General features: G+C 61.9%; 52 protein-coding genes and 1 pseudogene (2 of these 53 only partly in view). 32 read left to right on the plus strand and 21 right to left on the minus strand.

Translation table 11 applies throughout. The features are described 5' to 3' along the window. The 3 genes from B5527_RS18720 to B5527_RS18730 form a co-directional block, all read left to right on the plus strand. Positions 1 to 387 carry the final stretch of a TolC family outer membrane protein gene (locus B5527_RS18720; protein ID WP_079602846.1) on the plus strand. The gene continues 1,020 nt to the left of window position 1, outside the view, so the window shows 387 of its 1,407 coding nt (coding positions 1,021-1,407); the start codon falls outside the window, past its left edge; its stop codon occupies positions 385 to 387. A gap of 415 nt (positions 388 to 802) precedes the next feature. Continuing rightward, complete coding sequence (locus B5527_RS18725) at positions 803 to 1,558, plus strand: PopZ family protein (RefSeq protein WP_079602847.1); 756 nt, start codon at positions 803 to 805, stop codon at positions 1,556 to 1,558. Between the two features lie 143 nt (positions 1,559 to 1,701). After that, positions 1,702 to 4,659 (plus strand): valine--tRNA ligase, encoded by a 2,958-nt coding sequence (locus B5527_RS18730; protein ID WP_079602848.1) that lies wholly within the window; start codon positions 1,702 to 1,704, stop codon positions 4,657 to 4,659. 63 nt (positions 4,660 to 4,722) lie between these two features. On the opposite strand, the gene B5527_RS18735 is transcribed toward B5527_RS18730, so the two are convergent. Further along, positions 4,723 to 5,517, minus strand: coding sequence for a DUF899 domain-containing protein (locus tag B5527_RS18735; RefSeq protein ID WP_079602849.1), 795 nt, complete (start codon positions 5,515 to 5,517; stop codon positions 4,723 to 4,725). Between the two features lie 262 nt (positions 5,518 to 5,779). Here B5527_RS18735 and B5527_RS18740 point away from each other — a divergent pair, with 262 nt between their 5' ends. Further along, a complete protein-coding gene (locus tag B5527_RS18740; protein ID WP_079602850.1) occupies positions 5,780 to 6,625 on the plus strand; it encodes a class I SAM-dependent methyltransferase in 846 nt (281 codons plus the stop codon). Positions 6,626 to 7,603: 978 nt separating this feature from the next. On the opposite strand, the gene B5527_RS18745 is transcribed toward B5527_RS18740, so the two are convergent. Next, entirely contained in the window at positions 7,604 to 8,200 is a 597-nt protein-coding gene (locus B5527_RS18745; RefSeq protein WP_079602851.1) for a DNA-3-methyladenine glycosylase, read from the minus strand. Positions 8,201 to 8,298: 98 nt separating this feature from the next. Between B5527_RS18745 and lipA the strand changes: the two genes are divergently transcribed. Both lipA and B5527_RS18755 read left to right on the plus strand, forming a co-directional pair. Continuing rightward, entirely contained in the window at positions 8,299 to 9,258 is a 960-nt protein-coding gene (gene lipA / locus B5527_RS18750) for a lipoyl synthase (protein WP_079602852.1), read from the plus strand. A 10-nt stretch (positions 9,259 to 9,268) separates the two neighbouring features. Then, on the plus strand, positions 9,269 to 9,748 hold the full coding sequence (locus tag B5527_RS18755; protein WP_079602853.1) for a type II toxin-antitoxin system RatA family toxin: 480 nt from the start codon (positions 9,269 to 9,271) through the stop codon (positions 9,746 to 9,748). 3 nt (positions 9,749 to 9,751) lie between these two features. Here the strand turns inward: B5527_RS18755 and B5527_RS18760 are convergent, their stop codons facing one another. Continuing rightward, a complete protein-coding gene (locus B5527_RS18760) occupies positions 9,752 to 10,354 on the minus strand; it encodes a CinA family protein (RefSeq protein WP_079602854.1) in 603 nt (200 codons plus the stop codon). 1 nt (position 10,355) lies between these two features. Continuing rightward, positions 10,356 to 11,552, minus strand: a complete 1,197-nt coding sequence (locus B5527_RS18765) for a bifunctional 2-C-methyl-D-erythritol 4-phosphate cytidylyltransferase/2-C-methyl-D-erythritol 2,4-cyclodiphosphate synthase (RefSeq protein ID WP_079602855.1) — start codon at positions 11,550 to 11,552, stop codon at positions 10,356 to 10,358. Between the two features lie 285 nt (positions 11,553 to 11,837). On the opposite strand from B5527_RS18765, the gene dusB reads away from it, so the two are divergent. The 7 genes from dusB to hflX all read left to right on the plus strand — a co-directional run bounded on the left by dusB (position 11,838) and on the right by hflX (position 21,214). Further along, the gene (dusB, locus tag B5527_RS18770) at positions 11,838 to 12,839 is read left to right on the plus strand and encodes a tRNA dihydrouridine synthase DusB (RefSeq protein WP_079607370.1); all 1,002 of its coding nucleotides are present in this window, start codon (positions 11,838 to 11,840) and stop codon (positions 12,837 to 12,839) included. After that, on the plus strand, positions 12,836 to 14,011 hold the full coding sequence (locus B5527_RS18775) for a two-component system sensor histidine kinase NtrB (protein ID WP_079602856.1): 1,176 nt from the start codon (positions 12,836 to 12,838) through the stop codon (positions 14,009 to 14,011). Before dusB ends, B5527_RS18775 begins: the two co-directional genes overlap by 4 nt. Positions 14,012 to 14,020: 9 nt before the next feature. After that, positions 14,021 to 15,463: a nitrogen regulation protein NR(I) gene (gene ntrC, locus B5527_RS18780; protein ID WP_079602857.1), complete on the plus strand. Its 1,443-nt coding sequence runs from the start codon at positions 14,021 to 14,023 to the stop codon at positions 15,461 to 15,463. Between the two features lie 140 nt (positions 15,464 to 15,603). Next, positions 15,604 to 17,928: a sensor histidine kinase NtrY-like gene (locus B5527_RS18785; RefSeq protein WP_079602858.1), complete on the plus strand. Its 2,325-nt coding sequence runs from the start codon at positions 15,604 to 15,606 to the stop codon at positions 17,926 to 17,928. A gap of 17 nt (positions 17,929 to 17,945) precedes the next feature. After that, positions 17,946 to 19,316 carry a sigma-54-dependent transcriptional regulator gene (locus B5527_RS18790; protein ID WP_079602859.1) on the plus strand — a complete coding sequence of 457 codons (1,371 nt, stop codon included), beginning with the start codon at positions 17,946 to 17,948 and terminating at the stop codon, positions 19,314 to 19,316. 258 nt (positions 19,317 to 19,574) lie between these two features. Then, positions 19,575 to 19,823: an RNA chaperone Hfq gene (hfq, locus tag B5527_RS18795; protein WP_006020546.1), complete on the plus strand. Its 249-nt coding sequence runs from the start codon at positions 19,575 to 19,577 to the stop codon at positions 19,821 to 19,823. A gap of 11 nt (positions 19,824 to 19,834) precedes the next feature. Continuing rightward, on the plus strand, positions 19,835 to 21,214 hold the full coding sequence (gene hflX, locus B5527_RS18800; RefSeq protein WP_079602860.1) for a GTPase HflX: 1,380 nt from the start codon (positions 19,835 to 19,837) through the stop codon (positions 21,212 to 21,214). Positions 21,215 to 21,329: 115 nt separating this feature from the next. Here hflX and mazG read toward each other — a convergent pair whose 3' ends face one another. Next, a complete protein-coding gene (gene mazG, locus B5527_RS18805; protein ID WP_079602861.1) occupies positions 21,330 to 22,145 on the minus strand; it encodes a nucleoside triphosphate pyrophosphohydrolase in 816 nt (271 codons plus the stop codon). Positions 22,146 to 22,263: 118 nt separating this feature from the next. Here mazG and queC point away from each other — a divergent pair, with 118 nt between their 5' ends. Beyond that, positions 22,264 to 22,974 carry a 7-cyano-7-deazaguanine synthase QueC gene (queC, locus tag B5527_RS18810; protein ID WP_079602862.1) on the plus strand — a complete coding sequence of 237 codons (711 nt, stop codon included), beginning with the start codon at positions 22,264 to 22,266 and terminating at the stop codon, positions 22,972 to 22,974. A 160-nt stretch (positions 22,975 to 23,134) separates the two neighbouring features. On the opposite strand, the gene B5527_RS18815 is transcribed toward queC, so the two are convergent. From B5527_RS18815 to nthA, 3 genes are read right to left on the minus strand one after another with little or no spacing between them, the layout of a single operon-like run. Further along, a complete protein-coding gene (locus B5527_RS18815) occupies positions 23,135 to 23,518 on the minus strand; it encodes a nitrile hydratase accessory protein (RefSeq protein WP_079602863.1) in 384 nt (127 codons plus the stop codon). Then, entirely contained in the window at positions 23,518 to 24,177 is a 660-nt protein-coding gene (gene nthB / locus B5527_RS18820) for a nitrile hydratase subunit beta (RefSeq protein ID WP_079602864.1), read from the minus strand. The genes B5527_RS18815 and nthB overlap by 1 nt, the downstream gene beginning before the upstream one ends. Beyond that, entirely contained in the window at positions 24,177 to 24,809 is a 633-nt protein-coding gene (gene nthA / locus B5527_RS18825; protein WP_154072880.1) for a nitrile hydratase subunit alpha, read from the minus strand. Before nthA ends, nthB begins: the two co-directional genes overlap by 1 nt. 137 nt (positions 24,810 to 24,946) lie before the next feature. On the opposite strand from nthA, the gene B5527_RS18830 reads away from it, so the two are divergent. From B5527_RS18830 to B5527_RS18845, 5 genes are all read left to right on the plus strand, one after another. Further along, entirely contained in the window at positions 24,947 to 25,753 is an 807-nt protein-coding gene (locus B5527_RS18830) for an enoyl-CoA hydratase/isomerase family protein (RefSeq protein WP_079602866.1), read from the plus strand. A gap of 151 nt (positions 25,754 to 25,904) precedes the next feature. Further along, complete coding sequence (locus tag B5527_RS18835; protein WP_172842591.1) at positions 25,905 to 26,909, plus strand: S1/P1 nuclease; 1,005 nt, start codon at positions 25,905 to 25,907, stop codon at positions 26,907 to 26,909. 127 nt (positions 26,910 to 27,036) lie between these two features. Next, positions 27,037 to 27,171 carry a hypothetical protein gene (locus tag B5527_RS47125; protein WP_276329337.1) on the plus strand — a complete coding sequence of 45 codons (135 nt, stop codon included), beginning with the start codon at positions 27,037 to 27,039 and terminating at the stop codon, positions 27,169 to 27,171. After that, entirely contained in the window at positions 27,168 to 28,118 is a 951-nt protein-coding gene (locus B5527_RS18840; protein WP_079602868.1) for a DMT family transporter, read from the plus strand. The genes B5527_RS47125 and B5527_RS18840 overlap by 4 nt, the downstream gene beginning before the upstream one ends. Before the next feature lie 394 nt (positions 28,119 to 28,512). Then, on the plus strand, positions 28,513 to 29,670 hold the full coding sequence (locus B5527_RS18845; RefSeq protein ID WP_079602869.1) for a diphosphate--fructose-6-phosphate 1-phosphotransferase: 1,158 nt from the start codon (positions 28,513 to 28,515) through the stop codon (positions 29,668 to 29,670). 147 nt (positions 29,671 to 29,817) lie between these two features. Here the strand turns inward: B5527_RS18845 and B5527_RS18850 are convergent, their stop codons facing one another. The 6 genes from B5527_RS18850 to B5527_RS47130 all read right to left on the minus strand — a co-directional run bounded on the left by B5527_RS18850 (position 29,818) and on the right by B5527_RS47130 (position 34,349). Further along, positions 29,818 to 30,465 carry an isochorismatase family protein gene (locus B5527_RS18850; RefSeq protein WP_154072357.1) on the minus strand — a complete coding sequence of 216 codons (648 nt, stop codon included), beginning with the start codon at positions 30,463 to 30,465 and terminating at the stop codon, positions 29,818 to 29,820. Next, positions 30,458 to 31,534, minus strand: coding sequence for a 2,5-dihydroxypyridine 5,6-dioxygenase (locus B5527_RS44150; RefSeq protein ID WP_154072358.1), 1,077 nt, complete (start codon positions 31,532 to 31,534; stop codon positions 30,458 to 30,460). Before B5527_RS44150 ends, B5527_RS18850 begins: the two co-directional genes overlap by 8 nt. A gap of 25 nt (positions 31,535 to 31,559) precedes the next feature. After that, positions 31,560 to 32,375 (minus strand): alpha/beta fold hydrolase, encoded by an 816-nt coding sequence (locus B5527_RS18855; protein ID WP_079602870.1) that lies wholly within the window; start codon positions 32,373 to 32,375, stop codon positions 31,560 to 31,562. Between the two features lie 16 nt (positions 32,376 to 32,391). Continuing rightward, entirely contained in the window at positions 32,392 to 33,165 is a 774-nt protein-coding gene (locus tag B5527_RS18860) for a maleate cis-trans isomerase family protein (protein WP_079602871.1), read from the minus strand. Between the two features lie 14 nt (positions 33,166 to 33,179). Beyond that, a complete protein-coding gene (locus B5527_RS18865; RefSeq protein ID WP_079607372.1) occupies positions 33,180 to 34,112 on the minus strand; it encodes an amidohydrolase family protein in 933 nt (310 codons plus the stop codon). 105 nt (positions 34,113 to 34,217) lie between these two features. After that, a complete protein-coding gene (locus tag B5527_RS47130) occupies positions 34,218 to 34,349 on the minus strand; it encodes a hypothetical protein (RefSeq protein WP_276329338.1) in 132 nt (43 codons plus the stop codon). Positions 34,350 to 34,494: 145 nt separating this feature from the next. Between B5527_RS47130 and B5527_RS18870 the strand changes: the two genes are divergently transcribed. From B5527_RS18870 to B5527_RS18910, 9 genes are all read left to right on the plus strand, one after another. Then, on the plus strand, positions 34,495 to 35,055 hold the full coding sequence (locus tag B5527_RS18870) for a MarR family winged helix-turn-helix transcriptional regulator (RefSeq protein ID WP_172842592.1): 561 nt from the start codon (positions 34,495 to 34,497) through the stop codon (positions 35,053 to 35,055). 263 nt (positions 35,056 to 35,318) lie between these two features. Further along, a complete protein-coding gene (locus B5527_RS18875) occupies positions 35,319 to 36,335 on the plus strand; it encodes an ABC transporter substrate-binding protein (RefSeq protein WP_079602872.1) in 1,017 nt (338 codons plus the stop codon). 61 nt (positions 36,336 to 36,396) lie between these two features. Then, positions 36,397 to 37,158, plus strand: coding sequence for an ABC transporter ATP-binding protein (locus B5527_RS18880; RefSeq protein ID WP_154072359.1), 762 nt, complete (start codon positions 36,397 to 36,399; stop codon positions 37,156 to 37,158). A gap of 74 nt (positions 37,159 to 37,232) precedes the next feature. Next, on the plus strand, positions 37,233 to 38,012 hold the full coding sequence (locus B5527_RS18885) for an ABC transporter permease (protein ID WP_079602874.1): 780 nt from the start codon (positions 37,233 to 37,235) through the stop codon (positions 38,010 to 38,012). A 282-nt stretch (positions 38,013 to 38,294) separates the two neighbouring features. Then, positions 38,295 to 41,186 carry an FAD-dependent oxidoreductase gene (locus tag B5527_RS18890; protein WP_079602875.1) on the plus strand — a complete coding sequence of 964 codons (2,892 nt, stop codon included), beginning with the start codon at positions 38,295 to 38,297 and terminating at the stop codon, positions 41,184 to 41,186. A 60-nt stretch (positions 41,187 to 41,246) separates the two neighbouring features. Then, positions 41,247 to 41,780, plus strand: coding sequence for an aromatic-ring-hydroxylating dioxygenase subunit beta (locus B5527_RS18895; protein WP_154072360.1), 534 nt, complete (start codon positions 41,247 to 41,249; stop codon positions 41,778 to 41,780). A gap of 56 nt (positions 41,781 to 41,836) precedes the next feature. Next, on the plus strand, positions 41,837 to 44,206 hold the full coding sequence (locus B5527_RS18900) for a xanthine dehydrogenase family protein molybdopterin-binding subunit (RefSeq protein ID WP_245332646.1): 2,370 nt from the start codon (positions 41,837 to 41,839) through the stop codon (positions 44,204 to 44,206). Then, positions 44,203 to 45,042 (plus strand): FAD binding domain-containing protein, encoded by an 840-nt coding sequence (locus B5527_RS18905; protein WP_079602876.1) that lies wholly within the window; start codon positions 44,203 to 44,205, stop codon positions 45,040 to 45,042. The genes B5527_RS18900 and B5527_RS18905 overlap by 4 nt, the downstream gene beginning before the upstream one ends. 2 nt (positions 45,043 to 45,044) lie before the next feature. Further along, entirely contained in the window at positions 45,045 to 46,157 is a 1,113-nt protein-coding gene (locus B5527_RS18910; protein ID WP_079602877.1) for a xanthine dehydrogenase family Fe-S subunit, read from the plus strand. 114 nt (positions 46,158 to 46,271) lie between these two features. On the opposite strand, the gene B5527_RS18915 is transcribed toward B5527_RS18910, so the two are convergent. After that, complete coding sequence (locus tag B5527_RS18915; RefSeq protein ID WP_154072361.1) at positions 46,272 to 47,714, minus strand: hypothetical protein; 1,443 nt, start codon at positions 47,712 to 47,714, stop codon at positions 46,272 to 46,274. 144 nt (positions 47,715 to 47,858) lie between these two features. Continuing rightward, on the minus strand, positions 47,859 to 49,004 hold the full coding sequence (locus B5527_RS18920; protein ID WP_172842593.1) for an acyltransferase family protein: 1,146 nt from the start codon (positions 49,002 to 49,004) through the stop codon (positions 47,859 to 47,861). A 379-nt stretch (positions 49,005 to 49,383) separates the two neighbouring features. On the opposite strand from B5527_RS18920, the gene B5527_RS18925 reads away from it, so the two are divergent. Continuing rightward, complete coding sequence (locus B5527_RS18925) at positions 49,384 to 49,551, plus strand: hypothetical protein (RefSeq protein ID WP_154072362.1); 168 nt, start codon at positions 49,384 to 49,386, stop codon at positions 49,549 to 49,551. Positions 49,552 to 49,623: 72 nt separating this feature from the next. Here the strand turns inward: B5527_RS18925 and B5527_RS18930 are convergent, their stop codons facing one another. The 3 genes from B5527_RS18930 to B5527_RS18940 all read right to left on the minus strand — a co-directional run bounded on the left by B5527_RS18930 (position 49,624) and on the right by B5527_RS18940 (position 53,606). Further along, the gene (locus B5527_RS18930; RefSeq protein ID WP_079602881.1) at positions 49,624 to 50,907 is read right to left on the minus strand and encodes a cystathionine gamma-synthase family protein; all 1,284 of its coding nucleotides are present in this window, start codon (positions 50,905 to 50,907) and stop codon (positions 49,624 to 49,626) included. A 296-nt stretch (positions 50,908 to 51,203) separates the two neighbouring features. Beyond that, on the minus strand, positions 51,204 to 51,686 hold the full coding sequence (locus B5527_RS18935; RefSeq protein ID WP_245332738.1) for a tyrosine-type recombinase/integrase: 483 nt from the start codon (positions 51,684 to 51,686) through the stop codon (positions 51,204 to 51,206). Positions 51,687 to 52,007: 321 nt separating this feature from the next. Then, positions 52,008 to 53,606, minus strand: a complete 1,599-nt coding sequence (locus tag B5527_RS18940) for an FAD-binding oxidoreductase (protein ID WP_079602882.1) — start codon at positions 53,604 to 53,606, stop codon at positions 52,008 to 52,010. Positions 53,607 to 53,753: 147 nt separating this feature from the next. Between B5527_RS18940 and B5527_RS47135 the strand changes: the two genes are divergently transcribed. The 3 genes and pseudogenes from B5527_RS47135 to B5527_RS18950 all read left to right on the plus strand — a co-directional run bounded on the left by B5527_RS47135 (position 53,754) and on the right by B5527_RS18950 (position 55,126). Then, positions 53,754 to 54,182, plus strand: a complete 429-nt coding sequence (locus B5527_RS47135) for a GNAT family N-acetyltransferase (RefSeq protein ID WP_276329339.1) — start codon at positions 53,754 to 53,756, stop codon at positions 54,180 to 54,182. 63 nt (positions 54,183 to 54,245) lie between these two features. Beyond that, positions 54,246 to 54,566, plus strand: a pseudogene (locus B5527_RS47140) (GNAT family N-acetyltransferase); the annotation flags it as partial. A 221-nt stretch (positions 54,567 to 54,787) separates the two neighbouring features. Beyond that, the gene (locus B5527_RS18950) at positions 54,788 to 55,126 is read left to right on the plus strand and encodes a GcrA family cell cycle regulator (protein ID WP_079602883.1); all 339 of its coding nucleotides are present in this window, start codon (positions 54,788 to 54,790) and stop codon (positions 55,124 to 55,126) included. Positions 55,127 to 55,324: 198 nt separating this feature from the next. On the opposite strand, the gene B5527_RS18955 is transcribed toward B5527_RS18950, so the two are convergent. Both B5527_RS18955 and B5527_RS18960 read right to left on the minus strand, forming a co-directional pair. Continuing rightward, complete coding sequence (locus B5527_RS18955; protein ID WP_245332647.1) at positions 55,325 to 56,146, minus strand: C13 family peptidase; 822 nt, start codon at positions 56,144 to 56,146, stop codon at positions 55,325 to 55,327. 361 nt (positions 56,147 to 56,507) lie between these two features. After that, on the minus strand, positions 56,508 to 57,048 hold the 3' portion of the coding sequence (locus B5527_RS18960) for an HdeD family acid-resistance protein (RefSeq protein ID WP_172842594.1). 14 nt of this gene lie beyond the right edge of the window; 541 of the gene's 555 nt are visible here — the last part of the coding sequence; the start codon falls outside the window, past its right edge — the gene reads right to left on this strand; its stop codon occupies positions 56,508 to 56,510.

Genomic DNA, 57,048 nt, shown 5'->3' on the forward strand with positions numbered 1-57,048 from the left:
CTCAATCTTGAAACGACTCGCGACCAGACCCGCGCCAATCTGGTGACGGCATGGGGCCAGCTGGTGGCGGGCAAGGCGCAGGTCGCCTCCGCGCAATCGCAGGTGACCGCTTCGGAAATTGCGCTCAACGGCGTGCGCGAAGAGGCCAAGGCCGGACAGCGCACCACGCTCGACGTGCTGAACGCCCAGCAGGCGTTGGTCAACGCCCGTGTCGCGCTGGTCACCGCGCAACACGATCGCGTGGTTGCATCATACGCCGTGTTGAATGCGGTCGGACGGCTGTCGCCGGCAGTGCTCAATCTCAACACCACCGTCTATGATCCGAGCGTGCACTACTTCCAGGTGCGCGACAGCTGGTACGGCATTCGTACCCCCGACGGCCGCTGATATCGGCGGTCGTTGCCTGCGTCGGAAGACCGGCAGCGTGCCAAAACGCTCATGCCCTCGGATCAACGCGAAGTCGCGCCTGTCATCAGGCCGCGTTTTGCGCGGACCCTTTGGCACCTTTGCCCGAGGGCTTTGACTGATCAGTCACTAGCGCGTTGCTTGCAATCAATTGTTGCCATGACATACCTTTGTTAGGGGCAGCAGAGCGATTCGCGCCGCATCCGGTAGCGTTGGGCCGCGACGCTTCGATGTCCTGAGCAGGGGCGGGATCCAGCGCGGTGAGTCGAGCGGCGCTTGATCTGGGGACAAGTCAGGGTTGTGCGATGAAAGTCCCGACCTGCACATTCAGAACCGGCCAATCCTGTCCAGCTTGGTGTAAAACGCGGAAGAGGGCGTTGATGATGTGGAGTCGGAGATGACGCAGCCTGCAAAGGTCCAAGAGCCCTCGATGGAGGAGATTCTGGCGTCGATCCGGCGCATCATTGCCGACGACGAAGCAAAGCCGCCGGCCGCCGAGAAGCCTGCGACTCCGTCTCCGCCGGCAGAAGCGAAGCCGGAGAAACCAGCCGCGGCGCCGGCAGCCAAGGCGCCCGTCATGAAAGATATTCCGCCATCAACCATTCCGGCTGCGCAAGCCGCCGCGAAGGTCGTGGCGCCGCCGCCCGTCAAACCCGCGCCCGCCCCGGCACCTGCACCCGCCGCGTCCAACAGCCAGGACGATATTGACGCGATGCTGGCAGGCCTCGATGAAGCGACCTCCGAGGCGGAGATACGGCCGCCCTTGCCCGATGGCGAAGTATTCGAACTCACCGACGAGATGGCGGTGCCGGACCCGCCGAAAGCTGCATTCCACAAGATCGAGCCGGACGACGATCTCGTATTTACCGAAGCTGCCGCAGCCAGAGCGGTGCGTCGGCAGCCTGCGTTCGAACCGCCGCCGTTGGAAAGTCCGGCGCCGCAGCAGATCCTGTCGCGCTCGACCGTGTCCGCTGTCGAATCCGCCTTCAACGCGCTGGCCAATACCGTGCTGAGCAACAACGCGCGGACGCTGGAAGATCTGGTCAAGGAAATGTTGCGCCCGATGCTGAAATCCTGGCTCGACGATAATTTGCCCGGGCTGGTGGAGCGCATCGTCAAGGCGGAAATCGAACGGGTTTCGCGCGGACGCTAATCCGCGGGTCTGCCATCGGCCGGTTGCCGGCCCTGATTAAGCCACCACATCAGGCTTTATCTTGGCGTTCGACGCGCCTGTCGTGTTGACTTGGCGCGCTGCGGCGGCTTTCTAGCGCCTTCCATACCCATGATTGCATTGCCATGATCGAGAAAAACTACCAGCCCGCCGATATCGAAGGCCGCATGTCCCGCATCTGGGAGCAAAGCGGGGCGTTCAAGGCCGGGCGCCCGGAGCGCCGCGACGCGCGGCCGTTCACCATCGTGATTCCGCCGCCCAACGTGACCGGCTCGCTGCACATGGGGCACGCGCTCAACAATACCCTGCAGGACATTCTCTGCCGCTTCGAGCGGATGCGCGGCCGCGACGTGTTGTGGCAGCCGGGCACCGACCACGCGGGTATCGCGACCCAGATGGTGGTCGAGCGGCAATTGATGGAGCGGCAAGAGCCGGGCCGGCGCGAGATGGGTCGCGCCAAATTCCTCGAGCGCGTCTGGCAATGGAAGGCCGAGAGCGGCGGCGTCATCGTCAATCAGCTAAAGCGGCTCGGCGCCTCCTGCGACTGGTCGCGCGAGCGCTTCACCATGGACGAGGGCCTGTCGCGCGCTGTCGTGAAGGTGTTCGTCGAACTGCACCGCGCAGGGTTGATCTACAAGGACAAGCGGCTGGTGAACTGGGATCCGGCGCTGCTGACGGCGGTTTCCGATCTCGAAGTGCAGCAGGTCGAGGTCAAGGGCAGCCTGTGGTATTTGCGCTATCCGCTCGAAGGCAAGACCTTCAATCCGGACGATCCCGCGACCTTCATCGTTGTCGCCACCACGCGGCCCGAGACCATGCTCGGCGATAGCGCGGTCGCGGTGCATCCGGACGACGAGCGCTACGCGCCTCTGGTCGGCACCCACGTGATCCTGCCGCTGGTCGGGCGCAGGATTCCGATTGTCGCCGACGAGTATTCCGATCCGGAAAAAGGCTCGGGCGCGGTGAAGATCACGCCCGCGCATGACTTCAACGACTTCGAGGTCGGCCGGCGGCACAATTTGCCGCAGATCAGCGTGCTCGATCAGGAGGGCAAGCTCGCGCTCGTCGGCAACGAAGACTATCTGCGCGGATTGCCGGAAGGCTCGTTGCAGCTTGCCGAGGAATTGCAGGGCGTCGACCGTTTCGCCGCGCGCAAGCAGATCGTGGCGCGGCTGGAGGATTTCGGTTTCCTGGAGCGGATCGAGCCCAACACGCACATGGTGCCGCATGGCGACCGCTCCGGCGTCGTCATCGAGCCCTATCTGACCGACCAGTGGTACGTCGACGCCAAGACGATGGCGCAGCCGGCGATATCGGCGGTGCGCAGCGGCGCCACAGCGTTCGTGCCGAAGAACTGGGAAAAGACCTACTTCGAGTGGATGGAAAACATCCAGCCCTGGTGCATCTCGCGCCAGCTCTGGTGGGGCCATCAGATTCCGGCGTGGTACGGGCCGGACGGCAAGGTATTCGTCGCGGAGACCGAAGAGGAAGCCGTCGGCAACGCGCTCGGCTATTACGCCGAGCAGGAAGTCATCACGCCGGAGCAGGGGCGGGAGATGGCGCTCGATCCGGCCAAACGCGAAGGCTTCATCACCCGCGATGAAGACGTGCTCGACACCTGGTTCTCTTCGGCGCTGTGGCCGTTCTCGACGCTCGGCTGGCCCGACGACGACACCGACGTGAAGCGCTATTACCCGACCGACGTGCTCGTCACCGGCTTCGACATCATCTTCTTCTGGGTCGCCCGCATGATGATGATGGGCCTGCACTTCATGAAGGATGTTCCGTTCCCTGTCGTCTACATCCACGCGCTGGTTCGCGACGCCAAGGGCGCCAAGATGTCGAAGTCGAAGGGCAACGTCATCGACCCCCTGGGCCTGATCGATGAGTACGGCGCCGACGCGCTCCGCTTCACGCTGGCCGCGATGGCGGCGCAGGGCCGCGACATCAAGCTCGCGCCGCAGCGCGTTGAAGGCTATCGCAATTTCGCGACCAAGCTCTGGAACGCCTGCCGCTTCGCCGAGATGAACGCGTGTATGCTGCCTGCGGACTTCGACCCGACGCAAGCGAAGGAGACGTTGAATCGCTGGATCACGCACGAGACCGCGCGCGCCACGCGCGAGGTGACCGAAGCGATCGAAGCCTATCGCTTCAACGATGCCGCCACCGCGGTCTATCGCTTCGTCTGGAACGTGTATTGCGATTGGTATCTCGAGCTCGCAAAACCGGTGCTGATGGGCGATGAGAGCGCCGCCAAGTCCGAGACTCGCGCCATGGTGGCGTGGGCGCGCGACGAAATCCTCAAACTGCTGCACCCGTTCATGCCCTTCATCACCGAAGAGCTCTGGGCGGTGACGGCTCCGAATTCAGTCGGCGCCCCTTCTTCTCTCAGGGATGGCGGGGAGGGGGGTAAGCCCCAAACTCCGCTCCCCCGCAAGGAGGGAGAGGACCGCACTTTGCTGGCGTTGACGCCGTGGCCACTCAAGGCCGCCGCTCTCACGCCGGAGCAAGTGGCCCTGATGTTGGCGGCGAACCCGAGCGAACCATTGATGCCGGTGCCGCCGGTTCTCGTAGCTTTCGATCCCGCAGACTTCAGCGACCCCGCCGCCGAGGCCGAGATCGGCTGGGTGGTCGATCTCGTCACCGCGATCCGCTCGGTGCGCGCGGAAATGAACATTGCGCCGGCAACGCTGACCCCTTTGGTGATCGCGGGCGCATCCGCCGAAACCAGGCAGCGCGCGCGACGCTGGAACGACGTGGTGAGACGGATGGCCCGGCTCGCCGACATTTCGTTTGCCGATGCTGCGCCGGAAGGCGCAGTGCAGCTATTGGTGCGTGGCGAGGTCGCTGCGTTGCCGCTCAAGGGCGTGATCGATTTTTCGGCGGAGAGAGCGCGGCTCGACAAGGAACTGGCCAAGGCCGAGGCCGACATCAAGCGCGTCGATGCCAAGCTCGGCAACGAGAAATTCATCGCCAACGCGCCGGAAGAAATCGTCGAGGAAGAAAAAGAAAAGCGCGAGGCGGCTGTCGAACGAAAGGCGCGAATTCTCGAGGCGCTCGAGCGGCTCAAGAAGGCGGGGTAGGCATGGTTCCGAAAGTCGGAATCGACCGTCCCCGCCCGTCAGACGCGCCGAAACAGGCCTGCCTCATGGCTTCGTGCTCGCGTGCTGGCTGCGGAGCGTCGCCTCTCCGGCGTCCGACACCTCGACCCATTTCCTGTCGGGGGGTGCGTCTGCGACGTAGCTGTCGTGCCAGTTCCACCACTTGTAGGTTGGGGTCTGAGGATAGCCCTCGGGCGAAGCCTCCCAAACCTCCTGCCGGCCCAGCGGCGTGATGTCGAGGTAGTTCCAGGTGCTCCCCATCTGCTCGTCGCCGCGGCTGTTGATGAAGTAGGTGCGGAACACGCGGTTGCCGTCGCGGTAGAATACGTTCGTGCCGTGCCACTCGCCCACGCCGAAGTCGGCGTCGAAGCTGTCCGTGAGTGTGAACCACGGCATCTCCCAGCCCATCCGCGCCTTCAGCCGCGCGATATCAGCCTGAGGCGCACGCGAGACGAAAACGAGGGTCGTGTCACGGGCGTTCAGGTGTGCGACGTGGGCCACCTGGTCGGCCACCATGGAGCAGCCCCGGCAGGCTTGGTCGGGCCAGCCGAATACTCCCGGCTCGAAGAAGGCGCGGTAGACGATCAGCTGACGCCGACCGTCGAACAGGTCGAGCAGGCTGGCCTTGCCCGCAGGCCCCTCGAATACATACGCGGCCTCCACGGCCATCCACGGCATTCGCCGGCGCTCGGCGGCCAGGGCGTCACGGGCGCGGGTCTGGGCCTTTTCCTTCACGAGCAGCTGCTCGCGGGCCGCCTCCCACGCTTGCGACGACACGACCGGTGGCGCGTGCATGCCAGATTGTCTGCCTGTCTGTCCGTTCTGGGCTGATGAATTCATGGCTTTGACCTCCCGATTTGGGTGAAATGCCGCACCCCGTGGGTGAAGCAAGATTCCATTCGCTGCTCATCGCTCGTTGTTGGTCGTGAGATAGTTTGGCACTAGAAATCGAACGGTGGGAGTAACAAGCGTGGCAGTATTCAGATGGCGAAGCGGGGTGATACCCTCGGCGCCCTGAACCGCCAACGCCGCTTCGAGACGTTGGCAGCGGCTCAAGAACGCCGGGTAGCCGTCTGCCGTCACAGGCTTTGAGGAGGCGCCCTTGCAAGCCGGACAGCCAAGTCACACCGCGCGCGGCGCGGCGGCGCATCGAGCCCTCCATCAAACGCTGGAAGGCGGTACCATCTTCAGCGATCCGTTCGCCGCAACGATTCTCGATGACGACACCCGCGCCGGACTTCAGGAAAAGGCGGCCGATCCGTCGCTGCGGCCGATGCGTCTGTTCATCGCGGCGCGCAGCCGGTTTTCCGAGGATGCGTTGGCGGGCTGTGTTGCGCGGGGCGTGCGACAGATTGTCGTGCTGGGAGCCGGCCTCGATACGTTTTCGCTGCGTAACCCTCATGCCGGCCTCGGTGTCCGTGTGTTCGAGGTCGATTATCCGGCGACGCAGGGCTGGAAACGCGAGCGCCTGAAGCAGGCGGGCCTCGCCGTGCCCGCCTCGCTCACCTTCGCTCCCGTCGACTTCGAGCGGCAAAGCCTGGCCGATGGCCTGACGGCCGCCGGGTTTCAGCGTGATCGTCCCGCGTTCTTTCAGTGGCTCGGCGTCGTACCGTATCTGACGCGCGAGGCGGTGTCGGCGACGCTGGATTTCATCGCCGGCGTGCCGGGATCGGAGGTCGTGTTCGACTACGCCGAGCCGTTTGAAAACTATCCGAGCGAACGCCGTGCGAAGGTGATGGCCGTGGCGGCAAGAGCAGCTTCACTGGGCGAGCCATGGCTTAGCCTTTTCGATCCGGCTGAACTCGCCGAAATAGCGCGCAACAAGGGTTTTGGGATGGTCGAGGATCTCGGTCTTGCCGAAATCTCCGAACGCTTCTACGGAGAATTGAAGCAGGACATCCGGATCGGTGCGGGTCCACACCTTGTTCGGGCGCAAAAGATTCTCTGATCCATGGTGGGCAAATTGGCCGACGGGTCGCGCGAAAAAAACTCCGGGCAGCCTGTCGTTCACCGACAACAAAGACGCGGGCTGCGTTTTCGACGGAGTGATTTGCCCGTCAGGCAATTTGTGGATGCGGCTGTCCAGCCCCTTTTGAAAAAATATTCTGGTTTTCCGAAGACCCAAATCAGTTGTATGTCTGTTGCCGTCCCGTCCCACTCAGAGGGGCGGCTCGCGACGTCACGGACGCGGGGCGGGATGCGGTGGACGCGGCGGCGCGCTTGACGGGCGTTGCTTGCAGCGGACGGCGAAGACGTGTGGTCCTGACACCCCGACGCTGGTGTCAAGTTGGCGGATTAATCCGCGTAACGACGGTGGCAAGAAAGCCGATCACCGGGGAGAGCACGGTATAAGCCGTAAACCATTGCGTGCGGGAATGCCGGTCGTTTCCGGTGGCTCGCTGTGAATACTCGTGTGCATACTTGCTACCAATAGCGCACACGAGGCTGCGGGTGCATCGGGCGCCCGGCATTCCCCACGCCCTCTGATTAAGAGGGCGGAACGTTCTGGCAAAACTCGCGCGAAACGCGCGGCGAGATCGCGAAGGTGTGTCTGCATTCGCCGTCATTGCGAGCGAAGCGAAGCAATCCACTCTTTCTTGCTGTACTATGGATTGCTTCGCTTCGCTCGCAATGACGGTCTTACAATCATTTGCGCTTTGGCTGTTTGAAAATTGAATCCGATATTGGCGGTGCCAAAAGCCGGGCGGCCTTCACCTCTCCCCTTGTGGGAGAGGTCGGATCGCATCGTCAGATGCGATCCGGGTGAGGGGTTACGCTCTCACGATAGACCTGAACCCCTCACCCCAACCCTAGAGAACGAGCTTCGCTCGTCTCGGTCCCACAAGGGGAGAGGGGGCTCACCTCCGTTGCCGCTACAGTGAGGCTTCACTTCACATGAAATGCTTCGCTCGCAATGCCGTCTCACTCAAAACGGCTTGCTCAGGAATTTCGACCCCTTCAACCCGTATCGCCACGGCAGCTCGGCCGCCTTGGTGATGCCGATCCGGACGCCGCTTACGATGTCGGCTTTGATCGTGCGCGCATGCAGCGCGAACGGGGGTATGTCGAGCGGCAGTTCGCTCTGCTTGATGGTGATGGCAAGTGCCTCGCAGAGTTTTCCGGGCCCCGAGCACAGCGATCGCTCGTCATGCATTCCGCGCCGGCGGCGCATGGCAGCAATGCCATGGGTCGGCTGCAGCGCGCGGATCAGCACGGCGCTGGCGGAACCCTCCTTCTCGCAGACGAAATTGACGCACCAGTGGATCCCGTAGGAGCGATAGACATAGGTAAAGCCGGGCGGACCGAACATCACCCGGTTGCGCGGTGTCGGGCCGTGGAACGAATGCGCCGCCGGGTCGGTGTGGTGATAGGCCTCGACCTCGACGATGGTGCCGCCGACACCGTTCATCAGCAGCGTCGCGCCGATCAGGTCGGGTGCGACGTCATGCACGCTGCGGGCAAAGAACGCACGTTTAAGCGGCTTACCGAGCTTTTGCTCGCTGGCGGTTCGGTTTTGGGGCATTCGGGCGGGTATGCTAAGACCGGAAGCAGGCCAAGGCGAGCGGTTGCGGTTCTCCGTCCACCGGATTAGCTAAAGGTCTCTCTGGACACGGATTCTCCATGGTCGTCGTCGTCGATACCGTTTCAGCCACGCCGCTGCGCCCGCGTCATCCCGAAAAGGTGAACCGCCCGGATGCGCTGTCGCCGCCGAAGCCGGACTGGATCAGGGTGCGCGCGCCCAATACCCGCGGCTATGCCGACACCCGCAGAATCGTCAAGGAAAACGGCCTCGTCACGGTGTGCGAAGAGGCCGGCTGCCCGAACATCGGCGAGTGCTGGGACAAGAAGCACGCCACCTTCATGATCATGGGCGACACCTGCACCCGCGCCTGCGCCTTCTGCAACGTCAAGACCGGCATGCCGGGCGCGCTCGATGCGCTGGAACCGGAGCATGTCGCGGAAGCGACCTTCAAGCTCGGGCTTGCCCATATCGTGGTCACCTCGGTGGATCGCGACGACCTCGCCGATGGCGGCGCCGAACATTTCGCGCAGACCATCCGCGCGATCCGCGCGCGCTGCCCGGCCACGACCATCGAGATCCTGACGCCGGACTTTTTGCGCAAGGAGGGCGCGCTCGAAGTGGTGGCGAAAGCAAAACCCGATGTATTCAACCACAATCTGGAAACGGTGCCGTCGCATTATCTCAGCGTGCGCCCGGGCGCGCGCTATTTCCACTCGATCCGGCTGCTGCAGCGGGTGAAGGAGATCGATCCGACGATATTCACCAAATCCGGCATCATGGTCGGGCTCGGCGAGGAGCGTCATGAGGTGTTGCAGGTGATGGATGATCTGCGCTCGGCGGATGTCGACTTTCTCACCATCGGCCAGTACCTGCAGCCGACCCGCAAGCATCACGCCGTGATGCGCTATGTGCCGCCCGACGAATTCGCAGGTTACGAGAAGGTCGCCTATACCAAGGGCTTCCTGATGGTGTCGGCGAGCCCGCTGACCCGCTCCTCGCATCACGCCGGCGATGATTTTGCCAGGCTGCAGGCGGCGCGCGCGGCGATATCCGGTTGAGTGTTGGATAATGCCGCAATTTTCCAGCAAGCGTCGGGTCAACCACAGCGCGCCGCAGATGTTCGATCTGGTGGCCGACGTCGAGCGCTACCCCGAATTCGTGCCGCTGTGCAAATCGCTGAAAATCCGGCAGCGTACGGCAAGACCCGACGGCACCGAAATCCTGATCTCGGACATGACGGTGTCGTTCAAGCTGGTGCGCGAGGCGTTCACGTCGAAAGTCACGCTGGACCGTCCCAATCTGACGATTCTGGTGGAGTATCTGCGGGGGCCGTTCAGCAACCTCGAGAACCGCTGGACGTTCGAGCCGAAGTCGGACGGCGCCTGCGATGTTGGATTCTATCTCGCTTACGAGTTCAAAAGCCGGATGCTGGCGATGCTGATGGGAACCATGTTCGACACCGCGTTCCAGCGCTTTGCGGCCGCATTCGAGAAACGCGCCGATGCGATTTATGGAAGGACGGGGGCGGCAGGTAATCTGCCATCCTGAGCGCTACGCGCGCGGCGGGCGTCGCCGCTTGACCGCGCTGCGCCGTGGCGAGCGCGCCACGCGCGGACGCAGCCGGCTGGCGGCTTCGCGGCGCGGTTTTGTCGATGCCTGCGGTCCGCGCGCCAGCTCCGTCAGCATGCGCAGCGCCTCGACGACGGAGCGGGCGCGCACCGCGCTACGGCCGATCGCGCCGAAGCGGCACTCGCGATGCAGAATTCTGCCGTCGCGGGCGGCGACGGCGAAATGCACCAGGCCCACCGGCTTGCCCGGCGTGGCGCCCCCGGGACCGGCGATGCCGGTAATGGAGACCGCAAGGTCGACGCCGGCTTTTTCCAGCGCGCCGATCGCCATCGCGGTCGCGGTTTCCTTGCTGACCGCGCCGAAGGTCGCAAGCGTCGTGGTCTTGACGCCGAGCATCGCGCGCTTGGCGTCGTTGGAATAAGTGACAAAGCCGCGGTCGATGACATCCGACGAGCCAGGAATATCCGTCAGTGCGCCGGCAACGAGGCCGCCGGTGCAGGATTCGGCAGTCGCAATGGTCAGCTTGCGCATCCGGCAAAGATCGAGCAGCGAGCGGGAGAGGGCGCGGGCGTCGCTGCCGCTCATGTCAGTCGCTCCAACCTTGATCGCCCCAAGGCAGGCGGATGGTGGCGCTCGCCGTGGCGGCGATGCCTTCCTCGCGGCCGGTGAATCCGAGCCGTTCGCTGGTGGTCGCCTTCACCGCCACGCGCGAGACGTTCAGCCCGGCGATCTCCGCGATCCGAGCGCGCATGGTGTCTCGCAGCGGGCCGATTTTCGGCCGCTCGCAGATCAGCGTCACCTCGAGGTTGGCGATGCGTCCGCCGCGCGCGGTCACGCGGTCGACCGCGTATTTCAGGAATCGGTCGGACGAAGCCCCCTTCCAAGTGGGATCGCTCGGCGGAAAATGCGAGCCGATATCGCCGTCGGCCAGCGCGCCCAGGATGGCATCGACCAGGGCATGCAAGCCGACGTCGCCGTCGGAATGGGCGAGAAAGCCGCGGCTGTGCGGCACGCGAACGCCGCAGATCATCAGGTGATCGCCGTCGCCGAAGGCGTGAACGTCGTAGCCGCTGCCGGTTCTGATGTCGCCGAGCATGGCGCCAAGGCGGGCTTCCTCGCGGACAAAATCTTCCGGTGTCGTCAGTTTCATGTTCGCAGGATCGCCTTCAAAAGTCGCCACCGTCAATCCCGCCCATTCGGCGAGCGCGGCATCATCGGTGAAATCGCTGCGCCCATCGCGCGCCGCGCGGCGATGGGCGTCGAGGATGACGTCGAAACGGAACGCCTGCGGCGTTTGCGCGATTCGCAATCGCGCCCGCTCGGGTGTGGCTTCGACGTTTCCGTTGCCGTCGATCAGCTTGATGGTGTCGGTGACGGGAATCGCGGGAACGGCCGCGCCGGTGCGGGCGGCAGCCTCGATCGCGCGCGAAATCAGCGCCGCCGAAACGAATGGCCGCGCCGCGTCGTGGATAAGAACGACGTCGGGCTTCCGGCCGGCGAGCGCTTCGAGTCCGGCATGCACCGAGGCCTGGCGCGTTGCCCCACCATTGGCCGGCGGCTCATGGCGCAATTCGCTGACGGCTTCATTGAAGATCGCTGTGTCGTCAGGATTCAAAACCGGCTGCACCGCAAACACCTGCGGATGGCGGCAGAACGGCTCCATCGCGCGGAAAATCACGGTCTGGCCGCCGATCGAACGGTACTGCTTCGGTCCCCCGGAGCCGGCACGAAGCCCGCGCCCGGCTGCGACAAGGATGGCTGCAGTCCGCTCAAGTTTCGGCATTGGACTCAAATAAAGACGATTTGGGTGGATGGAGGATGATTTGGTTCGCTGGCGCACTGCCCATATCATGCTCAGGCAGCAAAAACAGAATGATTCCTAATAGCTGTGGGAAAAGCTTATTTTGCTGCAGTGCACTTGCAAGATTGCAAGAACTGTCTAAAGTGTAGGCATGAAGCTTGACTGCACAAGATTTGTGCTCAAAATGCGCCCCGGCGGCCGCGATGAGGCGGCTGTCAGAAAAACGAGAACTCCGTGACCGGCTCGGAATCCTCACGCCCTAAGCCGCTGAAAATAGGCGATATCGAGCTCGCCAACCGGGTGTTTTTGGCGCCCATGTCTGGCGTCACCGATGCCCCGTTTCGAAAGTTGACGGCCGCGCTCGGCGCCGGACTCGTTGTTTCCGAGATGACCGCCAGCAACGACCTCGTCAACGGTCGTGCCATGTCGCAACTGCGCTGCGAGGCAACGGGAATAGGCCCGCACGTCGTTCAGCTCGCGGGCTGCGAGGCGAACTGGATGGCAGAGGGCGCACGGATCGCCGAAGCTGCCGGTGCCGACATTATCGATATCAACATGGGCTGCCCGGCGCGCCATGTGACGGGCGGCCAATCAGGTTCGGCGTTGATGCGCGATCTCGATCACGCGGTGCGACTGATCGAGGCGACGATATCGGCGGTGAAAGTGCCGGTGACGTTAAAGATGCGGCTCGGCTGGGACGATCGCTCGCTCAACGCACCGGAATTGGCGCGCCGCGCGGAAGCTGCGGGTGTGCAGTTGATTTCGGTGCACGGTCGTACGCGCTGTCAGTTCTACAAGGGCGAAGCCGATTGGGGCGCGGTGCGCGCCGTCAAGGAATCGATTCGCATTCCGCTTGTGGTCAACGGTGACATCACATCGTTCGAGAAAGCCGTGGCCGCACTGGAAATGTCCGGAGCCGATGCGGTCATGATCGGGCGCGGCGCGCAGGGCCAGCCCTGGTTGCCCGGTCAGATCGGGCGCCGCATCGAGACCGGAATCGTTGAATCCACGCCGTCGCTGGCTGAGCAGCTCGGATATGTCCGTGCGCTCTACGACGAAGTTTGCGCTCATTATGGATTGCGTATCGGCCTTCGCCATGCGCGTAAACATCTGGGCTGGGCGCTGGAAGTCGCAGCTCGATGCAGCCTCGCGCCGGCGCTGACGCTCAAGACCTGGCGACAGCGGATTCTGACATCGGACGATCCGCACCGCGTCCATCGATCGCTTCAAGATGCCTTTGACGACTTTGCGTGGAGCGCTGCTGCATGACTTCAGCCGCAGAACATCGCCGACCCGTGCCGTCCGAGAGCGAGGCCATCCTCAACGCGTTGCCCAATCCGGTGCTGCTGGTTGCGCCCGACGGCAAGATTGTCGACGCCAATATGGCCGCGGAATCGTTTTTCGAGATTTCAACGCAATTTCTGCAACGCCAGTCGCTAAAGGAGCTTGTGCCGTTCGGCAGCCCGTTGCTGGCGCTGATCGACCAGGTGCGCTCGAGCGGCTCGCCGGTCAACGAATACAAGGTTGATTTGGGCACCCCGCGGATCGGCGGCGATCGCCAGGTCGATCTTCACGTCGCGCCGCTCACCGAACGACCCGGGCATATCGTCGTGATGCTGCAGGAGCGCACCATCGCCGACAAGATGGACCGGCAATTGACGCACCGAAGTGCTGCGCGTTCGGTGATCGCGCTGGCCGCGATGCTGGCGCATGAAATCAAAAATCCGCTGTCCGGCATCCGCGGCGCGGCGCAACTGCTCGAGCAGGCAGCGTCGTCGGAAGACCGCATGCTGACGCGGCTGATTTGTGATGAGGCGGATCGTATCGTCACGCTGGTCGATCGCATGGAAGTGTTCGGCGACGATCGTCCGGTGGCGCGCGGTCCGGTCAACATCCATTCGGTGCTCGATCACGTCAAGCGGCTGGCGCAATCGGGCTTTGCCCGCAACATCCGGTTCGTCGAAGAATACGATCCGTCGCTGCCGCCGGTGCTCGCCAACCAGGATCAGCTGATTCAGGTGTTTTTGAATCTGGTGAAGAACGCTGCCGAGGCGGTGGTTGATCTCGGCAGCGACGCGGAAATTCAGCTGACCACCGCCTTCCGTCCCGGCGTTCGCCTCTCGATACCGGGCAAGAAATCGCGGGTGTCGTTGCCGCTTGAATTCTGCGTCAAGGACAACGGGCCCGGCGTGCCGGAGGATTTGTTGCCGAACCTGTTCGATCCGTTCGTCACCACCAAACCGACGGGGAGCGGATTGGGCCTCGCGCTGGTGGCCAAGATCGTCGGCGATCACGGGGGCATTATCGAATGCGAGTCGCAGCCGCGGAAGACTATTTTTCGCGTGCTGCTGCCCATGTTCAACACGGCAAAACATTTCGATCCAAGCAGCCGCGATGACGTATCGGGGACGCCGTTGCATGCCTCACATGACTCCAGATGAGGAATAGCGATGCCCGCAGGTAGTATACTTGTCGCCGACGACGATACGGCGATCCGCACCGTTCTGAACCAGGCGCTCTCGCGTGCCGGATACGAGGTCCGGCTGACCGGGAACGCGGCGACGCTGTGGCGCTGGGTCAGCCAGGGTGAGGGCGATCTGGTCATCACTGACGTGGTGATGCCCGACGAGAACGCCTTCGACCTGTTGCCGCGAATCAAGAAGATGCGGCCGAATCTCCCGGTCATCGTGATGAGCGCGCAGAACACCTTCATGACCGCGATCCGCGCCTCCGAACGCGGCGCATATGAATATCTGCCGAAGCCGTTCGACCTGAAGGAACTGATCGCCATCGTCGGTCGCGCGCTGGCGGAGCCGAAGGAGCGGGTGGCTAACCACACCGACGAATCCGAGTTCGATTCTATTCCGCTGGTCGGTAGGTCACCGGCGATGCAGGAAATCTACCGGGTGCTGGCCCGCCTGATGCAGACCGATCTCACGGTGATGATCTCCGGCGAGTCCGGTACCGGCAAGGAACTGGTCGCGCGCGCGCTGCACGACTACGGTAAGCGGCGCAACGGTCCGTTCGTCGCCGTCAACATGGCGGCCATCCCGCGCGATCTCATCGAATCCGAACTGTTCGGCCACGAACGCGGCGCCTTCACCGGCGCCAACACCCGCGCTTCGGGCCGGTTTGAGCAGGCCGAGGGCGGCACGCTGTTTCTCGACGAAATCGGCGACATGCCGATGGAGGCCCAGACCCGTCTGCTCAGGGTACTTCAACAGGGCGAATACACCACCGTCGGCGGTCGTACGCCGATCAAGACCGACGTGCGCATCGTCGCTGCGAGCAACAAGGACCTGCGGATCCTGATTCAGCAGGGCCTATTCCGTGAGGATTTGTTCTTCCGCCTCAACGTGGTACCGTTGCGTCTTCCCCCGCTGCGCGAGCGGATCGAGGACCTCCCCGACCTGATCCGCCACTTCTTTGCGCTGGCCGAAAAGGACGGATTGCCGCCGAAGAAGCTCGATGCGCTGGCGCTGGAGCGCCTGAAGCAGCATCGCTGGCCGGGCAATGTCCGCGAACTGGAAAACCTCGCGCGCCGGCTCGCGGCGCTGTATCCCCAGGACGTGATCACCGGCTCGGTCATCGACGGCGAACTGGCGCCCCCAGCCGTGACATCCGGCGGCAGCGTTCAGCACGGCGTCGACAATCTCGGGGGTGCCGTCGAAGCCTACCTGTCCTCACATTTTTCCGGCTTCCCCAACGGCGTGCCGCCGCCGGGGCTCTACCACCGAATCCTCAAGGAAATCGAAGTGCCGCTGCTGACGGCGGCATTGGCGGCGACACGGGGCAATCAAATCCGCGCCGCCGATCTTCTCGGCCTCAACCGCAACACGCTGCGCAAAAAGATCCGCGATCTGGATATTCAGGTTTACCGGAGCGGCGGATAAGTCACTGGGGATACGCATTTTGGCGCCAAGCGGCGCCGCGGAATTGTCGTAATTCGGCAACATTGTGATATGAATGCATCACTCTGTCGACCGGCCATGCGGCCGGGCGGCTAATTGGCTTCAGCTCACCCATTGCCGGAATGACCAGCGCAGACACCTCGGCCGCATCGTTCGATCCGTCGTTTGCCGAATCCAAGGGGGGGACCCTGCGGTGGCTGGCGCCGTTCGCGGTCGGCCTGGCGCTGCTGTCGGCCTTCCTCACCTTCGTCGTGCTCACCGGCCTGACGCCGATCGCACCGACACGCGACGTTGTCGTTTCCTTCATGCTTATCAACGGCGCGACCATCCTCGTGCTGGTCGGCATCATCATCCGCGAAGTCTGGCAGATGGTTCAGGCCCGCCGCCGCGGCCGGGCGGCGGCGAGGCTGCACGTCCAGATCGTCAGCCTGTTCTCCGTCATTGCTGTGCTGCCGGCGGTGCTGGTGGCGATCGTTGCCAACGTGACCATCGATCGCGGGCTTGACCGGCTGTTTTCAGGTCCGACGCGTGAGGTGATCCAGAACTCGCAGATTGTGGCCAATGCGTATCTGTACGAGCACGCGGAACTGATTCGCGGCGACATTCTGGGAATGGCGAACGATATCGCCCACGCCCGGCCGTTGTTCGACCAGGATCGCGGAACGTTTCGTGATCTGCTGACCGCAAGCGCCGCTTCGCGCAATCTGCCGGGGGCCATGCTGATCGACAAGAATCGCAATATTCTGGAGACGGCACAAACCGGCATCAAACAGGCCTTCGCGCCGCCGGCGCCGGAAACCCTGAACGACGTCAACGAAAACGAACCACAGATCGCGGTGATCCCCGAAGAAAATTATGTCGCAGCCGTTATCCGGCTGCGCGCCTTCGACAACACCTTCCTCTACGTGGCCCGTCTGCTCGATCCGCGCGTGGTCGCACTGGTCAACCAAACCCAGGCCAGCGTTGCCGAATATGCTGAAATCGAATCGCGCCGATTGGCCATGCAGGTGTCGTTCGCGCTGATGTTCGCCGTGATCGCGCTGACCATTTTGATGGCTTCGGTTCTGATCGGGTTGAATTTCGCCAATTGGCTGGTCGCCCCTATACGGCGGCTGATGAGTGCGGCCAACATCGTCTCGACCGGCGACCTGCATGTGCAGGTGCCGGTGCACCGCTCCGAAGGCGATCTCGCGCAGCTCGGCGAAACCTTCAACAAGATGACGCAGGAGTTGCGAACCCAGCGCGACGAACTGGTCAGTGCCAGCGACGTGATCGACAGCCGCCGCCGCTTCATCGAGGCGGTATTGTCGTCGGCGAGCGCCGGCATTATCGGCGTCGATGCCTCCGGAAGCGTCGGTATTCTCAATCGCTCGGCCGAAAAACTCATCGGCCACGCAGAATCCGAGACGCTCGATCATCCGCTGTCGGACGTGCTGCCCGAACTCGATGAGATGATGAAATCCGCCCGCGAGGGTACCCAGCGGCTGGTACAGGGCCAGATCAGCATCACCCGCGACGGCCATGAGCGCAATCTTTCGGTCCGTGTCAGCGCCGAACAGACCAGCCAGTCGCGCGACAGCTACATCATCACGCTTGATGATATTACCGAACTGGTTTCCGCGCAGCGCACCTCGGCGTGGGCCGACGTCGCCCGCCGCATCGCCCACGAAATCAAGAATCCGCTGACGCCGATCCAGCTTTCGGCCGAACGCATCCGCCGCAAATTCGGCAAGGTCATCACCGAGGACAAAGCCATATTCGAGCAATGCACCGACACGATCGTACGGCAGGTCGATGATATCAGGCGAATGGTCGATGAATTCTCGCGCTTTGCGCGGATGCCGAAGCCCGTGATCGAAGGCGAGGACGTCGCTGACACCGTGCGGCAGGCCGTCTTCCTGATGCGGGTCGGACAACCCGACATCGACATCGAAGCCGAGATCAAGGAAGAGCCGATGCGGGCGCAGTTCGACCGGCGGCTGATCTCGCAGGCATTGACCAACATCATCAAGAATGCGACGGAGGCCATCGAAGCCGTCCCGGCGGAGCAACTGGGCAAGGGTCGTATTGATGTCATCGCCGCGCGCGAAAAAGATGACATCGTGATCGACGTCATCGACAACGGAATCGGGCTGCCCAAGGTGAGCCGGGCGCGTCTGCTCGAACCCTATGTCACGACTCGCGAAAAGGGCACCGGCCTCGGCCTTGCGATCGTCGGCCGCGTTTTGGAGGACCACGGCGGCCGGATCGAACTCAACGACGCCGCGGATATCCGGCCGGGCCAACGTGGAGCCTGGATGCGGTTGCGCTTTGCCATGTCCGGCCACGCACCGAAGGCCGAAGCGAAAGAGCCCGCGCCCGAAACAAATCCACCGGCCTCCGAAACCATCGGGCCGGCAGAAACGACCAATAATGAAACAAAGATCAAAGCCGCGACCGGCAGCTGACAAGACAGGCGTGACCCATGGCGAATGACATTCTGATTGTCGATGACGAAGCCGATATTCGTGACCTCGTTGCGGGCATTCTTGACGACGAGGGGTTCACCACCCGGACCGCACGCGACAGCGATTCGGCGCTGGCGGAAATTGCGAATCGCCGCCCGCATCTGGTGTTTCTCGACATCTGGCTGCAGGGCAGCAAGCTCGACGGGCTGCAGTTGCTGGAGCAGATCAAGCGCGACCACGCCGATCTGCCGGTGGTGATGATTTCCGGGCACGGCAATATCGAAACCGCGGTCGCGGCGATCAAGCGCGGCGCCTACGACTTTATCGAAAAGCCCTTCAAGTCCGACCGCCTGATTCTGGTGGCGACGCGGGCGCTCGAGACCTCGCGGCTGAAGCGCGAGGTGAAGGAACTCAAGCAACTCGCCCCGGCAGCCAGTGTCCTGACCGGACGTTCCGCCTGCATGAATCAGTTGCGCCAGACCATCGAGCGGGCCGCCAAGGCCAACAGCCGAATCCTGATCGTCGGCCCGTCGGGCGCCGGCAAGGAATTGGCGGCGCGCACGCTGCACAACGCATCAGGCCGGGCCGAGGGACCGTTCGTCGTCATCAACGCCGCGGCCATTACCCCGGAGCGCATGGAAGTCGAACTGTTCGGTATCGAACAGTCCAATGGCGAGCACCAACGCAAGGCGGGCGCGCTGGAGGAGGCCCATGGCGGCACCCTGTTCATCGACGAAATCGGCGATATGCCGCGCGAAACCCAGAACAAAATCCTGCGGGTGCTGGTCGATCAGACGTTCCAGCGCTCAGGCGGCACCACCAAGGTCAATGTCGACGTTCGCATCATCTCCTCGACCGCGCGCAATCTGGAAGAGGAGATCGCGGAAGGCCGGTTCCGCGAGGATCTCTATCACCGGCTGTCGGTGGTGCCGATCCGCGTGCCGCCGCTGTCAGAGCGCCGCGAGGACATTCCTGAACTGATCGATTATTTCATGGATCAGATCTCGGTCGCGACCGGCTTGCCGAAACGTCAGATCGGCCAGGATGCGATGGCAGTCTTGCAGTCGCACGTTTGGCCCGGAAACGTCCGGCAGCTTCGCAACAATGTCGAGCGCGTCATGATCCTGGCGGGCGGCGGTCCGGAAATCATCATCACAGCCGATATGCTACCTCAGGATGTCGGCTCGATGGTGCCGGCGATGCCGACCAGCAACAATGGCGAGCACATCATGGGCCTGCCGCTGCGCGAGGCGCGGGAAGTGTTCGAGCGGGACTATTTGATCGCCCAGATCAGCCGATTCTCCGGTAATATTTCTCGCACGGCGGAATTCGTCGGCATGGAACGTTCGGCCCTGCATCGCAAGCTCAAGGCGCTGGGGGTCGGCTGAATGCGGATTCACGTCCTTCATTCCATGCATTTGCTTGAGAAAATTCATCTCTTTCCGCATTTTTACGGGCAATTTCGGCCGTGTTTCCCGGGGCCGATGCGCGAACTAGCTTGCCTAAAAACCGCGCCTGCCTTCTAATCCTTCCGCCGCGCTCCCGGAGGGGGATCTCAGGGGAAAGCCGGCAACCGGGGGAGGCTCCACAAGAGGGCTGCGCCTGGTGCAATAAAAAGAATCCAACAAGACGGCGGGACAAAAACAATGGCGGCAGACCGCGCACAAAATCTACAAGACACCTTCCTTAATCATGTTCGCAAAACCAAAACGCCACTGACGATCTTTCTGGTCAATGGGGTGAAGCTGCAGGGGATTGTCACCTGGTTCGACAATTTCTGCCTGCTGCTCCGGCGCGACGGTCATTCGCAGCTTGTCTACAAGCACGCGATCTCGACCATCATGCCGGGCGCTCCGATCCAGCTGTTCGAAGGCGGCGAGGACGCGCCGGCTTGAAAGTGATCTGATTGGAACCCCGAAATCTGGAAGGGGATGCCGACCGTCCGCGGTCGGCAGGGGAAAAAGCAACCGGGCGGGTGATCGTCATCGGCCCTTATTTGCGTATGCGCCGCGGCGACCCCGATGCGCAAACGGACCATCATGCCATCCGCAATTCCGAGGCGCGGCTTGAGGAAGCGGCAGGCCTGGCGCGCGCCATCGACCTGACGATCGCGGAGGCGTTGATCGCCCCGGTCAGTCAGATCCGCCCTGCGACCTATCTCGGCAAGGGCAAGGTCGAGGAGATCGTCGGGCTCATCACCGGGCACGAGATCGAACTCGTGGTGATGGATTGCGCTTTGTCGCCGATCCAGCAGCGCAACCTCGAGAAGGCCTGGAACACAAAAGTTCTCGACCGCACCGGGCTGATCCTCGAAATCTTCGGCCGCAGGGCCAAGACCAAGGAAGGCGCGCTCCAGGTCGAACTTGCGCACCTCAATTATCAGCGCAGCCGCCTGGTACGATCGTGGACCCATCTGGAGCGCCAACGCGGCGGCTTCGGGTTCATGGGCGGTCCGGGCGAGACCCAGATCGAGGCCGACCGCCGCCTGATCGGCGAGCGCATCATTCGGCTTGAGAACGAGATCAAGAAAGTCCAGGCGACGCGGCGGCTGCATCGCGCCGGCCGGCAGCGGGTGCCGTATCGGGTGGTAGCGCTGGTCGGCTACACCAACGCCGGAAAATCGACGCTGTTCAACCGCCTGACCCGCGCCGATGTACAGGCCGCCGACATGCTGTTCGCAACGCTCGATCCAACCTTGCGCGCGCTCAGCCTGCCGCATGGCGGCAAGGCGATGCTGTCGGACACCGTGGGATTCATCTCCAATCTACCGACGCAACTGGTTGCGGCGTTTCGTGCGACGCTGGAGGAGGTGCTGGAGGCCGACGTCATTCTCCACGTCCGCGACATCTCGCATGAAGACGCCGACGCGCAGCAGCGCGACGTCGATACCGTGCTGCGTCAGCTCGGGATCGATCCGGATGCCGGCATGCGCATTCTCGAAATCTGGAACAAGATCGACCGCTTCGATCCGGAACAGCGCGAAAACCTGCGCAACATCGCCGCGCGCCGGCCGTCGGAGCGCCCCTGTTTCCTGGTCTCCGCCGAAACCGGCGAGGGGGTCGACGCGCTACTCGCCGCGATCGAAGACCGGCTGGCGGCGACGCGGATGACGCTGGACCTGTCGATCGACGCCGCCGACGGCGCCGGCATCAGCTGGCTGCATCGCAATTCGGAAATCCTCAACAAGGAATTTCACGACGGGCGGTTCGACATGACCGTGCGGGTCGACGAGACAAAACGCGATATCGTGGTCAACCGCTTTGATGCCGTGCCGCACGCGGTGTGACTACAGCGCCGCCGAAGAATTTGCCATTGCGACTGGCGCAAGCGAAGAAGCAATCCATTCTGCCTTGTTGATCCATGGATTGCTTCGCTACGCTCGCAATGGCGGGTTGGCCACTTCACTCCGTTTCCTTCGCCTCATTCCAGAGCGCGTCCATCTCGGCGAGCGAGGCGCTTTCAAGCGAACGCCCCTGCGTCTCCAGTGCGCTCTCGATGTAGCCAAAGCGGCGTTCGAATTTGGCGTTGGTGCCGCGTAGCGCCAACTCCGGGTCGGCGCCGACATGCCGCGCCAGATTGACCAGCGCGAACAGGAGATCGCCGGTTTCGTCCGCGAGTTCTTTCTCATCGCCGCGGTCCAGTGCGGCCTCTATCTCGTCGGCCTCCTCGCGAATCTTGTGCAGTACCGCGCGCGGATCGTTCCAGTCGAAGCCGACCTTTGAAGCCTTGCGCTGTAATTCCATCGCCCGCGTCAGGGCCGGCTGCCCCGTCTTTACGCTCGACAACAGTGACTTGTGCGTCGCCTCTTCCGGCTGCCGCCGCGCCGCCCGTTCGGCTTTCTCTTCAGCCTTGATGCGATCCCATGCGTCCTTGACGTGCGACGGGGTCAGGCGGCCGTCCTTGTCGGCAAACACATGCGGATGCCGCCGGATCATCTTGCGCGAGATCGCCTCCACCACGTCGCCGAACGCGAACGCATTCTGCTCTTCGGCCATGCGGGCATGAAACACCACCTGCAGCAGGAGATCGCCGAGTTCGTCGCAGAGATCGTCGAGGTCGCCGCGGGCGATGGCGTCGGTGACCTCATAGGCTTCCTCGATGGTGTAGGGCGCGATGGTCGCGAAATTCTGTTCGAGGTCCCAAGGACAACCGCTGCCGGGCGTTCGCAGTGCCGCCATGATTTCGAGCAGGCGTGAGATATCGCGGGAAGGGGTCATCGTGCACCTGATCCAGAGAAGACCGGGCTTGTATGCCGCAAGACGGGCGTCGATCCCAGTGAAACAACTGCGCTTTCCACCGATTGGCGGGAACGTCTTGGGGTGCTAAGGGCACCCTATGAGCGATCCATTCGAATCCGAAACCGCGTTGGTACTGTTCTCCGGCGGACAAGACTCGGCCACTTGCCTCGCCTGGGCGCTGCAGCGCTTTGCGCGTGTCGAAATGCTCGGCTTCAACTACGGTCAGCGTCACGCCATCGAGCTCTCCTGCCGCGACCGCCTGCTTGACGGCATCAAATCATTGCGCGCGGATTGGGCAGCAAAGCTTGGCGAGGGCCACACCCTGGAGATTCCCACTCTGGCCACGATTTCCGACACCGCGCTGACGCGCGATGTGGCGATTGCGATGGGCGAGGACGGCTTGCCCAACACTTTCGTGCCCGGCCGCAACCTGGTGTTTCTGACGTTTGCGGCCGCGCTGGCCTACCGACGCGGCATCCGTCACATCATCGGCGGTATGTGCGAGACCGATTATTCCGGCTATCCGGACTGCCGCGACCAGACCATCCGGGCGTTGCAGACAGCGCTCAATCTCGGCATGAACACACAATTCGAATTGCATACGCCGCTGATGTGGCTCGACAAGGCCAGCACATGGAGGCTGGCAAATGAACTCGGCGGGGCAGGGCTGGTCGACCTGATCCGCGAACACTCCCACACCTGCTATCTCGGCGAACGCGGCGCGCGGCATGAGTGGGGCTATGGCTGCGGTGAGTGTCCGGCCTGCGCACTGCGCGCGACGGGTTGGCGGGAATACGCGGGGCGCTGAGGTCGCACCATTCGTGTCCCGGACGCGGTGCGGCGTGCTTCACGCTGCTCCGCAGAGGCCGGTAGCACGGGTGGAAGATGGACTCCGGACCAGCAGCGCGCCACGCCGCTGGTGCGGCGCGCTGCGCAGCATGCGAGGAACGCCAATTCGCGCGGGCCGTTCAGTCAAAATCCTCCGGCTTCAATTCGATCGGCGAGCCATGCGGCGTGCGTTCGGCGGCGCGGTCCCAGGCATCCCGGTAGCGATGGAGTGTATCGACGCTTGCGACTCCTTTCGCCGCGATCAGCCGTTCCAGGGTTGCCAGCCAATGCCGGTAATAGGTCTCGCCGCCGTCGGGATCGCCGTTGGCTTGTGCGCGCTTGATTTCATCGGCAAGGGCCGCGGCCCATTCGTTCCAGGTGAACAGCCCGTACGCATGCAGCGCCAGCGCCATCGCAAAGGCCTGCGCTTCCCAGGGTTCGCGGAACACCGGCCCGTCGGCATCGTGGGGCATGCCGGGGACCGCGCTCATTGCCTCAGCAGCGGCGTGCGGATTCCGCTGCATCAGACCGGCTCCAGATAGGGTTCCCAAGCGTCGACCGAAACCTTCAGGTTCGGGTCGGACGCCTCACCCCATAACTCGCGGCCATCAAACGTCACCGTGTAAAGCCACTGCGGATTTTCGCCGGCGCCCGTGGCGTTGCTGTCGGGAAAGACATGACAGCCCAGCACACGGTCGACGACGCCGCTGTGCCCGCGCACATAGTGCGGCAACCGGGTATGGGTCGGCGGATGGATCATCCTGGCGCGAACACGGTCGCCCGCGGCGAACAGAGCCGCGCCGGTGGCGGCGCGCTCGGTCGGTCCGCCCCGATGCAGCATGGCGGCGACACCATCAGGCGTCAGCGTTTTTGCCACCGGCTTTGTTGGATGCAGCGGCTTTCCGGCTTCGATCTCGTCCGATGCGATCAGGGCACGCTCCAGCATCAGCCGTTCGAGACCCGCGAGCCAGATCTGGTAATAGCTTTTGCTCAAATATTCCGCGGGCGGACGATCCTCGCGGGCGAACCGCGACATATCGATGTTCCAGCCGCCGGGCATCGCCATCGCCAGCGTCAGCGCGAATGCGCGCCGTTCCCATTGCGCGTGAAACATCGGCTCGTCAGGTTCCGGCTGTACCGGACCCGACCACTTCACGCCGCCCATGTCGTGCGCGCCATCCATCAGGCCACCTCGCGCGGATGCTTCGGCAATCCCGTGCCGATCATGCTGTCGCGGGTGACGAGGTCGGCAAGGTGTTCCTCGCTCCAGCCTTCGGCGCCGGCCGGGCGCATCGGCAGCACCAGATAGCGGATTTCCGCGGTCGAATCCCAGACGCGAATATTCGTGCCCTCGGGCAGTTCGAAGCCGAAATCCCTAAGTACGCCGCGCGGATCCTTCACGGCCTTGGAGCGATAGGGCGCGGATTTGTACCAGACCGGCGGCAGGCCGAGCACGGGCCAAGGATAACAGGAGCAAAGGGTGCACACGACCATGTTGTGGAGAGTGGGGGTGTTCTCGACGGCCACGATGTGCTCGCCCTGCCGTCCGGCATAGCCGAGTTCCGAGATCGCCGGCGTGGCGTCCTTGAGCAGACGGGCGCGGTATTCGGGATCGGCCCAAGCGCGGGCCACGACGCGGGCGCCGTTGCGCGGTCCGACCTTGGTCTCGTAGGTTTCGATCAACAGATCGAGCGCGGCCGGATCGACGTAGCCCTTCTCGGTCAGAATGGTCTCGAGCGCGCGCACCCGCAGTTCGGTCTCGGACAATTCCGAATGGTCGTGCTCGTGATGATGATCGTGGTCATGGCCGGTCATGAGGTGAGGATAGGCGAAATTCTGTCGATGTCGAGGCATCGCCCCGGCAACGAGTGCTGGCCTGAAATCACAGTTGATGTCGCAGGGACGTTTGTGCGCTATCGTTTGGTGAAAAATAGCGGGCAGGGAAGGCGCGGATGGCGGATTTTGTCACAATCGACAGGGGTCTCGGCCCGGAGGGCCGTATCGCCGTGGTGCGGTTCGACCGTGGCGACGGCATCAACGCGCTGTCCCCCGAAGCGCTGCGTCAGCTCACCGATGCAGCGCGCAGCTTCGAGGACGACGGCGAAACCTCCGTGGTGGTGCTGACCGGCGGCGCCAAGGCGTTCAGCGCCGGTTTCGATCTGAAAGACGCGGAGGGCCGGTCGCGCCGCACCATGGATATCGGCTCGCTGCGCCGGCACCTGAAACTGGGGCCGCGGCTGACCCGCGCCTGGCAGGAGATGGACCAGATTACCATTGGCGCCATCGAAGGATTTTGCATCGGCGGTGGCGTCGCGCTGGCGGTAGCGCTGGACTTTCGCATCATCGGCCGCGATGCGCATCTGCGGGTGCCCGAGATTGGTCTCGGCATGAACATGAGCTGGCAGAGCATTCCGCGCATGCTGCATTTGATGGGACCGGCCCGGACCAAGCAGGCGGTGATCCTGGCCGACCAGCGCATCTCGGCCACCGAGGCACAACAGTGGGGGCTGGTGGAGGAGGTGGTCGATCCCGGCGGGGCTCTCGACGCCGCGATGGCCTTCGCCGCCAAGGTAGCGGCGCAGCCGCCGCTGTCGGTCGCCATGACCAAGCTGACCGTCAATCGGCTGGCGCACGCGCTCGACGACCTCGCAAGTCACATGGACGTCGACCAGTTCGCGCTGGCGAGCCTGACCGAAGACCACAAGGAGGGCGTCGCGGCGTTTCTCGGCCGGCGCAAGCCGCGCTTCAGGGGGCGCTAGGCCCAAAGCGGAAAGAGCCGAGTTGAGCGAGCGGGGTTGCGGACGAGCTTCGTTGACACATGCAACCGAAGCGAGCAGTTTGGGCGACGCCAGGCTTCACAGACGCAGCGGAGTTTTCATGTTGAGAGTGGTTCTTGGGCTGCAGTGCTTGTTGTATCTGCTTTATCCGACCGCCTCGTCGGCCTGGGGGTACCAGGGTCACAAGGTGGTCGGCTCCATCGCTGACCACCTGCTGAAGCCGAATGCGAAACAGCAGGTTGAGCAGATCCTCGGCAACGGTTTCAAGCTGCCGACCGTGGCGCCATGGCCCGACTGTGTGAAGAGCGTGTTCCGTCATGACGACGGCACCTTTCACTACGAAGTAGACCCCAACCATCTGGATTTCGAAGTGCCGTGCACGCGCTTCAGCTCGACCGAGGAGCGGGCGCGGATGGTGGACTACGCAAGACGGAACTGGTTCACCTGCTCGTACACGCCGGACGGCTTTGAGCGTGGGTGTCACAACACGTTCCACTTCGAGGACATCGCTATTCAGCGAGATAGCTACGACCGGAGCCTTCAGGGCACCAGCGATCACGACCTGGTGGCGGCGATCGGCGCCGCGATCGCCGTGTTAACCGATAAGCCCGCGCCGCCACCGTTCTCGATCAAGGACAAGCGGGAGGCGCTGTTCCTGCTCGCCCATTTCGTGGGTGACCTGCATCAGCCCTTGCATGTTGGCTCGGTCTATCTCGATGCCAACGGCAAGCTCGTCGATCCCGACGTGGCCCACAAGGTCGATGCCGCGACCGAGACCGCCGGCGGCAACCTTATCCAGGATCAGAACGTCAACCTGCACCACGAATGGGACGACATCCCGACCGATATCGGCGAGGCCGCGACCAGGGAGTTGCTGGCGGATGCGAGGTCGGTGCCGGCGAGCCAGGGCCGTATCGAAGATTGGCCGGCGGCCTGGGCTTCGGACACGCTCGTCGTTGCGCATGATGCCTTCGCGGGTTTGACTTTCGAACTCAGCGAAACCCAGCCAGGCAATCAATGGACCGTCAGCTTCAGCGATCACGACGCGTATCTGCGCGCCCAGGATGCGATCAAGCGCAAGCAACTGGCCAAAGGCGGCGCGCGGCTGGCCGAGATCCTGAACGCGATCTGGCCCTAGCTTCGATCCTGAGCCGCAAAAGCCCTCGCGCCTTCGAATCCCGTCATGGCCCCGCGACAGCGCGATTGGCCCCGATCCCGCAATTTCCCCGAATCCACTTCCTCATTCTGACGGGAGGCAGCCACGCATGAAAAGTCGCCTTGACAGTTCCCGGTGCGGCTGCACCGTGCTGTTCTTTCCGGTCGACTACCCCGAGCGGCTGCTTTTGCCGTGGCATGTCTCGCAGCGCGCTCGCCACGAACGATCGGCCGAACGCGGATGAAGGCCGGCTCGGGTTCGCAGGGAACGCTGGCGTTGATCGCCACCGCAGCGTTGTGGGGCAGCAATCACGTCGTGGCACGTGCGGCGCGCGATGCCGTGCCGCTGCCGGCGTTGGTATTCTGGCGCTGGCTGCCCGCAGCGGTCATTCTGACCATCTTCGCGCTGCCGGCGCTGCGGCAGGCCTGGCCGACGATCCGTTCTCGACTCGGAGGGCTGGTCGTGGGTGGGGCGGTCGGCGTCGGTGTGTTTTCCTATCTGCTGCTTGGCGGCGCCTATCAAAGTCTCGCCATCGAAGTCGGGTTCATCAATGCCACGACGCCGGTCTGGGTGCTGGTGCTGGGACGATGGATGGGAGGAGGGCATCTCACCGCGGGGATGAAAGGGGGCATTGCCCTCGCCTTTGCCGGTACCCTTCTCATTATCAGTAAAGGCCAACCCCAGGCTCTGACCGAGTTTCGTTTCAGCCTCGGCAATTTATGGTCGCTGCTGGCGGCGATTTCGTTCGCCTGGTTCACGATCCGCGTTCGCGACTGGACGCGCGTCATCGCGCCGTTGCCGCTGATGGTGGTGACAGGCTGGTCGGGGCTGATCGTCGTGATGCTGCCGGCCTATGTGGTCTGCCTCGCCACCGGCGGACCATGGCTGGTCTGGAACGAGGCTGACCTCGGATTTGCACTCGCGGCGACCGCCTATGTCGGGCTGGCCCCGACCATGCTGGGCAACCTGTTCTATCTCTATGGAGTCGCCACGCTTGGGCCGGCACGGGCGGCCGCGTTCCTGTACCTCAGCCCGCTGTTCTCTGCGGCGTTCTCGGTTCTTTGGCTGGGTGAACAATTGGCCTGGTATCACCTCGGAGGAATCGCCGCGATTTTTGCAGGCTTGTTTCTGCTGGGTAGATTTACTCGGAAGCCGGCAGGGGCGCGGTCTGACCCGGCGCTCGTGCCCTAAAGCGAATTATGAGTCTGGGTAGACAAAAAATCAATTATCTCAATACGATACTTAAATAACCCTCGGAGTCAACTTTAAGTAAATTCGGAGTCCCGGGCATCTCGCCCGATCGAAATCTGACGCCCGTCGGACCGAGCGCGTAACCGCTGACGCATTGAGATCGTGGATCATGGCGAGGGCGAAACGGCCTGCGGGCCGTCCGCGGGACTTTCGCCAAGGTGGAGATTGCGATCATCTGGCGATGACCGAGAGCGGCCTTTCTGCTGACCAGATGCAGGAAGTCGGTCAGTAAGACATCGATCCGAAGGGCCATTTGCGGATCGGCCAATCTTCGCTTCAATTGTCTCTCACAATCCATGGGCGGCATAGCAAGACATACGTCCGTGGAGGATCCATGCCATCGATCGTCATCGGCCAGGGCGGCGGCCCCACTGCCGTGATCAATCAGACGCTGTGTGGCGCCATCCTTGCCGCGCGCAGGCATGATCCGTCCCTCCGCATTCTCGGCGCGCGCTATGGTGTGCGAGGCCTCACGGAAGGCAACGTCGTCGACCTGACCACCATCCCCGAGGCCCAACTCCACCGCCTCGGCAACACGCCCAATTCGGCGCTCGGCTCGACGCGCGACAAACCGGATTCCGGCGGATGCGCCGATATCCTATCGGCGCTGGAGCGGCTCGACGCCCGTGCCTTCGTCTACATTGGCGGCAATGACACCGCCGGAACGCTGGAACTGCTGCGTCAACAGTCAAGCGGCCCCTGCCATTTCGTGCACGCTCCCAAGACCATCGACAACGACCTGGTGGAGAACGATCACGTCCCGGGCTTTATCTCGGCCGCCGCCTTCGTTGCCAATGCCTTTGTCAGCATGGATCTCGATTTTCGCGCCATGCCCGGCATCTATGTGGCCATCGTCATGGGCCGCCATGCCGGCTTCCTCTCCGCCGCCGCCGCTGGCTGGCAGCAATCGCCCGACGATGCTCCCCATCTGATCTACACGCCGGAAAAGCCGTTCTCGGTTGTCCAATTTCTCGACGAGGTCGATGCCGTTTATGCGCGCCTGGGCCGCTGCATCGTCTCGATGTCCGAGGGAGTGCAAGGTGAAGCTGGCCGGCCTCTCGCCGAGGTGCTGGCAGGCGAGGCGGTCCAGCGCGACGCCCATGGCAATCTGCAATTAACGAGCGGCGATCTCGGCATCGAGATCCAGAAAGCGCTGAAATCGCGTTTTCCCAAGGCAAGGGCGCGTGTCGATACGCTGGGCTATCTGCCGCGCGGATATATCGGCGTGATAGACGAAACCGACCGCAAGGAGGCTTTCGCCGCCGGCGCATTTGCGGCGCAAAGCGCGCTGACTGGCAGCGGCTCAGTGGTGCTGCATTATGACCGCGACCGCGTTGAACCTCTGATCGTGCCACTCGATCGCGTGGCTGGCAAAACACGCCATATGCCTGACGATTTCTTTGCCGGCAGCAATACCATTTCGGATGAAGGACGGCGCTATTTCCGGCGGCTGCTTCCCAAGCGACCCGATATCTTCCTGCCGTTCTTGTGAAAATCCCGGCTGGAGCGTTTTCAACGTGAGGCTCTCAAGGCCATTTTTTGTTTCGCACGACCGCAAACGGTTGCTTTTGGCGCGAAGCGGACTCCCGCCGGAGGATACCAGAAAGTTGCGCTTGTTCGCTCTTCAGCGACAGAGGCTCTAGCTAACGTTCGCGGGTGAGGTGGAGCGGTTTGTTGTCGTACAAAGTGTTTCGCGCAACGCCGTAACCGCTGCATATTTCTGTTCCATATCGAACAGGCTCGCCTCATGCGGGCCTATCGCGCGATCGCCGACGCAGTCGGAGACGACGAGTGGACGAAAGCCGAGCGACATGGCGTCGACGACGCTGGCCCGCACGCAGCCGCTGGTGACGGCACCCGCGACAACCAATGTCTGGACGGCGCGCTGAGTCAGCCAAGCGGCGAGGCCGGTGCCAAAGAAGGCGGACGGCACCTGCTTGCGCACCACCAGTTCGCCGGGCAGTGGGGCGAGTTGCGGGACGATGGCGCTGGCAGCCGCATGCTCTGTCAGCGTCAGCATGCCCGGAACCTTGAGCGAAAAGATATTGTTGTCCGAGCCATCGTCGGCGAAGACGATGCGGCTGTGAGCGATCGCCCATCGTTGCTGCCGCGCATGAGCCAGCAGTCCCGTGCTGTTCTCGATCGCCGCCGGAATATTGCCGCCGCCGAAAATGGCGGGATCGGCAAAACCGTTGACGAAATCGACGATAAGCAACCCGTAAGGCGCGTGCAAATTGAGCGCCGCGCCGAATCCCTGCTGCTGATACGTGTCCGCGTCGTTATGCACGGCGCGCTGCCGGCTTGAGCCTGTGTTTGGGTCCGTAACCGTCGAGCACCTGTCCACGCCGAACCACTTCGACGCTGTCGAGGGCGACCGTGCAATTGCGCATCGGAATATCGATGTGACAGGCAGTGGTCCGGCTGCCGCCCGCCTCGTTGTTCGGCCCGAACGAGAACAGAAAATTGCCTTCGAAGGCGCGCGGGTCCATGCCGACGGTAGCTTCGCGGTCGTACATCGCCATGGTCGACCAATGGGCGCGCGGCTGCAGTCCCCAGCCGATATGCGACATGGCGTAGGCGTCCGGATCGTTGAAGGTGGCCATATATTCGGAGAGAATGTCCGCATCGAACCCGCCTTCGATGCTGGTGCAGAAGCCTTTCTCGATCTTGAAATGCACGCGATCCCGAACGTAGGATTTCATCGGCAGCAGGATATCGCCGCGCTCGAGCACGATCGTACCTTCCGCTTCCCCTTCGTTGGCCCACGTCAGCGCAAAACCACTGGGCCAGTGATCCCAGCGGCCGGGCTCATCGACAAAGCCGTATTCGCTGATCGCCGGAAACTGTCCGAGCGCAAAGCGCACGTCGGTGCCGGCGTCCGAAGTGACATGCATTTCCTTCGCCTTTCCGAGCTTTTCGGCGGCGGCCATCACCCGCTTCTTGTCGTCCAAGGTGGGCACCATGCGCGCCAGCACCTCCGGCGGCTCGACCGCCAGCAGGATCTTGGTACCCGACGCTAGAATCTCATGCTGTTCCGGCGAGAACAGCAGCGTCATCAAGTCGAGCACAAGATCGCTCGCCTTAAGGGCGGCGATGGCGGCATGGTTTCCGGTCAGCGGCGTGGTGCCGAAATAGGCGAGGGCGTCGCGGCTGATCGCTTTTTCGCCGTTGATCGGCGGCAGATCGAGACGGTTGACGATGGCGCCCAGGTCGGTGGCGGCCAGGAGGGCGCACGCCAAGGTTTGCGGATGCGTCGATGCGCTCGTCAATACCGTAACGAACTGGCCGCGCTCCAGTTTCGACAATGTGAGAACCTGCTTCCACGCCTGAATGAGATCGTAATCGCTGACAGCCATCGTCGTCTCCTTTGAATGAACGGGTTCAATCGACGCGCGCGCCGAGAAACGCCTCGAACGCGCGATAGAAACCGGGCTCGTTGTCCCAGGGGATCATGTGACCCGCATCCGCAACGCGCGTGACCTCGATACCGGGGCGCAGCGCTTCGATCTCGGCGACGTCGGCATCGGTGACGACATCGCCGCGCGCGGCCAGGATGAGACGCGCCGGAACGGTGACGTGCGGCAGGTCAGCGTGAATATCGTCGGTATGAAAACCGTCAAAGCTTGCCAGCACCGCGCGCTCGTCGCAGCTGTGCAGCCATTCCGCGCGCAGCCGCAATTGCTCGTCCGTCCAAGTCGGACAGAAGCCACGCATGGCGTCGATGCCGGCGCCCTGGCGCGCAAGCGCCATCGAGTCGATGTACCAGGCTAGATTAGCCGGGTAGGGCCGCCGTCCGGGACCCGATACCGGCGGGTCGACCAATACGACGCGCGTCAGGCCGGGGGGACGGCTGAGCGCGGCGCGAATGGCGATCCGTGCGCCCATGGAATGCCCGACAATGGCATAATTCTGCAAACCGAGCGCGCCGGCGAAAGCGATCGCATCCTGCGCCTGTGCATCCAGGCTGTAGTCAAGATCGGCCGCAGCCTCCGACAGACCACGTCCGCGAACATCGAGAATATAAACATCGAAGGCAGAGCCGAGCCGCTCGCCGACAAAACCCCATGTGATCGCTGGGCTGGTGATGCCTGGAAGCAGAATGATCGGGTCGCGGCCGGTACGCGCGCCGCCATAACGTAAGTAATGCTGGCGGATGGAATTGGCCCGGATATTGGCGCCGTACAAAAAATTGCTCATAGTGTTCGCATCCCTGTCACGACGCCTTCAATGCGGGTGAGTAGGCGCCGGACAGCAGCGCACCCGCGCCCGGCACCACCGGCTCGAGTTCGAGCGCATTCAGCATGGCGTAAGTGGTGGCGACCGCAGCGGTGACGACGGGCTTGCCTGTCATCGCCTCCACTCTTGGCACCACCGGCAGCGACGGCATCTGCACGCAGGCTGAAAGTACGACCGCGTCGACATCGCGGGTGTTCATCCCGGCGACGATGGCCGGGAGCCGCGCCGGATCGTGCTGGCCGACGGCAACATTGTCGGGGATCTCCAGCGCCCGCCATTCCGCCACCTCGTAACCTTCGTTGCGGATGTAATCGACAACCAGCTCCGTCAGCGGCTTCATGTAGGGCGCGACCAGGCAGATGCGCCTGGCGCCAATTACTTTGAGCGCATCGACCAGCGCGCCGGCGCTGGTGACGACCGACGCCTCGGCCCCGTTGTCTTTGGTGCGCGTCCGCAGCCGCGCTTCGGAGGCGCGATGATAGCCGTGCCCCATCGACATGATGGCGACGAGGCAGGCGTAGCCCAGCACATCGACCCTCGCGTCGCTCAGTTCCAGCGCGCAGCGGTCGGACTCGGCGTCCATCGCCGCCAGTTCATCTTTCTTCACCGTTTTCATGCGCATGCGGCTGGAATGAAAGGTGAAACGCTCAGGACGTACCAACTGACGTGCCGTCAGCATGGCCGGAATTTCAGTTTCCATCGTGGTGTTGGAACTGGGGACGATCTGTCCGATGCGATAGGGCCTCGACATAATGACTCTCGCAGTTACTGCTGGGCGATCTTGAGCAGGCGTGCGGCGTTGCCGGAGCACACGAGCGCTCGAACAGCATCCGAAATCGGTGCGGTCTCGATGAAATCTGCCGCGATCGTGCTGGATTCGTAGGGGTAATCGACCGAGAACATGACCGCCTGTTCACCCATCTCGGCGAGCGAGCATGCGAGCGCGGCGTGCGAGCAGACGCCTGAGGTCGTGATGACGATATTGCGGCCGAAATATTCGGATGGCCGCAACCATAATGTCACGCCCTGTGAATAGACGGCGAAGCGGCTGTCGAACCGCCAGAGCAGCATCGGCAGTCCTTCGCCCATATGGCCAAGGATAATCTTCAGTCCGGGAAAGCGGTCGAACACGCCGCTGAACAGCAGACGCAGAGCATGTGATGCCGCTTCCACCCCCCAGCCCCAGATGGCGCCAGCCAATTCCGGGCGATCGGCGTAGGCGTGGGGAACCTGAAAATGATCGATCGGGTGGAGATAGAACGGGACGTCGAGGTCCTGCATCGTCTCCCAAAGGGCGTCATAGGCGGGGAGGTCATAATAGGTGCCATGCGTGTGGCCGTTCACCAGCGCGCCCTTGAAGCCGAGCGTTTTGACAGCGCGTTCAAGTTCGCGCGCTGCCACCTTCGGATCGTGCATGGCCAACGATGCGAACCCTGCAAGCCGCGTGGGATTGCGCGCGATCTGGCCAGCGAGATAGTCATTGGCTTGGATTGCCCGGCTTGCGGCCATCGCCGCATCGGTCTCGCCCTGCACACTCGGGATGGTTGGCGACAGGACACAGATGTCGATACCGGCACGATCCATGTCGGCGATACGGGCTTCGTGGAAATCGTCGAGCTTCGCGGCCAGTTCCGCCTGCGCGGCATTATTCATCAGACGTGTGAACGCTTTTGAATAATCCTGGAAGCCCGGCGCCATGAAATGTTCTTCAAGCGCTATCTTGCGGATACGGTTGGCCAATGCTTGTGCTCCATGTGCGTAGTGATCAGATGTCGGTCGGACTCGAATAGAACAGCGACCGTTTCATCTGCCTGCTGTGATCGCCGGACAGCCGCTCAGGTCGTTGATGACGCCGATCGCGTCAGGACCAGCGAGGGCGGCGGTGGCCATCGGGGTGGTGAGCTGGGGAAGAATCCAGAAGGTGAATTTCCGCATACCGACCGCGTCTTTGAGAGATGCTATTTGCAGAATAGGATGTATACTGAGTTTGTAGATTTGTTTCAGTGAGCCGTCAATGCGGGGGACGCTGATTTTCTCGCGAGAGGTTGAGGGCTTGGTGAGTTCGTTTTATAGATATGCGATGAACGAAATTGAGGAGTTGGCGCAGGCTGCGGCTGACGAAGCGGACCGCCACGGACAATTGCCGCTGTGGTCGCGAGTGGGCTATCTGATCCGTCGTCTGCACCAGATTCACTCGGCCATTTTCGTTGAGGAGTGCCGCGAGTTCGGCATCACCCCGGTCCAGTATGGCCTGCTGACGGCCTTGCATTATTTCCCGGGCAGCGATCAAGTGAGCCTCGGTCGAGAGGTCGGGATCGATCGCACCAATGTGGCGGATGTGCTTGAGCGGCTTGCGGAAAGGGGGCTGGTGCGGCGTGAGCGCAGCGTCCACGATAAGCGTTCTAAAATAGCGTTTCTCACGCCTGCAGGCGAAGCCGTCCTCGAGCAGGGCAGGGCCGGCATGATGCGCGCCCAGGAGCGTATTCTGGCCCCGCTGGCATCGCCGTTTCGCCCTGCGTTCCTTGCCGTGCTGACCCAGTTGATCGATGGCAACAGTCAGTCTGTTCCTTCCGAATCCGGGTTCGATGTCGAGCGTCGCCCGAGAAAAAAGCCTCATGAGAAGGCCGGCTCCGGGCGCTGATGGTGTTTGTCCCAGGATCCGCTTAGCTGCTCGGTTCGGTCCGCTCGAGTAGCCGGCAACCGAGCGGAGCCAGTGTCGCCGGCTCCGCGTTTTCACGCGGAAACGTCGGTCAGATTAGGCGGCTAGCCGCATAGATCGCAGTCACTTTGCTCATTGAAGTTTGTGCATTTGAGCGATTATTAGTCAGTATATCTCCTTTTTTTGTTGAAACCTTCGGGAGTACGAGGGTAGTCTGCTCCGATTATTCACCGACGGAGCCTCCCATGCGAGCAAGCGCGTTTGTTTTCAGTGCCGTAATGACGGTCACTGCGATGATTTCCAATGTCGCCGACGCAACCGATACGCTGCGGGTCCGGCTCGACTGGTCTCCCTGGGGTGACCAGGTGCCGTTCCATCTCGCCGTTAAAAAGGGCTGGTACGCCAAGCAGGGCCTCAACGTCCAACTGGAAGACGGCAACGGCTCGGTCTCCACGGTGCAGATCGTCGGCAACGGGGACTACGATCTGGGCCACGCCTCGCTCGCCACCATGGCGATCGCGCGCTCCAAGGGACTGCAGGTGAAAGCGGTCGCGGGTTTCATTCGTCAGAATGACATCGGGCTGATGATCGGGAAGGACACCGGCGTCAATTCGCCGAAGGATCTCAAGGGCAAAAAACTCACCTTTACGGCAGGTTCGCTTGAAACGCCGTTTCTGGATCGGTTCATTAGCGCCGGCGGTCTGACCCGCGACGATCTGGAACTGACCAATGTCGACGCCGCCAACAAGGGCACGCTGTATATGTCCGGCCGCGTCGACGGAGCCTTTTCATCGGCGCCCTTCATGCAGCCGATCTTCGATCGCCAGCGTCCGACCAAGACCATCAAATTCTCCGATTACGGCTTGGAGTTTCCAAGTTTCGGACTGTTCGCGACCGAGGCGACGATCGCGGCGAAGCGCGATCAGATCCGCAAATTCGCGAGCGTTACCGCCGGCGCTTGGCAATACATCCTTAACGGTCACGAGGCCGAAGGCGTTCAGGCGATCATGGAAGCGCGCCCGCAGGCGAAGCTGGACGCGCAGGTCTTGCTCGATCAGATCAAAATCCTTCGCGGGCTGGTATCGACTCCCGCCACCGCGGGCAAACCCATGGGAATTATGGCCGAGGCCGATTGGGCGAAAGCGATCGACACCCTGCAGCAGGGTAAGCTGATGGGTCATGTGGAGGCGCCGGGTGCTTACTACACCAATGAGTTCATTGATGAAAAACTGGTGAAAGAGATCGCAGATGGCGGCAACTGAGCGCGTCTCCTCATTGTTGCCCGCATCCCGTGCGGCCACAGTATCGAAGACGAGCCGCACGATGATTTCTGCGCGCGGCGTCCAGAAACGCTATGGCGGCGCCGGGGGCCTGCTTGCGCTCGAGGACGTCACGCTGGACATCGCCGAAGGCGAATTCGTCAGCCTTCTCGGCCCCAGCGGCTGCGGCAAGAGCACCTTCCTGCGATGCCTCGCGGGACTGGAGCGTCCGACCGGGGGAGCGTTGCTGCTCGATGAGGCGCCGGTCAACGGACCGCCGGAAAAGCTCGGCATCGCGTTCCAGCGCGATGCACTGCTCGACTGGTTTTCAGTGCTGGAAAACACGTTGCTGCCGGCGGATTTCGGCGGCTACGGCCGAAAAGCCTACGAGCCGCGCGCCCGCGAATTGCTGGCGATGGTGGGATTGAAGGATTTCGCGGATGTCTATCCCAGCGCGTTGTCAGGCGGCATGCGCCAGCGCGCCGCGATTTGCCGCTCGCTGTTGTTACAGCCGCGCTTGCTGCTGATGGACGAACCGTTCGGCGCGCTCGACGCCCTAACACGCGATCAGCTGAACGTCGATCTGCATCGCCTCTGGCAACGGCAGCGCATGACGGTCGGTTTCGTCACGCATTCGATTTCGGAGGCCGTCTTCCTGTCGACGCGCATCGTCGTTTTCAGCGCGCGGCCTGGCAGGATCGCCGAGGACATTCGTGTCGATCTGCCTGACGATCGCAAGCTGGCGGTGCGCGATACCCCGGATTTCATTCGCTACACCCATCATATTCGCAGCCTGTTCGAGAAAATGGGCCTGATCCACGACTGACACTTGAGATAAAGGCGGCGTGCGGCTCGTCCGGCATGCGCAGCAAACCGCCGTCGCTAAGGCGAGGAGATCACATGCAATCGACCACCCGTTGGGCGCGCTTCGGCATTCCGCTCCTTGGCGCTGTCGCCTTCCTTTTGATCTGGGAAATGGCCACGGATCTCGGCGCCATCAGGCCCGTTCTGCTGCCGGCGCCATTGGCTGTCATCCGTGAGATTGCCGGTGAGCCGAGGTGGTTTGCGGAGCAGACGGTCTTTACCATCGGCGTCGCGCTGGCGGGGTTTGCCCTGGCGGTCGTTCTCGGCGTCGCGTTCGCCGTCGCCATCGTTGAGTGGCCGCTGCTCGATCGGCTGCTTTTTCCATTGTTCGTCGCGCTGAACAGCGTTCCCAAGGTGGCGATCGCGCCGTTGTTCATCATCTGGTTCGGCACAGGCGCCGAACCGAAAATCGCCATCGCCGCCCTGATCGCGATTTTTGCGATCGTGATCGATACCGCGCTCGGCCTGCACTCGGTGCCGCCGGACCAGCTCGATCTGGCCAAGGTGTTGCGCGGCTCGCGGCTGAAGGTGTTGCTGCGCATCAAGATGTATTGCGCCCTGCCGCATATCTTCGCCGGCTTCAAGGTTGCGCTGTCGCTGTCGCTGGTGGGGGCGATCGTCGGTGAATTCGTTTCGTCGCAGAAGGGGCTCGGCTTTGTGATCCTGACGGCGCAAGGGTCGTTCGATACGCCGCGCGTGTTCGCCGCCATTTTCATTCTGTCGGTGGTGGGCGTCACCCTGATCAGCGCGCTCGATGTCATCGAGCGGCTCGCCTTGCCCTGGCATTACAAGAGCCGGCAGGTCGGCGGACACTGAGGCCAGCAGCGCGACGAGAGGGGCGTTCCCAGCGGCCTCGCTGGATGTCTCGTGGATAACCGCCGTCAAAAATAAGAGGTGTACATCTTATTATTCAAGGATCCGAAATGTTCGAAAATGCCTTATCAGATTTGGATTCGGCAAGTTTAGCCCTGTCGGCGTGTATGTATAAAGAAGGTATGTCTCGGTTTCAGCCGGGCGCGCCCTCGCAAGCTCTTGGCCCTTGCAATGAAAAATAACGTTGTATACTGATTATATCGACCCTCTGGCATAGGATCGCATATGACATGGCGTGCCGCCATTTTACTCGAAGCGTTGCGCCCGGACGGAGTGATCGGCGTTGAAATCGAGGGCGTCCCTGTCGCTCTTTATCAACTGGGCGATCAGGTCTACGCGACTCACGGCATTTGCACCCATGCGCTGGCCTTCCTTGCCGATGGATTTGTCGAGGACGGCAAGATCGAGTGTCCGCTGCATCAGGGGCTGTTCGATATTCGAACCGGCAAGGCGCTGTGTGCACCGCTGACGGAGGATATCAAAACCTACCCCGTGAAGGTTGAGGACGGGACGGTATTCGTTGATCTCGATTCATCCGAGGCAGACACCGCACAAGATGCTTCATCCGCGGGCGATATCACAGTGCCTGTGCGCTCGGACCAGCGGGTTGTCATCGCCGGCGCGGGGCAGGCGGCGGCTGCCGCTATTCGCGCGATGCGCGCCGCTGGCTTCGAAGGCGAGATCGATCTTGTCGGGGCCGAGCCCCACTTGCCTTACGAGCGTCCGCCCTTGTCCAAAGGCTTGCTGTTGGGGCAAACCAGCCGGGAGGCCTGCGGGCGTCTCAGCCCCGCGGACATAGACGCGCTTGGCGTTACCGTTCATTTGCAAACCCGGGTGTCCGCCATCGATGCCAGCGCGCGCATCGCCACTCTCGATGACGGGCGCACGCTGTCTTACACCGCATTGCTGATCGCCACCGGCGGTTCGCCGCGCGCGTTGAGCATTCCGGGCGCGGATCTGCCGGGCGTGCTGTCCCTGCGCACGTTTGAGGATGCCGCAGCGATCGGCGATGCGATCCGCGCGGCGAAATCCGTCGCCATCATCGGCGGCGGCTTTATCGGCATGGAATTGGCCTCGGTCGCAGCTGAACTGGGCGTCTCGACGATGGTGCTGGAGCGCGAGGCCGAATTGATGGCGCGGATGATGCCCGCGCCGCTGGGCCGCGCGTTTCGGCGGCTGGCGGAAAAACACGGTGTCACCGTCCGGGTTGCGACTTCCGTTGTGGCGATCGAGCAGGTTAACGGCGGGCTGCTGGTTAAAACCTCCGGTGAGCCGGTGGCCGCCGATCTCGTGCTGGTCGGCGTCGGACTGGAGGTGGACACCGCGCTGGCCGCGTCCGCCGGTTGCGACGTGCAGGGCGGAATTGTCGTCGATGCGGAGGGGCGCAGCAACGTGCCCGGCATCTGGGCAGCGGGCGATTGTGCGCTCCATCATGTGCCGATCAACGGCCGGCGCTGCCGCCTCGAAAGTTGGGACAATGCAGAACGGCAGGGCGCGGCAGCCGGGCGCTCGATCGCCGATGCGCCGGCCGAAGCGGATGCGGCGAGCCGGCCTTGGTTCTGGACCGATCAGTTCGGCCTCAATGTGCAAATGCTGGGCGTCGCCGCCCCGGGCGATGCTGTTGCCCGCACCGGTGGAGATGCCGCCGCAGCCGGTGCGGTCTACCGCACCTTCGATCCTGTATCGGGCCAGCTCACATCTGTCGTCGCTTTTTCCGCGCCGCAGGCGATCCGGGCTGCGCGAACCGAACTCAACAGCGATGCGTGTTTCGATCCGGCCACTGTAGCCGGCGTCGTTCTCGACGATCCGGATGAAGATGAGGGAGATGCCATGACAGCCGCTGTATCCGCCACTATCAAATCCTCGGCACCTTTGTCGGCCGATGAACGGGCCAGAACTTATGCCTGGCCCACGGAAGGCCTGACGCGCATTCCCGACTGGGTCTACACCGACGAATTCATCTATCAGCGCGAAGTCGAGAAGATCTTTCACGGTCGCACCTGGAATTACGTCGCTCTGGAAGACGAGGCGCGCAATCCCGGCGATTTCATTCGTTCCAATGTCGGGCCGACGCCCGTCGTGGTCTCGCGCGCCGATGACGGCAGCATTCATGTCTTTGAAAACCGCTGTGTCCATCGCGCGGCCGAATTCTGTCGCAACCTGAGCGGCAACACCAAGGAGTTCGTCTGCCCATATCACCAATGGTCATACGATCTGAAGGGCAATCTGGCGGGGGTGCCATTTCGGCGCGGCGTCAATGGCGCGGGCGGCATGCCGAAGGATTTCAAGACCTCCGAGCATGGCCTGAAGCGGCTGAAGGTCACCACCCATCGCGGCGTCGTTTTCGCTTCGTATTGCGACGAAATCGAGCCGCTCGCGGACTATCTCGGTCCCGAGATCCTCGCGGAATTCGAGGCCACGTTCGACGGCCGCATACCGCGCGTTCTCGGCCATTATCGCCATAGCCTTCCGGGCAACTGGAAGCTGTATCACGAAAACCTCAAGGACCCCTATCACGCCACGCTGCTGCATACCTTTTTGGTGACGTTCGGCCTTTTGGTCGCCGGCAACAGATCCCTGATGCTGGCGGATGCGACCGGCCGGCATGGCGTGATGGCGTCGGCGAAATCCGAGGCGGGCAAGCTAGCCGCCGATACCAAGAAGGAAATGCGCGCCTACAAGGAAGGTATGTCGCTTTCCGACCCCCGCTTCATGAATTTCGTCGACGAGTTCAAGAGCCCGTGGTCCGTGACCATGATGACGCTGTGGCCTAACCTGATCGTCCAGCGCGAGATGAATACGCTTGGCGTTCGTCAGATTGTGCCGACCGGCCCGAACGAGTTCATCATGAAATGGACGATGTTCGGATTCGAGGGCGACGACGAGGAGATGACGCGCCATCGGCTGCGGCAGGGCAACCTGATGGGGCCTGCCGGATTCCTCGGTCTCGAAGACAACGAAGCCATCAAATTCGTGCAGGACGGAATGATTTCCGTGCCGCGCGGCGAACATATAGTCGAACTCGATCCCGGCAATGACGGGACCTCCGAGACGCTGATTTCGGAGGCGGCGATCCGCGGCATGTATCGCCATTGGCGCGAGGTGATGGAGCTGTGAGATTTATCGCTCTTGGATGTGAGTGAGGCCTCGCTTGCCGCCGACTTGAGGAAACCAAAAATGTCTCTTGCCATCGACATCAAATCCAGAATTCCGGACACCCGAGACGCTCGCATCGAGCGCCTTCTGCTTCGCGCGGAGATCGAGCAATTCAACGCGATCTACGCTACGGCGCTTGACGATCAGCGCCTGTCGGATTGGAGCGAAATGTTTACCGACGACGGCAGCTACGTTGTCCTGTCTCGCGAAAACCACGATCGCGGGATGCCGGTGGGGCTGATTTACTGCGAGGGCCGGGCGATGATTCGCGATCGCGCCTTCGCGCTAGAGAAAACGGCGATGTTCGCGCCGCGTTATCTGCGACACATCGTCAGCAACACGCAGCTGATCGGCGTGGATTCGGATGGTTCAATTCGTGCAACCGCAAATTATCTGCTGCTGCAGGTGTTGTTCGACCGTCCTGACGCAACGCTGCATCAGGTTGGTGTGTACCACGATGTGTTTCGAAGCACTCCGGATGGATTGAAGCTGGCCAAACGTCATTGCGTTTACGACAATCTGCTGGTCCCGAATGCGCTCTGCCTGCCGGTCTGATCCGGCCGGACAGCGCGTCCCCAGATAGCCCGGCCTCGGTGGTCATGGAGCAAGACGTGAGCGAAACCACAATTCCCGCGGAAGGCATCGGCGCTCGCGTTCTACGCAAGGAAGATGCCCGGCATTTGCGTGGTCGCGGTCAGTTCGTAGGCGATCTCTTCATGGTGGGGTTGCAGGAGGTGGCGTTTTTGCGCAGCCCGCTCGCGCATGCGCGTATTGTATCGCGGACTCGTCCCGCGGGCCATGACCATGCCATCTTCTTTCTCGGCGATCTGAAGGGCGTCGCGCCCATCGTTACACGCTCGTCCATTCCCGGCTACAAGGTTTCGGAATATCCTGTTCTTGCCCGGGAAAAGGTTCGGTTTGGCGAGCCGGTCGCCATGTGCGTGAGCCGAAATCGCGCGGCCGCCGAAGATCTGACGGAACTCGTCGATGTCGACTATGACGAGTTGCCTGCCATTGTCTCCTGTGAGAGCGGACGCAGGGCCGGCGCGGTGCAACTGCACGAGGGCTGGAGCGATAATCTCTTTCTCGAAACGTCGTTCGATAGCGGCATCGACGCGATCGCCTCGACGGCGCCGGTCGTGGTCGATCTCGAGGTCTCCTGTGCGCGCCAGACCATGCATCCGTTGGAGGGCAAGGGCGTGCTCGCGCACTGGGATCATCGGGCCGGGCAGCTCGTCGTCCACACGTCCACCCAGGTGCCGCATCTCATTCGTGCCGGCCTTGCAGAATGCCTGGGACTGCCGCAGGCCGTCATTCGCGTGATCGCGCCGGATGTCGGCGGCGGTTTCGGATACAAGTGCCTATTGCAGCCGGAAGAAATCGCGGTGGCGTGGCTGGCCCTGACCTACAAGACGCCGTTCCGCTGGACTGAAGATCGCCGCGAACATCTGGTTGCCGGCGCCAATGCGCGCCAGCATCACTACAAAATCAAGGCCTATGCCGATGCGCGGGGCAAACTGCTCGGGCTCGACGCGGAAATCTCGGTCGACACTGGCGCCTATTCGGTCTGGCCGTTCACCGCCTGTCTCGAGGCGGCGCAGGCTGGCGGAAATCTGCCGGGGCCGTATCATCTCACCGCCTACCGCGCGAAGACGTTTTCCGTCGCTACCAACAAGCCGCCTTTCGCCCCCTATCGCGGTGTGGCGCGGCCCGGCGTCTGTTTTGCCATGGAGCAAACCATCGACGCCATCGCCAAGGCGGTCGGCCGCGAGGCATGGGAGGTCCGTGCCGAAAATCTCGTCGCCGCCAGATTCATGCCTTACACCAACATCACCAACAAGCATTACGATTCCGGCGATTATCCGGCGGTACTGCTCGAAGCGAAGGAGATGATCGGCCTGGACGCGTTTCGTGCCGGTCCGCGTCGCGATGCCCGCGGCCGCTATCTCGGCGTCGGATTTGCCAGCTACACCGAGCAATCGGCGCACGGCACCAAGGTGTTCGCCGCCTGGGGCTTGCCCCTGGTGCCGGGCTTCGATCAGGCCTTCGTCAAGCTGACGCCCGACGGCGCGCTCGAAGTGCGCTCCGGGATCCACACCATCGGTCAGGGCCTGGAGACGACGCTGGCGCAGATCGCGGGCGAGGTGACGGGCGTGCCCTACAAGGATATTCGCGTGACGCTCGGCGACACCGCGACAACGCCGTTTTCGACCGGTGCCTACGCCTCGCGCGGCATCGTGATGACAGGCGGCGCCGTCGCGCGCGCGGCCGAAGTCGTCGCCCTTCGCATCAAGGCCATCGCCGCGCATCTGCTGCAGGTCGAATCGAGCGCTGTGGCCTTCAGGGACGGCCGGATTTGTGCCGGGCAGGCCAGCGTGTCGTACGAAGACATCGGCCGCGCCTGGTATATTCGCCCGGATCAATTGCCGGACAATGTCGATCGTGGGGGATTGGAGGCGACCGAGGGTTATAAGCCGCAAGTGGATGGCGGCGTCTTTTCCTACGCCAGCCACGCGGTTCGCGTCGCTGTCGACCCGGAAACGGGCCTTGTCGAAATCCTCGACTACGCCATCGTCGAGGATTGCGGAAAAATGGTCAATCCGATGATCGTTGAAGGCCAGACCTACGGCGGCGCGGCACAGGGTGTGGGCACAGCGCTGTTCGAAGAAAGCCCATACGACGACAACGGCCAGCCGCTCGCATCGACTTTGCTCGATTACATCCTGCCGGGTCCGGTGGAGTTGCCGAAATTCCGCATCGCGCATCGCGAGACGCTGTCGCCTTATTCCAAATTCGGCATCAAGGGCGTCGGGGAGGGCGGTGCCATCGCGCCGCCGGCTGCAATCGTCAATGCCATCAACGACGCGCTGGCGCCGCTGAATGCGACCTTGCGCGATGCGCCGGTATCGCCGACGCGGATTTTGAAGGCGATCGCAGCCGCCAAGCTCGTCCTCATTCCGCAGCCAGGCAACGCCGCATGAAACCCGCGGAATTCGATTACAAGCGCGCGCGCACGCTGCCGGAGGCTGCGGAATTTCTCGCGGCCGCCAATGGCGATGCGAAAATTCTTGCCGGCGGTCAGTCGCTCGCGCCGATGCTGAATTTGCGTCTCGCGCGCCCGCTCATCCTGATCGATATCAAGCGCGCCGAAGGTTTGCGCGAGGTTGCCGCTGACGACAATGTCATGTCCATCGGCGCAGGCTGGACGCATGCTGAAATCGAAGACGGGGCGTTTGAAGATCCTACGCGCGGATTGATGCCGTATGTCGCGCGTCGCATTGCTTACCGCGCCGTGCGCAATCGCGGCACGATCGGCGGCAGCCTCGCCCATGCCGACCCCGCTGCCGACTGGATTTCGACCATGGCAGCGCTGGGCGCGACATTGGTTGCGCAAGGTGCCGACGGCAAGAAACGCCGCCTGGCCGCCGATACCTTCCTGGAAGGTGCTTTCCAGACCAGACTTGGCACAAATGATGTGCTCATTGCCATCGAGGCCCCACGTCTCTCTGAGAAGGCAAGATGGGGCTATTACAAAATCTGCCGCAAAAGCGGTGAATTCGCCAATGCTATCGGCGTTGCCATTTTCGATCCTAAAAATCGATTGAGCCGCGTTCTGGCCGGTGCGACGGACGGTCCGCCGGTGCTGCTGCAGGAGACGGCGAAAGCGTTGGCCGACCAGGGCTCATCCGCGGCCTGCGATCACGTCGGGACTGAGATTGCAGCGGTGCTATCCGGCCATGATGCCGTCATCCGGCAGTTGCACGTCACTGCGGTCCGCCGCGCGCTCGACGCGCTCGCCGTCAAACCGGATCATTGAACATGGCGACCATCACGCTATCCATCAACGGTGCCCCGGTCTCGGCCGAGGTCGAGCCCCGGTTGCATCTGGCCGATTTTTTGCGCGGCGATCTGCATCTCACCGGGACGCATCTCGGCTGTGAGCAGGGTGTGTGCGGCGCCTGCACGGTGCTGATCGACGGCAAGCCACAGCGCGCGTGTCTGGCCTTCGCCGTCGATTGCGACGGCGCGGAGGTCCGGAGCATCGAGGATTTCGACGACGATCCGCTGATGGGCGAACTGCGCGACGCGTTCAGTATCTCGCACGCGTTGCAATGCGGATTCTGCACGCCGGGCATGCTGGCCAGCGCCCGCGACATCGTCAGCCGGTTGGGCGAGGTTTCGGAGTCGCGAATTCGCGAGGAACTATCCGGCAATCTCTGCCGTTGCACCGGCTATGTCGGGATCGTCGAGGCGATCCGCGCGGTGTCGCTCGGCAAGTCGCCCGCGATCGCCAGCCCTGTTGCGGCAAGCGCGCGCAAGTTGATGAAGCGAAGCGCCGCCGTTGAGACCCCCGTCGTCGCGCCGGTTGTTCGTTCTGCGGCGCCGTCCGCGATCGCCGGTACCTCGATCGAGGAACGCATTCCCATCGGCGCGCCGCCGGACAAGGTGTGGCAGGCACTGTCGGATTTGCGGCGCGTGGCATCATGCCTGCCAGGCGCGGAGATCACCGAAATCGACGGCGACAAGGTGAAGGGACGCGTACGCATTGCGCTGGGTCCGATCAAGCCGGCTTTCAGCGGCGAAGCTACGGTGACGATGGACGCCATCAGACGCGAGGGCAGAATGGTCGGGCGCGGCCGCGATTCCGGCATCGGCTCGTCCGCCGAAGGAGAGGCACGCTGGCAGGTGATCGACGGTGATACGAACGGCTCCGTTATTGTGGTGAATCTGACTTGGCGCCTGACAGGTCCGCTGGCGCAATTCAATCGCTCGGGTCTGATCCAGGATATTGCGCGTCGTCTCACAGCGACATTTGCGATCAATCTTGAAGCCGCCATCGACAACAGAACGCCGCCTGTCGCCACCTCCCAGGGCATCAGCGCTTTCGGGTTGTTCTGGTCGGTAATCAAGGCGCGATTGTTCGGGAGCTGATGAAACCGTAGTGCGCACCGATCCAGAAGGCCGACCGATCTCATTCCGTTGAAGAGAAGGCAACATCGTCCCATGGCGAATGGCTTGCATGGTAGGGCGACAAGCCGCCCGTTGTTATTGACGCCTCATGGGTGCCTTCGTAAATCCGTGTTTCGATGAACTCAAATCGGTTGTCGCAGGGCTGGCAGAGGGTCCCACATCCTGCACGTCGGCGCCGTCGCGTTTCCTGCGCGCTACCTGATGCGCCATGAAGGCATCAATTGTTTCTCTCGACACGTTACTGCTTCCGTCTTGGGAAAACATTACCACGGGTGGCAATTCCGGATGCTTGAGAGTATGCGCCATGCTGTAAGCCGGCCAATCCGGTGGATGGCTCAAATCTGGCAGCCCGAATTTCGTGGGCTGACTACAAAAAGCGCAATTCGAAACACTTTCAAAGCCCGCGTGCAGTGAAAGCTCCTTTTCAAGTCGAGCTCGATACAAGTAAGCATCTGAACTCGCCACAATGCTGACACCATAGAAGCCGGCCAACATTGCAAAGCTTAAGTCGCGCAACGGCCGCCTTCCGAACCAATCCATTACGCGCGACGGCCATAGGAAGAGATCATGATTGAGCAGGATCGGCAAGGTTGCAATGACCACGGTAATGCCGGCGCTGTAAATACGCGAGGGATACGCGAACCGAAACTGGCGTGTTCGAAGACCGATCAAATCCGGGATAAACAACAATGAAATCGGAATTGCGAACGCAACGAAAACGACGACGGTCCGCAGAAAAGACCTTCTTTCGAGCAATTTGAAAGAGAGCGCAGCAACAAGCAACCCTGTAATAAAAACTCCGCCGATCGCAAATACGAACCAGTGAAATACCCCCTCGCTGGGGACAGTGGGTTCACTGAAATGACAGATTAATTGAAACGGAAGAGCGATTAGGAGGACGGCGACCAGTGCGCCACGGTTCTTCATCGATCCTTTTCCGTGTCGCGCGGAAGCGTAGGTTCCAATGGCTAGTATAACGTTTGAGAGAGCGACAACTTCGTAGCTCGCCGCGAGGAAAAAGCCGATAGCGAGACGCCGGAACGACCGAGGATCTAGCGCGGCGTCGAGGGAATAGACGACGAACAATGTCGTGAGGCTCAGTGCGAAAAGGAGTTCTGTCGCTGCAAAATTGGCAAGAAATATCGTCGCGGAAACAAATAAGGTGATGATTAGGCTCTTTGTAGCAACATTCAGCTTAGAAGTTATCGTGATGATCAGTGGAAGAGCTATTTGAGAGTACGTGGTGATACCGTACGCGATAGTTGCAATCTCGATGTGAGAAGGAAAAAAAATGCCGATTAGGCGAACTGGCGCTGTTGTCCAGACCACCGCAAAAAATCGCCTAGGCGTTTCTTGATCCCCCGGATACCAGAAGGGGTCCAGGAACGACTGAACGATGAAGTTCGTGCCGTCCATAAAAAATTGACGTCCAGCGAGAGCGCTTACAACGAGCACGAAGACGATAAGCACGGCATGAATCGTACCATCATCTTCAATCCGGCATTTTCGCAAAATCATGAGACTCCATCCCTTGGGAAGGGCCAGCCCAGCTCTTCGGTCGGTGCTGGTGCCGGGTTCGTGCTGAGCCGTATGGTCATCAGGCTTTTACGAGCCTACGCGGTCCTTCGACTGTTCTCCGAGGGTCTCAGCGATGCGTACCGATCAATAAACTTGGGCCGGTTGAAGATCGCGGTATTTGCGAGTGATCCGACGACCAAATTCGATTCCAGGCAATTCTACCGCGTGGCGCGCTACCCACGCCAGCGCGTAGGCCACCATGGGAATTACAATGAGAGCGGCTAGAGGGTTGTGAAGGTTGCTCAGTGGCGCTTCCGATGCGGTCAAGCGACCCCAAGCTAAAATAATCGGGAAATGGATAAGATAGAGACCATAGGAAAGATCTGCGAGTACCACAAAAGGCCAACTACCGAGTGTTGTGGAAACCTGTGAGATCGTCCAGCGAATGGGTGAAGGTGTTTTCATTTGTTGTCCAAAAGCAAGAATCCAAAATCCAAGGCAAATAAGTGCCCTACCGAAATCTAATATCATGCCGGCCGATCCCCAGATCGGCAGTAACATCAAACCCGTTGCGGCAAACAGGTAGATAAATCGGGAGTTCGGCTTCTGAGAGGCCGCTGCTATCAGCATCCCGCCCATGAAGACGTTGATCTTCAGGAGCAGTATGGATGGTAGGCTGAATTGGTGCAGGAACGAGGAGAAGAGATAGTCGCCTAACAGGCAAGCGGCGCAGGTAATCCCCACAACTGTGAGCCAACCAATGCTTCTTCCCAACAACGCTAAAAACGGAAACAGAAGATAAAACTGCATCTCAAGACTTATACTCCAGTCCGGCAACCAAGTGCTTCGCGCGAACTCGGGGGAAAGACCGAAAAGAAAAGTGATGTGACTGATAATATGAAGCCCGAGTTGATCGTTCGCAGTGCTGCCTGACTCCCAGTTGCTAAAATGGAACGAACCATCGAAGCCGTTTTGATATTGCTCACAAAGCACCGCGATAACGAGCATTGTGTAGTAAAGCGGTGCTAACCGGAAAAACCTTGTCAGCCAAAAAATCAGCCATGTCTGAGGCCGATCAAGAGGTTCGTGAATCTCGCGAGCGGTAACCTGATGAAGCATGAGAAAGCCCGAGAGCAGAATAAAAATGTCGACGGCTAAGCTCGTCCAGCTCACGATCGGCGGGAATTCCCCATACATGGCCAATATGTGGCCTACCATCACCCAGAGGGCCGCCAGTCCGCGAAGGCCGTCAAGATATCCGATGTGGGTGAAGGTAGTTTGCTTCATCATTAGACTAATCAAAAATGATAATTTCGGAAATTTTACAGCTTTATCGTCGAAAATATGTGACATTGCCCCTGGAGATGGTTTTCGCGTCTGCTGAGCTGCTCAAAGAACACGCACAAGCGCAAGGGAACTCATGACCAACCATCTGGATCGGCATGAGACCGGGACAGTCAGCCCAATCGGCTATCCCGACTACGCGTCATTCTCTGACGTCGTGAAATAGACAGGTTCGCGCAAGAACTCGGCAAAGCGGAACCGTCGAGAGCTGTCAAGATCGCGAAGGGGCATGGGCGTAACAGCGACCAGATCGCGCACGTAAGAGCCGAGGACCCTTCGCGCCTCTATGGGCTGCTTGGTCGTCGACCAGCCAGGGAACTCGCCGATGAATCTGCCTGCCGGCTTAATGAACGGTCCGGATCTTCCTGCCGAATTCGAAGCCGCCGCAGCATCGGTACTCGCCGCGTGGAGCAGGGGGCGGTCTTGGCAGGGTTTCTCGCTTGATGACGTGGATCGCCTGCGGCCGGCGTTCACCTTGGCGAAGGCGACGTAGAGAAGTTCGGAAAGTCACCTGCAGAAGCCGTTCGACCTCCCATCGGTTCCGAACGATCGGCTATGAGTGCAGCTATGCCTCGTTCAAGGCTTGCGCGATGTCTGCGATCAGATCGGACGGGTGTTCGATGCCGATCGACAGCCGGATCGTGGAGTCGAGAACGCCTATTTTTTGGCGGATGTCAGCCGGAACGCCGGAGTGGGTCATGCTTGCGGGCAGGCTCGCAAGCGATTCGGTGCCGCCCAGGCTCACCGCCAGCTTGAAGATTTGCAGCGCGTTCAAGAATTTGAATGCGGCGGCTTGGCCGCCGACAATATCGAACGAGAACGTGGAGCCCGCACCGGTGCATTGCCTCGCGAACAGCCGGCCGGCGGGGGAGGTCTCTTCGTGGTGAGCAAGGTAATGGACTTTCGCGACCTTGCCGTGGTCGCGCAGGTAATCCGCCACGAGCCGCGCGTTTCTGTCAGCTTTTTCCATGCGGATGCTCAGTGTTTCGAGCGACCGGCTGATCATCCAGCAGGAATGGGGGTCCAGTTGGGTGCCGATGGCTCCTCGCAACGCCTTGACGTCTTTCATGAGGGCTCTTGAGCCGAGCGCGGCGCCCGCGATCAGGTCGGAATGACCGCCGATATATTTGGTTAGCGAGTACAACGAAAGATCCGCGCCGTGTTCGATCGGCCGCTGAAACACTGGCCCCAGTAGCGTATTGTCGCAGGCGACGATCGGCGTGTGTCCCTGAGCCTGGCCGATCATCTCGGCAACGCGGCGGACCATCGCGATATCGACCAGGCCGTTGGTGGGATTTGCCGGGGTTTCGATGAAAATCATCGCTACCCGGCCTTTGAGCAGGGCGTCCTCCGCCGCCAGCCTGACTGCGGCTTCGTCGATGCCGGCGGCAAAGCCCACCGTTCCGATGGAGAAGCCCGCAAGCGTCTTCGCAAGCAGAGTTTCCGTCCCGCCATAGAGCGGTTGAGAGTGCAGAATGACGTCGCCAGGGCGGGCGAACGCGAGAATCGTGGTCGCAATCGCCGCCATGCCGGACGAGAACAGCGCGCACTTCTCGGTGCGCTCGTAGACCGAGAGCCTGTCCTCGACGATCTCGCTGTTGGGATGATTGAACCGCGAATAAACGAGGCCCGCACCCATCCCTTCGGGAGGCTCGCGCCGACCCGAGACGAAATCGAAGAAGTCCTGTCCGTCTTCGGCGGTCCTGAAGACGAAGGTCGAGGTCAGAAAGACCGGCGGTTTGACGGCTCCTTCCGACAGTTGCGGATCGTAGCCGTAGTTCAGCATGAGCGTTTCGGGATGCAGCATGTGGTTGCCGATGTGGGTCTTCGACGGAAACGGTTTCACCATGGCCTGCCTCGCTGTCTTGATACGTAACGTTGCACTGCGTTTTGGGGGTCTTCCAGAAGACGATGCGGTCAGGAGTGGTGGATGCGACGGCATCCAACGGCTCCGGTCAACGTTGCCGGGATCAGCGTAGCAACATCCGGGACTGATTTCACCGCGCCCGAGGCTGATTTCCGAGCGCTCACCCGGGCTGCCGGCTTCTGTCCTAGGAGATCACATTTGTCACGTGGGAGCTGCAGGAGCGCCTGGTCCGCTTCTGGCGCGTAAGCGACCAGCGGCATGACGCCGGTCGTTGACGATTAGAACTCGATCTGCTCGGCGATATTTAGAGCGTCATCCACCTCGATCCCGAGATATCGGACGGTGCTCTCCAGCTTCGTATGGCCCAGGAGGAGTTGCACAGCGCGCAGGTTGCCAGTCTTACGATAGATCAGGGCAGCCTTCGTGCGCCGCATCGAGTGCGTGCCATAAGAAGCCGACTCTAAGCCGACGCTTTCAACCCAACGGTGCACCAGCCGGGCATATTGGCGGGTGGATAAGTGGAGGCTTGCATGGAGTCGACTTGGGAAGAGATATCGGGAGCCAGTGTTCCGAAGCATCGGTAACCAGGCTTCAACGGAGCTCCTCGATTGCTCCGTGATCTCGAACTGGACTGGTCGACCTGTTTTCCTTTGAACGATCGTTGCTCGACGCCGCACCTTTGCTCCTGAGCAAATGTCGTCCAATCGAAGTTTGACCAAGTCGGAGGCGCAAAGCTTGCTGTCGATAGCTAAGTTAAAGATGACAAGGTCGCGTCACGATCGACCGATTTCGAGGCGAACGCGAATGGACCAGACATGCTTCGCTTCGAGAGGCTTTTTCTGGCCGATAAGCAATCCCTTGTTCCAAGGTCGTTTGTCTCTGCCAACAGGACGTACAGGCATGGGGGCTCCTCCGCCACCCGCCCGCCGCGTCGCTCCATCGCGAGCGCTGTACATTATATCGGCTGAGCAGTCTGGCTCTCTCCAGGCAGAACTCGACCGGCCGCTGTTGGCGCAAAGCGGTCTTAAGGCGACGACGATACGGAGCGCATCGAGCCGGAAGAGCTTTTTGGCAGGATGCGCCTACGGATCAATGAGGACGCCCGGGTTGAGCATGCCTTGCGGATCTAATTCGCGCTTGGCTCCCCTTAGGGCGGCGGCGAAAAGCTCGGGCCGTTGTCGGTCGTACCAAGATCTGTGATCGCGACCGACGGCGTGATGATGCGTGATGGTGCCGCCTGCCACGATCAGCGCGTCGCTCGCCGCATTCTTGATAGCCTGCCACTGCTCGAGAAGCGCGCCGTGTCGACCAAGCGCGTGGAAAGAAAAATAGGGTGCAGGCCCGTCCGGGTAGACGTGGGTGAAGCGGCAAGTGACTTCACCCTTCACGCCGGTCGCTTCCACAATGGCGCGCTCGGTTGCCGCTTTGACCTTGTCGTGGAGGGTTTCGAACCGATCCCAGGTGATGGCAGTCTCGAACGTATCGTTGATGAGGCCCACGGGCGTCAGAAATTCGCGCGCATAGGGCATGCGAATGAACGCGTTGCGCCAGATGCCTGCCGCGCCTTGCAGATGCGCGTCGCTGGCCTTCGCGAGCTCCGGCGTCCCGCGATGGTCGGCGCAGCACTCGAGCGCGCGCGCCATCCAGGCGTCCAAAGGATGATCGCCCGACTCGAACGCGAGCACCATGATGGCAGCACTGCCGTCCGCCGCACCGGTGTTGAAGGCCTCTTGCGCATCCAGGATGCGGCAATTTGACGGATAGAGGCCGGCTTGCGCGACGGCGCGCACGGCGCGCGCGGCGTCGAAGAACGAGGGGAAACGAAGCGATACGCCGGCGCGGAAGCTTGGACGCGGTTGCAATCGCATCCAGGCGCGCGAAATCACACCCAGAATTCCTTCCGAGCCGATGAACATGCGGTCCGGACTAGGCCCGGCTCCCGATCCGGGAAGCCGGCGCGTCTCCACCACCCCAACGGGCGTCACGACGCGCAGGCTTTCGACGAAATCGTCGATGTGGGTATGAAGACTGGCAAAATGGCCGCCCGATCGGGTCGCAATCCAGCCACCAAGCGTCGAAAATTCAAAACTCTGCGGGAAGTGCCGCAACGTAAAGCCATGCGGCTTGAGCTGGTTTTCCAGCGACGGACCATAGGTGCCGGCTTCGATCGATGCGGCGCGCGATACCGGGTCCACTTCGACGACCTTGGAAAGATTGCGCAGATCGAGGGTGACGGCAGCCTTATGCTTGATGCCGTCAACGCGTGGCTCGACGCCGCCGCAGACGCTCGAGCCGCCTCCAAAAGGCGTCAGCGAAGCGCCGACAGAACCCGCCCAGTCCATCACGGCCGAAATCTCCGCCTCGTTGCGCGGATAGGCCACAACGTCGGGTGCACAATTGTAATCGCCAAGCATGGCTCTGACGTAATCCGGGTAGGACTTGCCGTAGGTGTGCGCGGCGCGATCGTAACGTTCGGTGGTGCAAAAGGGGGTGAGCGAGGCCGGCGGCGCCACGCGCGGTTTCCGCAAGCAGAGATCGTCAAGGCCCGGGACAGCGATCGTGTCGAATTCGTCAGTAGCAAACTTCGTCCGGTAGCGGCCGAGCACAAACTTCCGCTCCTCCGCGCTCATGCCTTCGCCTTCGCGCCCCCAGCCGTAATGTTTCAGCCTTGCGCCAGTCATGAGCGTTCCTCGTGGTTGGTTTCGAGCGTTTCTTGGAATGATAAAATATTCTGAACGACAGCGCCGCGCCAGAGCGCTCTATTGTGCCGGCAACGGCTCACTCGCGGTAACCTTGGTTTCATGCGTCCATTTGTACGATCGCCCGCCATGAACGATCTAAGCATCCGGACGACGCGGCCGGACGAAATCTCGATAGCGGTGAACTGGACCGAAACCGAAGGCCGGAACCCGGGCCTCGCCGACGACGCCTGCTTCGCCGCGGTCGATCCCGAAGGCTTCTTGATCGGCGAGTTCGACGGCGTGCCGGCCGCAACCGTCTCCTGCGCCCATTACAGCGCGAGCTTCGCCTTCCTCGGCCTCTACATCGTCCGAGAGGACTTGCGTGGCCGCGGCTATGGTCTGCGCATATGGGATGCGGCCATTGCGCACGCCCGGCCACGCGTGATCGGGCTCGATGGCGTGGTAGGGCACAGCAGAACTATAGAAAGTCCGGGTTCGAGCTCGCTTATGCCAACGTCCGGTACGGCGGCACCGTCGCGGCCCCGGATGCTCCGCAGGCTGGCGTCATCGCCCTGACCGAAGTCCCGTTGGCGGCTGTAGAGGCATACGACGCGACGGTGTTTCCGGCTCCGCGCCCCGCGTTCCTGCGCGCCTGGATCGGCTCGCCCGGGCATGTCGGTCGGCTGGGGCGTGATCCGTCCATGCCGCAAGGGCTGCAAGATCGGTCCGCTGGTGGCCGACGACCGCGCCACCGCCGACGTCGTCCTGTCGGCTTTGCTGGCCAGCGTCGGCGGTGGGGAGATCCTCCTCGACGTTCCCAGCATCAACCGCGACGCGGTCGCGTTGGCGCAAGACCTGGGGCTCGTGCCAGTGTTCGAGACCGCGCGTATGTATACCGGCGTGATCCTGCCGTTGCGGCTGGAGTGGGTATTCGGCGTCACCACCTTTGAGCTGGGGTAGCGTCCCGCGAATAATGGTGACGTCACACACTCTCTCTTCGCAATGGCTGCTTCTGGCGCAAAGCGGCCGGTCATACGCAAGCAGCATCTCGTGACTAATAAGGCATGAGTATGATCATCAGGTTGGATTTGGAATCATGTTCGGGTAGGGCGCCGGAGTCTCGGTGCCTCTCGCGTGGCGATACTGTCAGAACTCCCACTTTGGGCGTAAGACAATACGTCATGTGGGATGCCGCCAGCGTTGCACTCCTCAAAAAGCTCTGGGCCAGTGGCCACAGTGCCGGGCAGATCGCCCGCCGCCTAGGGCACAGCCGCAACGCCGTGTGCGCCAAGTTGCTGCGCATGGGCTTGAAGCGCGGGCACAGGCCGCCGACCGCAAAGCCTAAGATCGTGTCGGCGCCCAAGCGAATGCCCGCGCTTTTGGCAGCCTGTGCTCGCCCGGTTCATAAGGTTGTGTCTGCGCGCAAGCCAGTAGTGAGGCCGCCGAAGGAATTCACAAAATCGCAGTTGAATGCCATGTTGGCTGAGGCCATTGCTAACATGGCGCGACTGCTTCGATGATGCATTCAACGTTTGCTGAAAGTTTGAGCCATCGCCAGAGGCTGGCCGATGTTCGTTGCTTGCGCGAAGCGGACATTCGACGAAACACCGACGTCAACTAAGTGCCCCATTAGCAGAATGCGGGCGCGATTCCGTCACCAGATTAATACGGGCGAGATTTTCGGCACACCTAGGCGCCGGCGGCGAAGGGCCGGTCGTTCAAGGTCGCGCAATCAGCAACGGCTGCACGTTTGCGCCGCCGGCCATTCGGGGACCCGACGGCTCGAAGTGCTCTCGCAGTTCCCGCTTCTGGACGAGCGCGCGCGCAACACCAAAGGCGTCCTTCAGGCTTTTAGCTTGCCGGAGTGCGACGTTGAAAAAAGCATCGCCGAAATAGGTCCACTTGGCCTTGTCTCGGCAGCCGAACGACGGATGGTCGGCATCGGCCGCAGTGATGACCAGCATATCGGGGTTCGCGAGACGAGGGATGAAGACTCCTGAATAGCAGGCCGAGATAACCACCACCTTGTGTCGCACGCCCGTCTGCGCCAGCACGTCCGCGAGATTAGACGGCGTGAGCGTTTGCGTGCGCCGCCCTGCTTTGACTGCAAGGCCGGCGGGGGAGCCGTGCGAGGTGAGTATCAAAAACAGAACATCGTTCTCAGCGTCCATCCCCTTGGCTGCCACTTGCAATGACACGGCCAGTGCTTCGATCGTTGCACCTCCACCCCTCTTCGAATTGTACTGCACGTTGATCGGGCCGTTCCCGAAGCGGCTCGCTACGACCTGAGCTGCGCCGGTCGCCTCACTTTTAAACACGCCTTGATCGCCGAAAAGGCCGAAGGACACTACGCTCACCTTGCGAGCATCCTCAACGGCCTGCGCCGGCGAAACCGACGGCACGACGGTCAAAACAAAAGCCGTGAGCAGCGCGCCGAGCCGGCTAATCCAAGACTTGGACATCATGGCGAGCCTCGTTTCGTGGTCGCCACCATAGCAGAGCAGCGTAAACGGAATTGCGGAATTGCGGTCAGTATCCATTTCTCGGGACGGCACTTCTCACGCCCCAAGCAGACCTTCTTGTATCTTGCACTGCGAGCTGCTCCAGCACTGCGAGCCACTCCAGGGCCGGTAGGAGGCCTCGTTGTTTCGGTGTGGTCGACGGGTCCTCCAAGCCGCTTCGAATCGGATCCAGCAGCCGCGCTTCAAATTCTATTGGTCGACCCGAAGAAAGTTTTTCAACAGTACCGGTCCAAAGCGGATGTTCGCCTCGGTACCTACGTCGCCTAAGCCACCAATAGCGGAAGTGACCGATTCATTCGGGTATCGCCACTTTTGTAAAAAGTCAGCAAAGCGAGCCTTACGTTCCGGCGGTGCAGTCTCGATTCGAGCGCCGATCTTCTCAACTTGTGCGCAAACCGAGCGCCAGCGCGATCCACGCGCAACCGTAAAAAATCAGGTCGATGCCTACGAAAAGACCGATCACCCAAAGCCCAGAGACGGGCCATTGCGCGAGAACGAGAAGGCCGAGCAGAAGTGTGATGGCGCCGTCCAGTGCCTGCCAGCCCCAGCCTGGCAAGGTAACAGCGAATGACCCGATCAGCTGAAACAGGCCGCCGATTATGAAGAACATTGCCATGAAGACGGTTGCGACTTCGGCGCTAACCAGTGGCCTCGTTACAAGCAATAGGCCCGTTACCCCGAAGAGGATCGCCGCCAGCAAGTGGTGAAAGAAGCCTGCCCAATGCCCAACCATGACGGCTTGGGCGACTTCGATACCGGAAGCAATCACCAGCAGCCATCCGAAGAACAGCATCGAGACGACGGTAGCTGTGATAGAGCGAGCGACGGCCGCAACGCCTAGCACCACCAATCCGATCCCGAACGCCAGGAACCATCCCCAATATTGGACGATTTCGTGAGGAATTTGGATTTCGAGAGCC

It is taken from the genome of Bradyrhizobium erythrophlei, from assembly GCF_900129425.1.
Lineage (GTDB): Bacteria > Pseudomonadota > Alphaproteobacteria > Rhizobiales > Xanthobacteraceae > Bradyrhizobium > Bradyrhizobium erythrophlei_C.

Coding starts and splice junctions, on each gene's coding strand:
- B5527_RS18725 (WP_079602847.1), top strand. CDS start 803: ATGACGCAGCCTGCAAAGGTCCAAGAGCCCTCGATGGAGGAGATTCTG.
- B5527_RS18730 (WP_079602848.1), top strand. CDS start 1,702: ATGATCGAGAAAAACTACCAGCCCGCCGATATCGAAGGCCGCATGTCC.
- B5527_RS18735 (WP_079602849.1), bottom strand. CDS start 5,517: ATGAATTCATCAGCCCAGAACGGACAGACAGGCAGACAATCTGGCATG.
- B5527_RS18745 (WP_079602851.1), bottom strand. CDS start 8,200: ATGCCCCAAAACCGAACCGCCAGCGAGCAAAAGCTCGGTAAGCCGCTT.
- lipA (WP_079602852.1), top strand. CDS start 8,299: ATGGTCGTCGTCGTCGATACCGTTTCAGCCACGCCGCTGCGCCCGCGT.
- B5527_RS18755 (WP_079602853.1), top strand. CDS start 9,269: ATGCCGCAATTTTCCAGCAAGCGTCGGGTCAACCACAGCGCGCCGCAG.
- B5527_RS18760 (WP_079602854.1), bottom strand. CDS start 10,354: ATGAGCGGCAGCGACGCCCGCGCCCTCTCCCGCTCGCTGCTCGATCTT.
- B5527_RS18765 (WP_079602855.1), bottom strand. CDS start 11,552: ATGCCGAAACTTGAGCGGACTGCAGCCATCCTTGTCGCAGCCGGGCGC.
- B5527_RS18775 (WP_079602856.1), top strand. CDS start 12,836: ATGACTTCAGCCGCAGAACATCGCCGACCCGTGCCGTCCGAGAGCGAG.
- ntrC (WP_079602857.1), top strand. CDS start 14,021: ATGCCCGCAGGTAGTATACTTGTCGCCGACGACGATACGGCGATCCGC.
- B5527_RS18785 (WP_079602858.1), top strand. CDS start 15,604: ATGACCAGCGCAGACACCTCGGCCGCATCGTTCGATCCGTCGTTTGCC.
- B5527_RS18790 (WP_079602859.1), top strand. CDS start 17,946: ATGGCGAATGACATTCTGATTGTCGATGACGAAGCCGATATTCGTGAC.
- hfq (WP_006020546.1), top strand. CDS start 19,575: ATGGCGGCAGACCGCGCACAAAATCTACAAGACACCTTCCTTAATCAT.
- mazG (WP_079602861.1), bottom strand. CDS start 22,145: ATGACCCCTTCCCGCGATATCTCACGCCTGCTCGAAATCATGGCGGCA.
- queC (WP_079602862.1), top strand. CDS start 22,264: ATGAGCGATCCATTCGAATCCGAAACCGCGTTGGTACTGTTCTCCGGC.
- B5527_RS18815 (WP_079602863.1), bottom strand. CDS start 23,518: ATGCAGCGGAATCCGCACGCCGCTGCTGAGGCAATGAGCGCGGTCCCC.
- nthB (WP_079602864.1), bottom strand. CDS start 24,177: ATGGATGGCGCGCACGACATGGGCGGCGTGAAGTGGTCGGGTCCGGTA.
- nthA (WP_154072880.1), bottom strand. CDS start 24,809: ATGACCGGCCATGACCACGATCATCATCACGAGCACGACCATTCGGAA.
- B5527_RS18830 (WP_079602866.1), top strand. CDS start 24,947: ATGGCGGATTTTGTCACAATCGACAGGGGTCTCGGCCCGGAGGGCCGT.
- B5527_RS47125 (WP_276329337.1), top strand. CDS start 27,037: ATGAAAAGTCGCCTTGACAGTTCCCGGTGCGGCTGCACCGTGCTGTTC.
- B5527_RS18840 (WP_079602868.1), top strand. CDS start 27,168: ATGAAGGCCGGCTCGGGTTCGCAGGGAACGCTGGCGTTGATCGCCACC.
- B5527_RS18845 (WP_079602869.1), top strand. CDS start 28,513: ATGCCATCGATCGTCATCGGCCAGGGCGGCGGCCCCACTGCCGTGATC.
- B5527_RS44150 (WP_154072358.1), bottom strand. CDS start 31,534: ATGGCTGTCAGCGATTACGATCTCATTCAGGCGTGGAAGCAGGTTCTC.
- B5527_RS18855 (WP_079602870.1), bottom strand. CDS start 32,375: ATGAGCAATTTTTTGTACGGCGCCAATATCCGGGCCAATTCCATCCGC.
- B5527_RS18860 (WP_079602871.1), bottom strand. CDS start 33,165: ATGTCGAGGCCCTATCGCATCGGACAGATCGTCCCCAGTTCCAACACC.
- B5527_RS18865 (WP_079607372.1), bottom strand. CDS start 34,112: ATGGCGCCGGGCTTCCAGGATTATTCAAAAGCGTTCACACGTCTGATG.
- B5527_RS47130 (WP_276329338.1), bottom strand. CDS start 34,349: ATGCGGAAATTCACCTTCTGGATTCTTCCCCAGCTCACCACCCCGATG.
- B5527_RS18870 (WP_172842592.1), top strand. CDS start 34,495: ATGAACGAAATTGAGGAGTTGGCGCAGGCTGCGGCTGACGAAGCGGAC.
- B5527_RS18875 (WP_079602872.1), top strand. CDS start 35,319: ATGCGAGCAAGCGCGTTTGTTTTCAGTGCCGTAATGACGGTCACTGCG.
- B5527_RS18880 (WP_154072359.1), top strand. CDS start 36,397: ATGATTTCTGCGCGCGGCGTCCAGAAACGCTATGGCGGCGCCGGGGGC.
- B5527_RS18885 (WP_079602874.1), top strand. CDS start 37,233: ATGCAATCGACCACCCGTTGGGCGCGCTTCGGCATTCCGCTCCTTGGC.
- B5527_RS18890 (WP_079602875.1), top strand. CDS start 38,295: ATGACATGGCGTGCCGCCATTTTACTCGAAGCGTTGCGCCCGGACGGA.
- B5527_RS18895 (WP_154072360.1), top strand. CDS start 41,247: ATGTCTCTTGCCATCGACATCAAATCCAGAATTCCGGACACCCGAGAC.
- B5527_RS18905 (WP_079602876.1), top strand. CDS start 44,203: ATGAAACCCGCGGAATTCGATTACAAGCGCGCGCGCACGCTGCCGGAG.
- B5527_RS18910 (WP_079602877.1), top strand. CDS start 45,045: ATGGCGACCATCACGCTATCCATCAACGGTGCCCCGGTCTCGGCCGAG.
- B5527_RS18915 (WP_154072361.1), bottom strand. CDS start 47,714: ATGATTTTGCGAAAATGCCGGATTGAAGATGATGGTACGATTCATGCC.
- B5527_RS18920 (WP_172842593.1), bottom strand. CDS start 49,004: ATGATGAAGCAAACTACCTTCACCCACATCGGATATCTTGACGGCCTT.
- B5527_RS18925 (WP_154072362.1), top strand. CDS start 49,384: ATGAATCTGCCTGCCGGCTTAATGAACGGTCCGGATCTTCCTGCCGAA.
- B5527_RS18930 (WP_079602881.1), bottom strand. CDS start 50,907: ATGGTGAAACCGTTTCCGTCGAAGACCCACATCGGCAACCACATGCTG.
- B5527_RS18940 (WP_079602882.1), bottom strand. CDS start 53,606: ATGACTGGCGCAAGGCTGAAACATTACGGCTGGGGGCGCGAAGGCGAA.
- B5527_RS47135 (WP_276329339.1), top strand. CDS start 53,754: ATGAACGATCTAAGCATCCGGACGACGCGGCCGGACGAAATCTCGATA.
- B5527_RS18950 (WP_079602883.1), top strand. CDS start 54,788: ATGTGGGATGCCGCCAGCGTTGCACTCCTCAAAAAGCTCTGGGCCAGT.
- B5527_RS18955 (WP_245332647.1), bottom strand. CDS start 56,146: ATGGATACTGACCGCAATTCCGCAATTCCGTTTACGCTGCTCTGCTAT.